This is a genomic window from Dyella silvatica (genome assembly GCF_026283955.1).
GTDB classification, from domain to species: domain Bacteria; phylum Pseudomonadota; class Gammaproteobacteria; order Xanthomonadales; family Rhodanobacteraceae; genus Dyella_C; species Dyella_C silvatica.
Genome location: NZ_JAPDPE010000002.1, coordinates 1 through 56,441 on the forward strand (window position 1 = coordinate 1; position 56,441 = coordinate 56,441).

Annotated in this window: 60 protein-coding genes, 4 tRNA genes and 1 pseudogene (1 of these 65 running past the window's edge); 6 read left to right on the top strand and 59 right to left on the bottom strand. The window is 60.0% G+C overall.

The window, feature by feature from the left end:
• Positions 1-92: 92 nt before the first annotated feature.
• Positions 93-1,532, bottom strand: a complete 1,440-nt coding sequence (gene tldD / locus OUZ52_RS00615; RefSeq protein ID WP_266156377.1) for a metalloprotease TldD — start codon at positions 1,530-1,532, stop codon at positions 93-95.
• Positions 1,533-1,782: 250 nt separating this feature from the next.
• Between tldD and OUZ52_RS00620 the strand changes: the two genes are divergently transcribed.
• On the top strand, positions 1,783-2,997 hold the full coding sequence (locus tag OUZ52_RS00620; RefSeq protein ID WP_266156378.1) for a sterol desaturase family protein: 1,215 nt from the start codon (positions 1,783-1,785) through the stop codon (positions 2,995-2,997).
• On the opposite strand, the gene OUZ52_RS00625 is transcribed toward OUZ52_RS00620, so the two are convergent.
• Positions 2,994-6,965 carry a YhdP family protein gene (locus OUZ52_RS00625; protein ID WP_266156379.1) on the bottom strand — a complete coding sequence of 1,324 codons (3,972 nt, stop codon included), beginning with the start codon at positions 6,963-6,965 and terminating at the stop codon, positions 2,994-2,996. The genes OUZ52_RS00620 and OUZ52_RS00625 overlap by 4 nt on opposite strands.
• 24 nt (positions 6,966-6,989) lie before the next feature.
• Positions 6,990-8,516 (bottom strand): ribonuclease G, encoded by a 1,527-nt coding sequence (gene rng / locus OUZ52_RS00630; protein ID WP_266156380.1) that lies wholly within the window; start codon positions 8,514-8,516, stop codon positions 6,990-6,992.
• Positions 8,517-8,670: 154 nt separating this feature from the next.
• Between rng and OUZ52_RS00635 the strand changes: the two genes are divergently transcribed.
• The 3 genes from OUZ52_RS00635 to OUZ52_RS00645 are packed head-to-tail and all read left to right on the top strand — an operon-like array spanning position 8,671 to position 11,251.
• The gene (locus OUZ52_RS00635) at positions 8,671-9,336 is read left to right on the top strand and encodes a response regulator transcription factor (RefSeq protein ID WP_266156381.1); all 666 of its coding nucleotides are present in this window, start codon (positions 8,671-8,673) and stop codon (positions 9,334-9,336) included.
• Positions 9,333-10,742 (top strand): sensor histidine kinase, encoded by a 1,410-nt coding sequence (locus tag OUZ52_RS00640; RefSeq protein ID WP_266156382.1) that lies wholly within the window; start codon positions 9,333-9,335, stop codon positions 10,740-10,742. Before OUZ52_RS00635 ends, OUZ52_RS00640 begins: the two co-directional genes overlap by 4 nt.
• The gene (locus OUZ52_RS00645) at positions 10,739-11,251 is read left to right on the top strand and encodes a mismatch-specific DNA-glycosylase (protein ID WP_266156383.1); all 513 of its coding nucleotides are present in this window, start codon (positions 10,739-10,741) and stop codon (positions 11,249-11,251) included. Before OUZ52_RS00640 ends, OUZ52_RS00645 begins: the two co-directional genes overlap by 4 nt.
• Positions 11,252-11,315: 64 nt before the next feature.
• Here OUZ52_RS00645 and OUZ52_RS00650 read toward each other — a convergent pair whose 3' ends face one another.
• Positions 11,316-12,605, bottom strand: a complete 1,290-nt coding sequence (locus tag OUZ52_RS00650; protein WP_266156384.1) for a cytochrome c — start codon at positions 12,603-12,605, stop codon at positions 11,316-11,318.
• Positions 12,602-13,372: a c-type cytochrome gene (locus tag OUZ52_RS00655; protein ID WP_425493748.1), complete on the bottom strand. Its 771-nt coding sequence runs from the start codon at positions 13,370-13,372 to the stop codon at positions 12,602-12,604. Before OUZ52_RS00655 ends, OUZ52_RS00650 begins: the two co-directional genes overlap by 4 nt.
• 97 nt (positions 13,373-13,469) lie before the next feature.
• Between OUZ52_RS00655 and OUZ52_RS00660 the strand changes: the two genes are divergently transcribed.
• Positions 13,470-15,083: an amidase gene (locus OUZ52_RS00660; RefSeq protein ID WP_425493750.1), complete on the top strand. Its 1,614-nt coding sequence runs from the start codon at positions 13,470-13,472 to the stop codon at positions 15,081-15,083.
• Positions 15,084-15,222: 139 nt separating this feature from the next.
• Positions 15,223-16,101, top strand: coding sequence for a subclass B3 metallo-beta-lactamase (gene bla, locus OUZ52_RS00665; RefSeq protein WP_266156386.1), 879 nt, complete (start codon positions 15,223-15,225; stop codon positions 16,099-16,101).
• A gap of 30 nt (positions 16,102-16,131) precedes the next feature.
• Here bla and OUZ52_RS00670 read toward each other — a convergent pair whose 3' ends face one another.
• The 54 genes and pseudogenes from OUZ52_RS00670 to OUZ52_RS00935 form a co-directional block, all read right to left on the bottom strand.
• Positions 16,132-17,499 carry a class II 3-deoxy-7-phosphoheptulonate synthase gene (locus OUZ52_RS00670; RefSeq protein WP_266156387.1) on the bottom strand — a complete coding sequence of 456 codons (1,368 nt, stop codon included), beginning with the start codon at positions 17,497-17,499 and terminating at the stop codon, positions 16,132-16,134.
• Between the two features lie 43 nt (positions 17,500-17,542).
• Complete coding sequence (locus tag OUZ52_RS00675; RefSeq protein WP_266156388.1) at positions 17,543-18,046, bottom strand: disulfide bond formation protein B; 504 nt, start codon at positions 18,044-18,046, stop codon at positions 17,543-17,545.
• Positions 18,047-18,306: 260 nt separating this feature from the next.
• Complete coding sequence (rplQ, locus tag OUZ52_RS00680; RefSeq protein ID WP_266156389.1) at positions 18,307-18,693, bottom strand: 50S ribosomal protein L17; 387 nt, start codon at positions 18,691-18,693, stop codon at positions 18,307-18,309.
• Between the two features lie 207 nt (positions 18,694-18,900).
• The gene (locus OUZ52_RS00685) at positions 18,901-19,899 is read right to left on the bottom strand and encodes a DNA-directed RNA polymerase subunit alpha (protein WP_114845488.1); all 999 of its coding nucleotides are present in this window, start codon (positions 19,897-19,899) and stop codon (positions 18,901-18,903) included.
• Positions 19,900-19,915: 16 nt separating this feature from the next.
• The gene (gene rpsD, locus OUZ52_RS00690) at positions 19,916-20,542 is read right to left on the bottom strand and encodes a 30S ribosomal protein S4 (RefSeq protein ID WP_114845487.1); all 627 of its coding nucleotides are present in this window, start codon (positions 20,540-20,542) and stop codon (positions 19,916-19,918) included.
• An 11-nt stretch (positions 20,543-20,553) separates the two neighbouring features.
• Complete coding sequence (gene rpsK / locus OUZ52_RS00695) at positions 20,554-20,940, bottom strand: 30S ribosomal protein S11 (protein ID WP_007513384.1); 387 nt, start codon at positions 20,938-20,940, stop codon at positions 20,554-20,556.
• Between the two features lie 12 nt (positions 20,941-20,952).
• Positions 20,953-21,309 carry a 30S ribosomal protein S13 gene (gene rpsM, locus OUZ52_RS00700; protein ID WP_114845486.1) on the bottom strand — a complete coding sequence of 119 codons (357 nt, stop codon included), beginning with the start codon at positions 21,307-21,309 and terminating at the stop codon, positions 20,953-20,955.
• A gap of 136 nt (positions 21,310-21,445) precedes the next feature.
• Positions 21,446-22,771, bottom strand: coding sequence for a preprotein translocase subunit SecY (secY, locus tag OUZ52_RS00705; RefSeq protein ID WP_266156390.1), 1,326 nt, complete (start codon positions 22,769-22,771; stop codon positions 21,446-21,448).
• Between the two features lie 5 nt (positions 22,772-22,776).
• Positions 22,777-23,208 (bottom strand): 50S ribosomal protein L15, encoded by a 432-nt coding sequence (rplO, locus tag OUZ52_RS00710; RefSeq protein WP_266156391.1) that lies wholly within the window; start codon positions 23,206-23,208, stop codon positions 22,777-22,779.
• A 5-nt stretch (positions 23,209-23,213) separates the two neighbouring features.
• Complete coding sequence (gene rpmD / locus OUZ52_RS00715) at positions 23,214-23,402, bottom strand: 50S ribosomal protein L30 (protein ID WP_266156392.1); 189 nt, start codon at positions 23,400-23,402, stop codon at positions 23,214-23,216.
• Positions 23,395-23,904, bottom strand: coding sequence for a 30S ribosomal protein S5 (gene rpsE, locus OUZ52_RS00720; RefSeq protein ID WP_266156393.1), 510 nt, complete (start codon positions 23,902-23,904; stop codon positions 23,395-23,397). Before rpsE ends, rpmD begins: the two co-directional genes overlap by 8 nt.
• 152 nt (positions 23,905-24,056) lie before the next feature.
• The gene (gene rplR, locus OUZ52_RS00725) at positions 24,057-24,410 is read right to left on the bottom strand and encodes a 50S ribosomal protein L18 (RefSeq protein WP_266156394.1); all 354 of its coding nucleotides are present in this window, start codon (positions 24,408-24,410) and stop codon (positions 24,057-24,059) included.
• 43 nt (positions 24,411-24,453) lie between these two features.
• On the bottom strand, positions 24,454-24,981 hold the full coding sequence (gene rplF, locus OUZ52_RS00730; RefSeq protein WP_266156395.1) for a 50S ribosomal protein L6: 528 nt from the start codon (positions 24,979-24,981) through the stop codon (positions 24,454-24,456).
• Between the two features lie 10 nt (positions 24,982-24,991).
• Positions 24,992-25,387 (bottom strand): 30S ribosomal protein S8, encoded by a 396-nt coding sequence (gene rpsH / locus OUZ52_RS00735; RefSeq protein WP_114845479.1) that lies wholly within the window; start codon positions 25,385-25,387, stop codon positions 24,992-24,994.
• Between the two features lie 226 nt (positions 25,388-25,613).
• Positions 25,614-25,919, bottom strand: coding sequence for a 30S ribosomal protein S14 (rpsN, locus tag OUZ52_RS00740; protein ID WP_266156396.1), 306 nt, complete (start codon positions 25,917-25,919; stop codon positions 25,614-25,616).
• Positions 25,920-25,935: 16 nt separating this feature from the next.
• Complete coding sequence (gene rplE / locus OUZ52_RS00745; protein WP_191983688.1) at positions 25,936-26,478, bottom strand: 50S ribosomal protein L5; 543 nt, start codon at positions 26,476-26,478, stop codon at positions 25,936-25,938.
• A gap of 8 nt (positions 26,479-26,486) precedes the next feature.
• A complete protein-coding gene (gene rplX / locus OUZ52_RS00750; protein WP_114845476.1) occupies positions 26,487-26,801 on the bottom strand; it encodes a 50S ribosomal protein L24 in 315 nt (104 codons plus the stop codon).
• 13 nt (positions 26,802-26,814) lie between these two features.
• The gene (rplN, locus tag OUZ52_RS00755) at positions 26,815-27,183 is read right to left on the bottom strand and encodes a 50S ribosomal protein L14 (protein ID WP_114845475.1); all 369 of its coding nucleotides are present in this window, start codon (positions 27,181-27,183) and stop codon (positions 26,815-26,817) included.
• A 15-nt stretch (positions 27,184-27,198) separates the two neighbouring features.
• A complete protein-coding gene (gene rpsQ / locus OUZ52_RS00760; protein WP_266156397.1) occupies positions 27,199-27,459 on the bottom strand; it encodes a 30S ribosomal protein S17 in 261 nt (86 codons plus the stop codon).
• A 12-nt stretch (positions 27,460-27,471) separates the two neighbouring features.
• Positions 27,472-27,666 carry a 50S ribosomal protein L29 gene (gene rpmC / locus OUZ52_RS00765; protein ID WP_114845473.1) on the bottom strand — a complete coding sequence of 65 codons (195 nt, stop codon included), beginning with the start codon at positions 27,664-27,666 and terminating at the stop codon, positions 27,472-27,474.
• Positions 27,666-28,079: a 50S ribosomal protein L16 gene (gene rplP, locus OUZ52_RS00770; RefSeq protein WP_266156398.1), complete on the bottom strand. Its 414-nt coding sequence runs from the start codon at positions 28,077-28,079 to the stop codon at positions 27,666-27,668. The genes rpmC and rplP overlap by 1 nt, the downstream gene beginning before the upstream one ends.
• A gap of 11 nt (positions 28,080-28,090) precedes the next feature.
• Positions 28,091-28,843, bottom strand: coding sequence for a 30S ribosomal protein S3 (gene rpsC / locus OUZ52_RS00775; protein ID WP_114845471.1), 753 nt, complete (start codon positions 28,841-28,843; stop codon positions 28,091-28,093).
• A 15-nt stretch (positions 28,844-28,858) separates the two neighbouring features.
• Positions 28,859-29,173, bottom strand: a complete 315-nt coding sequence (rplV, locus tag OUZ52_RS00780) for a 50S ribosomal protein L22 (RefSeq protein WP_266156399.1) — start codon at positions 29,171-29,173, stop codon at positions 28,859-28,861.
• Positions 29,173-29,445 (bottom strand): 30S ribosomal protein S19, encoded by a 273-nt coding sequence (rpsS, locus tag OUZ52_RS00785; protein WP_026635835.1) that lies wholly within the window; start codon positions 29,443-29,445, stop codon positions 29,173-29,175. Before rpsS ends, rplV begins: the two co-directional genes overlap by 1 nt.
• A gap of 12 nt (positions 29,446-29,457) precedes the next feature.
• Entirely contained in the window at positions 29,458-30,279 is an 822-nt protein-coding gene (rplB, locus tag OUZ52_RS00790; RefSeq protein ID WP_114845469.1) for a 50S ribosomal protein L2, read from the bottom strand.
• Between the two features lie 17 nt (positions 30,280-30,296).
• Positions 30,297-30,590, bottom strand: a complete 294-nt coding sequence (gene rplW, locus OUZ52_RS00795) for a 50S ribosomal protein L23 (protein WP_266156400.1) — start codon at positions 30,588-30,590, stop codon at positions 30,297-30,299.
• Positions 30,587-31,189 carry a 50S ribosomal protein L4 gene (gene rplD, locus OUZ52_RS00800; RefSeq protein ID WP_266156401.1) on the bottom strand — a complete coding sequence of 201 codons (603 nt, stop codon included), beginning with the start codon at positions 31,187-31,189 and terminating at the stop codon, positions 30,587-30,589. The genes rplW and rplD overlap by 4 nt, the downstream gene beginning before the upstream one ends.
• A gap of 11 nt (positions 31,190-31,200) precedes the next feature.
• Complete coding sequence (rplC, locus tag OUZ52_RS00805; RefSeq protein ID WP_266156402.1) at positions 31,201-31,842, bottom strand: 50S ribosomal protein L3; 642 nt, start codon at positions 31,840-31,842, stop codon at positions 31,201-31,203.
• A 20-nt stretch (positions 31,843-31,862) separates the two neighbouring features.
• Positions 31,863-32,174, bottom strand: coding sequence for a 30S ribosomal protein S10 (rpsJ, locus tag OUZ52_RS00810; protein WP_008209947.1), 312 nt, complete (start codon positions 32,172-32,174; stop codon positions 31,863-31,865).
• A 534-nt stretch (positions 32,175-32,708) separates the two neighbouring features.
• On the bottom strand, positions 32,709-33,899 hold the full coding sequence (tuf, locus tag OUZ52_RS00815; protein ID WP_114845465.1) for an elongation factor Tu: 1,191 nt from the start codon (positions 33,897-33,899) through the stop codon (positions 32,709-32,711).
• Between the two features lie 49 nt (positions 33,900-33,948).
• Complete coding sequence (fusA, locus tag OUZ52_RS00820) at positions 33,949-36,039, bottom strand: elongation factor G (RefSeq protein ID WP_266156403.1); 2,091 nt, start codon at positions 36,037-36,039, stop codon at positions 33,949-33,951.
• Between the two features lie 67 nt (positions 36,040-36,106).
• Positions 36,107-36,574, bottom strand: coding sequence for a 30S ribosomal protein S7 (gene rpsG, locus OUZ52_RS00825; protein WP_266156404.1), 468 nt, complete (start codon positions 36,572-36,574; stop codon positions 36,107-36,109).
• Positions 36,575-36,589: 15 nt separating this feature from the next.
• The gene (gene rpsL, locus OUZ52_RS00830; RefSeq protein WP_114845462.1) at positions 36,590-36,967 is read right to left on the bottom strand and encodes a 30S ribosomal protein S12; all 378 of its coding nucleotides are present in this window, start codon (positions 36,965-36,967) and stop codon (positions 36,590-36,592) included.
• A 178-nt stretch (positions 36,968-37,145) separates the two neighbouring features.
• Positions 37,146-41,329 (bottom strand): annotated as a pseudogene (rpoC, locus tag OUZ52_RS00835) (DNA-directed RNA polymerase subunit beta').
• A gap of 25 nt (positions 41,330-41,354) precedes the next feature.
• Positions 41,355-45,515: a DNA-directed RNA polymerase subunit beta gene (gene rpoB, locus OUZ52_RS00840; protein ID WP_266156405.1), complete on the bottom strand. Its 4,161-nt coding sequence runs from the start codon at positions 45,513-45,515 to the stop codon at positions 41,355-41,357.
• Positions 45,516-45,724: 209 nt separating this feature from the next.
• Entirely contained in the window at positions 45,725-46,096 is a 372-nt protein-coding gene (rplL, locus tag OUZ52_RS00845) for a 50S ribosomal protein L7/L12 (RefSeq protein WP_114845459.1), read from the bottom strand.
• A gap of 68 nt (positions 46,097-46,164) precedes the next feature.
• Entirely contained in the window at positions 46,165-46,692 is a 528-nt protein-coding gene (gene rplJ, locus OUZ52_RS00850) for a 50S ribosomal protein L10 (protein ID WP_266156406.1), read from the bottom strand.
• 313 nt (positions 46,693-47,005) lie between these two features.
• Complete coding sequence (rplA, locus tag OUZ52_RS00855; RefSeq protein ID WP_266156407.1) at positions 47,006-47,713, bottom strand: 50S ribosomal protein L1; 708 nt, start codon at positions 47,711-47,713, stop codon at positions 47,006-47,008.
• 3 nt (positions 47,714-47,716) lie between these two features.
• Positions 47,717-48,145 carry a 50S ribosomal protein L11 gene (gene rplK, locus OUZ52_RS00860; protein WP_266156408.1) on the bottom strand — a complete coding sequence of 143 codons (429 nt, stop codon included), beginning with the start codon at positions 48,143-48,145 and terminating at the stop codon, positions 47,717-47,719.
• Between the two features lie 211 nt (positions 48,146-48,356).
• Entirely contained in the window at positions 48,357-48,917 is a 561-nt protein-coding gene (gene nusG, locus OUZ52_RS00865; protein WP_343214941.1) for a transcription termination/antitermination protein NusG, read from the bottom strand.
• A gap of 11 nt (positions 48,918-48,928) precedes the next feature.
• A complete protein-coding gene (gene secE / locus OUZ52_RS00870) occupies positions 48,929-49,324 on the bottom strand; it encodes a preprotein translocase subunit SecE (protein WP_266156460.1) in 396 nt (131 codons plus the stop codon).
• A gap of 79 nt (positions 49,325-49,403) precedes the next feature.
• Positions 49,404-49,479 (bottom strand) — tRNA-Trp (locus tag OUZ52_RS00875).
• Between the two features lie 128 nt (positions 49,480-49,607).
• A complete protein-coding gene (tuf, locus tag OUZ52_RS00880; RefSeq protein ID WP_266156410.1) occupies positions 49,608-50,798 on the bottom strand; it encodes an elongation factor Tu in 1,191 nt (396 codons plus the stop codon).
• A gap of 67 nt (positions 50,799-50,865) precedes the next feature.
• Positions 50,866-50,941 (bottom strand) — tRNA-Thr (locus OUZ52_RS00885).
• A gap of 26 nt (positions 50,942-50,967) precedes the next feature.
• Positions 50,968-51,041 (bottom strand) — tRNA-Gly (locus OUZ52_RS00890).
• 61 nt (positions 51,042-51,102) lie between these two features.
• Positions 51,103-51,188: transfer RNA gene (locus tag OUZ52_RS00895), tRNA-Tyr, on the bottom strand.
• A 111-nt stretch (positions 51,189-51,299) separates the two neighbouring features.
• Positions 51,300-51,788, bottom strand: a complete 489-nt coding sequence (locus tag OUZ52_RS00900; RefSeq protein WP_266156411.1) for an acyl-CoA thioesterase — start codon at positions 51,786-51,788, stop codon at positions 51,300-51,302.
• A gap of 37 nt (positions 51,789-51,825) precedes the next feature.
• On the bottom strand, positions 51,826-52,317 hold the full coding sequence (locus OUZ52_RS00905; protein WP_266156412.1) for a GNAT family N-acetyltransferase: 492 nt from the start codon (positions 52,315-52,317) through the stop codon (positions 51,826-51,828).
• A 58-nt stretch (positions 52,318-52,375) separates the two neighbouring features.
• Complete coding sequence (locus OUZ52_RS00910) at positions 52,376-53,230, bottom strand: isocitrate lyase/PEP mutase family protein (RefSeq protein WP_266156413.1); 855 nt, start codon at positions 53,228-53,230, stop codon at positions 52,376-52,378.
• Positions 53,231-53,348: 118 nt separating this feature from the next.
• Positions 53,349-53,495 (bottom strand): hypothetical protein, encoded by a 147-nt coding sequence (locus OUZ52_RS00915; protein WP_266156414.1) that lies wholly within the window; start codon positions 53,493-53,495, stop codon positions 53,349-53,351.
• Positions 53,496-53,598: 103 nt separating this feature from the next.
• Entirely contained in the window at positions 53,599-54,690 is a 1,092-nt protein-coding gene (gene ychF, locus OUZ52_RS00920; protein WP_266156415.1) for a redox-regulated ATPase YchF, read from the bottom strand.
• A gap of 69 nt (positions 54,691-54,759) precedes the next feature.
• The gene (gene pth, locus OUZ52_RS00925; protein ID WP_266156416.1) at positions 54,760-55,380 is read right to left on the bottom strand and encodes an aminoacyl-tRNA hydrolase; all 621 of its coding nucleotides are present in this window, start codon (positions 55,378-55,380) and stop codon (positions 54,760-54,762) included.
• A 42-nt stretch (positions 55,381-55,422) separates the two neighbouring features.
• Positions 55,423-56,103, bottom strand: a complete 681-nt coding sequence (locus tag OUZ52_RS00930; protein WP_266156417.1) for a 50S ribosomal protein L25/general stress protein Ctc — start codon at positions 56,101-56,103, stop codon at positions 55,423-55,425.
• Between the two features lie 140 nt (positions 56,104-56,243).
• On the bottom strand, positions 56,244-56,441 hold the final stretch of the coding sequence (locus OUZ52_RS00935) for a ribose-phosphate diphosphokinase (RefSeq protein ID WP_266156418.1). The gene runs 762 nt beyond the window's last position; the window shows 198 of its 960 coding nt (coding positions 763-960); its start codon lies off the right edge, out of view — the gene reads right to left on this strand; its stop codon occupies positions 56,244-56,246.

The following is a 56,441-nucleotide window of genomic DNA, read 5'->3' on the forward strand; positions in this document are numbered from 1 at the left end:
GAACCCGGTTCATGCGTATTCGCTTTCGCGTCGCTCGTTACCGATAGGGCCGTGACGCCTTATCGAGGCGTCACGCTTTATACGGCATCCGCTCAGGATGCCGTGCCGCCCACCGTCATCGCATCGATGCGCAGCGTCGGCTGACCTACGCCTACCGGCACGCTTTGACCATCCTTGCCGCACACGCCCACACCTTCATCCAGCGCCAGGTCGTTGCCGATCATCGAAACGCGGTTGAGCACTTCAGGGCCACTGCCGATCAGCGTGGCGCCTTTCACCGGGCGGGTGATCTTGCCGTCTTCGATCAAATAAGCCTCGGAAGCGGAGAACACGAACTTGCCATTGGTGATATCCACCTGGCCGCCGCCGAAATTCGGCGCGTACAGGCCACGCTTGACCGAGCGGATGATTTCCTGCGGATCGTGCTGACCGGCCAGCATGTAAGTGTTCGTCATGCGCGGCATCGGCAATTGCGCAAACGACTCGCGGCGGCCGTTGCCGGTCGGCGCCATACCCATCAGGCGCGCATTGAGCTTGTCTTGCATATAGCCCTTGAGAATGCCGTCTTCGATCAGGGTGGTGCACTCGGTCGGCGTGCCCTCGTCGTCGACGCTAAGCGAACCGCGCCGGCCGGCCAAGGTGCCGTCATCGACCACGGTCACCCCCGGCGCCGCCACGCGCTGACCGATGCGCCCGGCAAAAGCAGAGCTGCCCTTGCGGTTGAAATCGCCCTCCAAACCGTGACCGATCGCCTCGTGCAGCAACACCCCCGGCCAACCCGGGCCCAGCACCACCGTCATGCTGCCCGCCGGAGCATCGACGGCTTCGAGATTTACCAGCGCCTGGCGCACGGCTTCATCGGCAAAAGCCAGCCCACGGCCGTTTTCGATCAATTCGCGATAGCCGTAACGGCCACCGCCACCGGCATGCCCTTGCTCGCGGCGCCCGTCATGCTCGGCAATCACCTGCACGTTCAAGCGCACTAGGGGCCGTACGTCGGCAGCCAAGGTGCCGTCCGAACCGGCAATCAACACCGTATCCATGACCGCCGCAAGGCTGACGACGACCTGCTTGACGCGCGGATCGCGCGAGCGCGCGTAAGCGTCCACCTCACGCAGCAAGGCGATTTTGTCGGGGTTCGGCAAACTCTCGATCGGGTCGATCGCAGGATAAAGCGCCCGTACGCCATTCAGAGCCAGCGGCTTGCCGGCACCGTGACCGTCATGGGCGATCGCCCGGGCCGCCTTGGCGGCGTCGAGCAGCTGCGGCAGTACGATTTCGTCGGAATAGGCGAAACCGGTTTTCTCGCCACTGATCGCGCGTACGCCGACGCCCTGCTCGATGGAGTGGCTACCGTCTTTGACGATGCCCTCTTCCAAGGTCCAGGATTCGCTGCGCGAATGCTGAAAATACAGGTCGGCCGCATCAATGGATGGCCCCATCAACTGAGTGAATACGCGGTCGAGGTCGGTAGCGGCAAGGCCGCCGGGAGCCAGTAGCCGGCGTTCGGCCTGCGCGATCAAGGAATCCATGATGTCTTCGCCATGAGCATTACGTGTGGACTTTCGGAGTTGGGGGCGCATCCTGCGGCTTTAAAGCATAGCCTGACAAGCAAGCGATGCCCTGATCCATCAGGCACAGGTATCAGCCCATTGCTTAAATCTGCACAGACTGGGGCCGTCGCGGTCTATGCCGAACAGATGAGGGCATCCCTGGATGTCGAGCCCATGGCGAACCGCTACCATGCGCCACCTGCCTGGCATTCTCACGTGAAGGACCACCATGAGCGACTTTTCCAAGCGAGAGCTGGCCCGCAAGGTCATCGACCGCACCATCAAAGCCCCGATCGAAGAGACCAACGAGCTGCTGCACCGGGATGGTGAGCTAAAACCCGGCCTGGGCAAGATCAGCAGCGTGCTGGCGCTTTCGTTGGGCTTTTTGTGCCTGCTTGGGGTGCTGGCTTTCCATTTTCCGCAGTATTTGACCACCCCGGATCTGCGTCACCGCTATTCGGTCGACGTGCTACGCCAGTTGCTGCTGGTGGCCTTGTTGGTGGCTGGCGGCATGTCGCTGGGCAACTTGATTCTCGGCCGCATGCGCAATCTCAACGTCATTGCCTTCGGCCTGGTGATGATGGCGACCGCAGTGGGCGGCTCCCGTGTCCCGGTCGGCAATTTCCCCGAACGCACCCCGTATATCGGGCTCGACTGGTTCATTCTGGACCTGCTCGGATCGACCCTGATGTTCGTAGTGATCGAAAAGCTGTTCCCGCTGTACAAGGGGCAAGCGGTCTTTCGCAAAGAGTGGCAGACCGATCTGAAGCACTTCGCAGTGAACCATTTCATCGTCGGCCTGGCGCTGCTGGTGGTGAACTTCTTGCTGCACCATTTGTTTGGCTGGCTGGTGCGCAGCGATTTTCAGCAGTTCGTGCAGCATATTTATTTCGTGCCGCAATTGCTGCTGTGTGTGCTGGTGGCCGACCTAGCGCAATACTGGACACACCGCGCGTACCACGAGGTGCCCTTTCTATGGCGCTTCCACGCGGTACATCACAGCGTAAAGACGATGGACTGGCTCGCCGGTTCGCGCCAGCACATGCTGGAGCTCATCGTGACCCGCGTCTGCGTGTTGGCACCGCTGTATATCCTCGGCTTCAGCGAGGCGGTGATGAATGCCTACATCATCGTGGTCGGCTTCCAGGCGGTGTTCAACCACGCCAATGTGCACCTGCCGTGGGGGCCGCTGAAGTACGTGCTGGTCACACCCAACTTCCATCATTGGCATCATGCCTCTGACGATGAAGCCATCGACAAGAATTACGCCGCGCACTACGCCTTTCTCGACTATTTGTTCGGCACCGCGGTGAAGTCGAAAAACAAGTTTCCCGAGAAATACGGCGTGGTCGGCGATTACATGCCGGATGGCTTCATCAAGCAGCAGATGTTTCCGTTTCGCGGCAGCACCAGTTCGACCACCGAACCTCCAGTGCAGGTTTAACGCCCGACGCTGGAGGCCGCTGCGGGTGCTGCAGGCACCGGCACAGCCGGCGCGGGCAAGCCCATAGGAAGCGTCAGGCTGCTAGCCGCAGTCGCTGGCGCCACCGATGGCAGCGGCGGCGCAGGCCCGCCACTTCGCTCGATCAAGGTCATCACTGGCTTATCCCAGGTGCCGGTGATGCGATAGCGCGCCCCCGCGGCATGGCTCAAGCCGCGGCCCAACAGCCCCTGGACGACAAAACCCGCCGCCGCACCGATCGGCCCACCCACGACCGCACCGACGATGGGCAGGCTGTTGCCGACGTGCGGCAACACATGCACTTCCTGGTCATAGTCTTTGGCGCGCAGCCCGGTGCGGCCCTTGATGCTGATCTCTGCCGCCGGGCCATGGATTTCCAAATTACTGGTCGTCGCGTTGCCATGAGCAAGTTGAAAATCGCCGGCGATCGAGTCAAACGCCAGCCCCTTGCCGAACACGTCACCGAAATCCAGGGTAAGCCGGCGCGGCAACTCCACAATCGAGACCAGCCCGAATAGACGGCCGACCCCGCCCGGAGCTACCTCAGGAATACGGCCGTCCGTAACATTCACGCTGAGCTTGCCATCCATGTTCGCCATGTCCATCGCCGACGGCGCGCCGGGCCAGGTGGCGTCAATTTGTGCGCGGGTCTTGCCGCCGCTGAACAAACCTTCGAAACCGAAGGCGCTCAGCATCTGGCCTAGATTTTCCGCGGTGAAATCGATGCGCAGATGCGTGCGGCTGTCGCTGGGCGTGCCATTCCAGTCGCCAGCGGCATTGACCTGCACGCTGGAGGACAGCGCACGGACCTGATCGATATGCATGCCATGATCGGTCGGCCACGTTTCCAGACGCGCCTCGCCCAGCTTTGCATCACCGAAACGCAAGTCACCGATCCACAAATGAAACGGCGGCAGGGCAGACGGATTGACGCCGGTGTTCTCAGGATGTGCCGGCGGCGCAGGTGGAGCTGCTGTTACTGGCTCGCCGGCCTCCGCCGCCGCGTCGCCTTGCTTGGTCGACGAAGCCGGGCGACCTTTCGCGGCGACATCCTTAGGCCAATACAGGTGCTGCAGGCGCGCCGTGACACCGCGCCTGCGCAGATCGGCCGACGGCACATTGAAACGCCCGGCGACCGCTTCACTGTCGACATCCACCGTGAGCGCATCGGTATCAGGTACCGCCTGACTGCGCATATTGGGAAAGTCGTGCCCAAACAATTCGGCCTTGTCGGCCGTGATATCCAGGCTATCCAGACTCGGTGCTTCACCACCACTGCCGCCGGCGATGTACTGCACCCATCCGCTGACATCCAGGTGGGCGGCATGGCCTCGAAAGCGCATGCCTTTGTCGGGCAAGCTGTCGGGCATGCGGCTACCTACTGCGATGGTCGCCGCCACCGGCTTGCCCGGTCCTGCCGGCAAGCGAAAGCGCGCCCGTGATACTTGCCCTAAGGCCACTTGCAGATCGCCGCCACTGACCGGCAAGCCCAGCGTGAGGTGTAAAGGCAAGGCGCCCGCTTCAGATTTTTTTATCGGCACCGGCAGACTCAGCGTGCTGCCGACCAGCGACGAATCGATAGTCAGCGTTTGCGCAGTGTCGTTGATGCCGACTGGGTGCGTGATATCGAAGCCGATGACAAAATCGCTACGTCCGCCGGTCACCTGATTCATCCAGGCGAGCTCCGAATAGCCCTGGATCAGTTCGCTGATGCTATAGCGACCGCTGAGCTGGGCTGACAACGACGTATCGGGACGCCCCGTGGCGCCGGCAATCGCCAGATTCAGTTTGGACGGCTGACCGCGAAAGCGGGCATCCAGCGCATCGGCACGGAAACCGTGACCATCGAAACTCGCCGGGCCGGTAATTTTTTCCAGCTTCAACCCCCACTCCGGTGCATTGAGGTCCATGTCGGTGAGCTGGGTGTTACCGGTCAAACTGAAGTCTTTGGCGGCCTTCAGCGGCAGCATCAGATGAAAATCAAAACTGCCCGTGCCACTGAGATTCAATTTAGATAGCGTATCGGCCTGGCGATTGCCGATGGGGCTTTTGCGCACCAGCTCCATCAGGCTGGCACCGGTGCCGGAGCCACTTACATTGAGGTCCAGCAGGCCGTTGGCAAAATCCGGAATCAAGGCGACCGCGCGATCGACTTTATTGCCCAGGGTCTGCCCGCTGCTGGTCTCCACCAGCATGCCGTTATTGACGAAGCTGGCCACCGCGGTAATACCCTCCGCACGCGGCCAATCTTTGCCGTAGTCTAGGCTGAGATTGCTGATTTCGGCATGCGCTTCGAAGCGGCCCTCATTGTTGCGGAAAGGCCAATCGCGCAAATCGCCGCGCACCAGAACAGAACCGCTGTCGATGCTGCCGCTGACCAGGGCGCGATCGAGCCAATCGATCGATGCCTGCGACATCGAGTCGATCGGCCAGAACAACTTGGCGGCTTCCACATCGGTGTGATTCAGTGCGGCGTAAAGATCCATGAAGGGGCGCCCGCCCGCATCGGGCAGCGCCACCTCGCCGCGTGCCTGGCCGCTGTAAGTGCCGCCATCGAAATCCAACGCGTCGAGACCGATATGCCAGGCATCGTCTTCATGCCAAAACGCGGCCTGGCTTGCCAGCTTGGACAACACAAACGGCTTGCGAAAAGTATGTGGAAAACTCAGCGTGGCGGCTTGCGCTGGCAATTCCAAGGCGAATGATTCGGCGTCTCCGCGCAATTGCCCGTGCAAGCTATTTACACCAGGCAGCTTGCCGGCGGGATCAATGCCGATGTCGTTAAACCCCGCCTCGATATATTCCAGGCCGTTGGGCTGACTCCAGCGCACCGCGGCATGGGTCAAGCTGCCATGCGGCTTGCCGGCACCCAACCACTGCGCCAGCTGCGGCGACATATGGGGCTTGAGCGCCAGCCACGGCAGCAGCGGGGCGATTTGTAAGTTTTGCGCCGCCACATCGGCGCGTGCCTGCTCGGTGCCGGATTTCGATAACACCGCCACCAGCGCACTGCCATCATCCCCGGCCCAACGAAACTCCGAGCCGGCATCGACAAAGCGCAGCTCGGCAAGACCGTGCAAGCCCGATACCAGGGCCTTGCCGCCATCGGGGCTGGTCATCGCCAGATTATTCAGATCGAAGCGGGTCAGGTTGCGCACCACCTTGGCCTGACGCCAATCCAGCCAGCTGGCGATCGCGCCACGCCCACTTTCGGCCGTATAGCCGCCCAAATCGACACCGGCCAGCAAGCCGTGCAGATCCACGTCGCTACCGGCCAGCCATAAGCGTCCGTCGGCGCCATCCTCACGAAAGCTGCCGGCGCCGTGCAACACCCCGACCGCTCCTTCCCGCCGCAAGATCGCGCCCACGCGAATTCGGCCGGCTTGGCGGCTCAAGCGCAGTTGATCGGCAATCAGCGTGTAGTGCTTATCGACGCGACCATCGGTGATATCCAGACGCACATCGTTCAGCCACAAACCTACCGACAGGCCGCGAAAGGACACTTGCTGGCGGTCGGAGCCACTGGCCATGCCGATGCCATTGATATGCCAGGTACCGTCGGCATCGCGCGCCAGATCCAGCTGCAAGCCGCGCGCGTAGAGATTCAACAAATGCCGCGAGGGCAATAGCCAACCGCCGAAATCGAGCTTGAGCTCGGTCTCGGGAATATGTAACGGACTACCGCCACCGGCACCGGCGGCAATAGTCATGTCGCGCAAGGTGAATGACGGCCCCGAACCCTGCCAGCGCCCATCCATCGAGGCAAAGGTCACCGGCCGCTGCAGCTGTTTACTGAGTTGGGCGGCGACCCATTGCGGATGATCGGCCAACAGCGGCAGCAGCAGTTGCGTCAAGGCCATCAGCACGGCAAGACTGATGACGGAAATACCCGCCACCCAGCCCAGTGCGCGGGCTGCACGATGCAGCCATCGCTGCCAGGAAGTCTTCACTGGCAGCTCGCGCCACACTGCGCGTCATAGAAGTACGACATCAAACTGTTCCTGCGAGTAATGCTCTTCGGCTTGGAATCGTATGCTTTTGGAGATGAACTCTTCCAATTCAGCGACAGCGGTGGACTCTTCTTCGAGGATGCGATTGACCACCTTCGGGCTGGCCATGACCAGCAATTTCTGAGCATTGAACTGGCGTACCGCCCGGGTGATTTCACGAAAAATTTCGTAGGTCACCGTTTCGGCGGTTTTCAACGCACCGCGCCCGCTACAGGCCGGACACGGTTCGCACAGCTGCCGTTCCAGGCTCTCGATGGTGCGCTTGCGGGTCATCTCGACCAGCCCCAGCGCCGACATCGGATAGACCGTGGTCTTGGCATGATCGTTCGCCAACCCTTTTTCGAGCATGCGCAGCACCTGCCGCTTGTGCTCTTCATCGGTCATGTCGATGAAGTCGATGATGATGATGCCGCCCAGATTACGTAGCCGCAGTTGCCGTGCCGCCGACTGCGCCGCTTCCAGGTTGGTACGGTAAACGGTCTCTTCCAGATTGCGTGTACCGAGGTAGCCACCGGTGTTGACGTCGATGGTAGTCATCGCCTCGGTCTGGTCGACGATCAGGTAGCCGCCCGACTTGAGCGGCACCTCTTTTTTCAGCGCGCGCTGAATCTCGTCCTCGACCCCATACAAGTCGAAAATCGGCCGCTCGCCGGCATAATGCTCAATGCGATCGTCCAGGTTCGGCATGAATTTGTGCACGAACTTGGCGACCTTTTCGTAGGTTTCACGCGAGTCGACGCGGACCTTTTCGATGTCGTCGGTCAGCATGTCGCGCAGGCTGCGCAATGGCAGCGACAGCTCCTCGTAAACGCGCTCGCCGATCTTCGCCTTGGCGATGTTTTCCTGCACTACACGCCATACCTTGCCCAGGTAGGTGACATCGAAGGCCAACGACTCCGCCGACTGGCCTTCGGCGTTGGTACGCACGATATAACCCAGCGGCACCTCGCCGATAAGCGAGCCCAGCACCTCTTTCAGTCGCTGCCGCTCAGCCTCGTCTTCGATGCGGGTGGAAATGCCCAGGGTCTTGGCGTGCGGCAACAGCACCAGGTAGCGCGAGGGAATCGACAAATGGGTGGACAGGCGGGCGCCCTTGGTGCCGATCGGATCTTTCACCACCTGCACCACGATCTCCTGCCCCTCGTGGACCAGTTCGCTGATCGATGGCACATGGCCGTTGCCGGCATGACCATTGCCGGCGTGGCCGTTGCCCTGGGCCGGGACGGCGGCAGTGTCAGCCCCCTCGACCGTCTGCGAGGATGGCGGCCGCAAAATGTCAGAGGCATGCAAAAACGCCGCCCGCTCCAGGCCGATCTCGACAAATACCGCCTGCATGCCGGGCATCACCCGCTGCACCCGGCCCTTGTAGACGTTGCCGACATAGCCGCGCTTGGAGGCCCGCTCGACGTGGACCTCTTGCAACATGCCGTTCTCTACGACGCCTACGCGGGTCTCACGCGGCGTTACATTGATCAAGATCTCTTCGCTCACCAAACTCTCCCACCGGGGCATCTTTATAGCGGTTGCATAGTTGAACTGTCGATGCGAGTTTTTGAACCCAAGCGACAGCTCAGCCTGGCCCGGTAAACTGGGTGGCTTAGGCTGGCCGGGCAGCGCTGGCTGGGCAACGGAGGAGCGCTAGATCGTGAAACTGCTACTGGTAGAAGACTCCGAACGCTTGCGCAATACCTTGCGGCAAGGCCTGCAAGGCGAAGGCTTTACCGTCGACACCGCCCAGGATGGGATGGAGGCACGCGGTTTCCTGTCCAGCTACGGCTATGACCTGGTGGTGCTGGACCTGATGCTGCCCAAGCTGGACGGTATCGGCGTGTTGCGCAGCATGCCCACCGGTGGCCAGCGGCCACGCGTGCTGGTGTTGTCGGCCCGGGACCAGGTCGCCGACCGAATCAATGCGCTCAATGCCGGCGCCGACGACTACATGGTCAAGCCGTTTTCGTTCGATGAGCTGCTGGCCCGGCTGCGGGCCCTGGCGCGGCGACCGCAACAGACTCAGCCGGCCGTGCTCAGCCATGGTGCGCTGGCCTGGGACCCATTGGCACACTACGCCAGCGTCGACGGCCATCCGTTGCCCCTGACTCCGCGCGAATTCGCCGTACTCGGCCTATTGCTGCGTCATCGTGGACGGGCCTTTAGCCGTACCGAAATACTCGAGCGCACCGCCGGCAGCGACAGCGACGTCTCCGACCGCAGTGTCGAAGTGCTGGTCTTCGGTTTGCGCCGCAAACTGGATGCCGCCGGCCTGCAGGGCCTGATCGAAACCCGGCGTGGCGCGGGTTACCTGATCCCGTGAAACCGGCATCACTCTCTTCACGTATTACTTTGCTGCTGGTCATCACCAGCCTGGTGATCCTGGGTGGCGGCGCGATGTTGATGGACTGGCGCATCGACCATGAGATGGATGAGCGCTTCCAGCAAAATCTGCTGACGCAGGCGCAAACCCTTATCGCCATGATCGAGCTGGAGCAGGATGCTCTCAGCAGCGGCCGGGTGCTGCCGCCGCAGGCAGGCATCCTCGGCGGCGAGGGCCACGCCTATTACGAGCTGCGCTGCGCCGGCATCCCGCCGCTGCGCAGCAGCCCCGCGCTGCCGGTATTGCCGGCCAACTGGCCCGAGGCCGCCGGCGCCAAACCCCGCTACGGCAGGTTGCACGCACATCACGCCCACCTGAGCACGGTGATGCTTACCGTGCAGCCGCCGCAGAACAATAACGGAAACCAGGCTGCCCCACCCCGGCACGACTGCCGGCTGCTGTTCGCGCAAGACCGGCGCCCCCTCGACCAGATCCTGCTGGCGCTGGACTGGATTCTCGCCCTGAGCCCGGCCCTGGCGCTAGGCATCGCCCTGATCGCGGTACCGTTTATCGTGCGGCGCGGCCTGCGCCCGATGAAAGCCTTGGTCGAGCGAATGAGCGATATCGGCCCCCAGGCCCCCAGCCAGCGGCTGGCCCCCAGCGGGCTGCGCGAACTCGACCCCCTGGTCAGCCGCTTCAACGACGTGTTGGCACGCATGGATGAAGGCCTCGCTCGCGAACGCCAGTTTGCCAGCGGGCTAGCCCATGAGACGCGCACCCGGCTGGCTGAATTACGTGCCCTGGCCGAAATTGAGTCGCGCTATCCCAGCGGACGCAGCCTGCCCGAGGTACTCGCCGAAGTCGGCAGCATCAGTGCCGAGCTGGAAGCCACCGTTACCGCGCTGCTGTTGCTGACACGCCTGCAAGGCGGCCTGGAGCAGCCGCACCCGCAACTGTTGATATTGGCGCCCTGGCTAGAGCGCCAAGCGCAGCGCTACGCCAGTCAGGCTAGTGAGCGCGGGGTCGAGCTCCAGCTGCATATCGATCAGGCGGGTAATTTGCACACCGACCCGGCGCTGTTCGAAGTCGTTATCGGCAACTTGCTCGGTAATGCCTGTGCCTATGCGGCCACCGGCGACACGGTGCAGGTGCGCGTCGAGCCGTCGGCCATCAGCATCGACAATGCCGCACCTAATCTGCATGACAGCGACCTGCCCAGCCTCGGCCAGCGTTTCTGGCGCAAGCAACCGCAACATGCCGGCCATGCCGGCCTGGGCCTGGCCCTGGCACAAGCCGCCGCCGCCGCCCTGGGCATGCAATTAAGCCATCGACTCGATGACGGGCAGCGGCTGCATGTGCGGCTGTCATGGGCTGCTGCGCATACCCCACCGGCTCGAGCGGGATGAGCATCGCGCCAACAGGGCATCGCGAACACGTGCTGCCCGATCTGCTGAGCGCAGGATTGAGATGCGTCTTCTGCGGCACCGCGGCAGGTCGCCGCTCGGCCAGCGCAGGGGCCTACTACGCGCATCCCGGCAATATGTTTTGGCGCGCATTGCACGCCGCAAAACTCACCCCGCGCTTGCTTGCCCCCGAAGAATTTCCGCTATTGTCGCAGTACGGCATGGGCCTGACCGACTTGGCCAAAAGGCATGTCGGCAATGACAACGAGTTGCCCGGCGATGCCTTCGATGTCGCCGCCCTGATCGCCAAGATCGAGCGTTACCAGCCACGCGTGCTCGCGTTTACCAGCAAGGCGGCGGCGCGTATTGCGCTTGGACGTCCAGCCGTCTATGGGTTGCAAAGCGAACGCATCGGCGAAACCAAGGTATTCGTGCTGCCATCACCGTCGGGTCAAGCGCGTGGGCATTGGGATCTAACTCCGTGGCGGGCGCTGGCGGAGCTGGATACGTAGGCGAATATTGGGGGCGCCGAATGTTGGGATTCGCTTGTGCTCACCCCAACCCGCGGCACTCGGCTTAGTCGACGGGAGTGTGGCGGTATTTGCTGACGTCGTCCGCGCGTAGCGGCGCGGCTTTGTTCGACCAGGCCTGACGGATATAGCTGACCACAGAAGCCACCTCGTTATCGCTTAGCGACTGGGCAAAGGGCGGCATCGAATACGGCCGCGAATTACCGGCGGTGACCGGCGGAAAGCCGCCCAGCAACACGACCCGGATCGCATTGATACCGGTAGGCTCATTCACCGACGAATTGCCATCGAGCGGCGGATAAACGCCTGCGATGCCCTTGCCGTCCTTGCCATGGCAACCGGCGCATTGCTGCGCATACACCTTGGTGCCTTGATTGACCAGCGACTTGGTATCAAAGGGTAGCTCTGGCGCAGGTGCCGGCGCTCGCGCCGGCAGCGATTGCAGATAAGTCGCGATCGCACGCAGATCGTCTTCATCCATGTGCTGGGTGCTGCGCGCCACGACGTCGGCCATCGGCCCGAAGGCAGTACCCTTGTTCGACTGACCGGTTTTCAGCAGGTTGACGATGTCTTGTTCGCTCCAGCCTTCAAGACCGCCATTGGCCTGCGTGCTCAGGTCGGGCGCATACCAGTTCTGCACAGGGATCTGCCCACCGGAGAGGCTTTGGTCACTGCGCATACCGCCCAGAGCATCGCGGGTGATATGGCATTCGTTGCAGTGGCCTAGACCCTGTACCAGGTAGGCGCCACGGTTCCATGCCGCCGATTTGGTCGAGTCTGGCTGGTACACGCCCTCCTTGAAATACAAGGCACGCCACGCATTGAGACTGCTGCGCACGTTGTAGGGAAACTTGAGCCCGAGCGGCCCAGTGGCCTGCTGCACTGGCGGCAATGATTGCAGATAGGCGTAGATCGCCAAGGCATCGTCTTGGCTGACCTTGGTGTACGAGGTATACGAGAACGCCGGATACAACAGTTCGCCGTGGCGTCCTTTGCCCGAATGCAGCGCTTGCCAGAAATCCTCAAAGCTCCAGTCACCCAGGCCGGTCTTGGCATCCGGGGTAAGGTTGGGTGCGGGGATATCGCCAAACGGTGTCGCCGTCACCCGACCACCGGCAAATCGGGCACCGCCTTGCGCGGTATGGCAAGCCACACAATCGCCGACCAAGGCGAGATACTCGCCCTTGGCGATCAGTGCGGGATCTTTCAGCGTAGCGGCGTCAATCCGGCTCGCTTGGCGCGACACCGGTGCGCTGCCACTACGCAGCATCAACCAAGCCGCCAACAGCAGGGCAACCACGAACAGCAACAGCAGTAATCGACGCAGGGTCTTCATGCGCCGTCTCCCGTCGCACCGAGCACACCGCAAGGCAGTGGCGGAGTAATCGAACCGGCGGGTTGCGCATGCAGATCCGACGGCAACTCATGACTGGCCAGCCACGCGGATACCGCGCTGATATCCGAGTCGCTCAAGCGGTTCGCTACCAGCGCCATGCAATCAGGCGCCACGGTGGCGCGGGTCTTGGTGCGCCAGGAGCCCAGCTGTGAGCTGAGGTAGTCATACGGCAGGCCGACCAAGCCCGGGATGTTGGGCTGCACCCCGGTGAGTTGCGTGCCGTGGCAGCTGACGCAGGCAGGAATCTGACGTGCCGCATCACCCTTTAAAGCCAAGCTTTCGCCGCGCTGCAATGTCTCGGCGGAAATTCGCGGCACCGGCGAGCGACTGTACGGCACCTGCTGTTGTGCGAAGTATGTGGCGATCTCTTGCATGTATTGCGGACTAAGGTGGCGGACCGTGTATTCCATCGGCCCGTATTTGCGCAAACCATCCTGGAAGTCCTTGAGCTGCCGTGCCAGGTAACCCTCGGGCTTGCCCGCCAGCCGCGGGAAAAAGCCGCTCTGCGGTGAGCCTTCACCATGCGCGCCATGGCAGGCTGCGCAGGAGGCGACCCGTTGCTGAATGGTATCGGGCACCGCCGACGCGGCCTGATCCTCGGCGGCATGGACGGTACTCAGCGCCAATAGCAGCGCAACCATCGCTATGTGAAAAAGGCACCGCAGCGCGGTGGACCTGGCCTGACTCAGCTTGGCGTTGGTATCCATGCCCGGATTATAGGCAGCCGCCCCTGATCCGAAGGCCCGAGATGCGATTAAGCTGGCACATCGCGACAACCTGCCACACACCCCGGAGGCTACTGTGATTCGTTCGCCGCTTAGTCATGCATGGCTGCTTGCCAGCTTGCTGGTCAGCACACCCCTGGTTGCACAAAGCGCCGCCGAGAGCGATGTCTGGTCATCCATCGCCAGCCTGCGCCAACGTATGGATAGCGGTGCATTGACCTGCCAGGCACTGGTGAAACAATTCGATGGCCGCATCGCCCGGATCGATCAATCGGGGCCGATGCTGCATGCAGTGATCGAACTGAATCCAGATGCCGGCAAGCTCGCCGATACGCTCGACGCAGAGCATGCTGCGGGCAAATCGCCGGGTGCGCTGCACGGGATCCCTGTTTTGCTGAAGGACAACATCGACACCGGCGACCGTATGCTGACCACCGCAGGCTCGCTGGCGTTGATCGATGCCCCCGCACCTCGCGATGCCGGCTTGGTGGAGCGTTTGCGTAAAAGCGGTGCGCTGATTCTGGGCAAGGCCAATCTCAGCGAATGGGCCAATATGCGTTCTGGCCATGCCAGCAGCGGCTGGAGTGCGCGCGGCGGGCAAACCCGTAATCCTTACGTACTCGATCGCAACCCCTGCGGCTCTAGCGCGGGTTCGGCCGCAGCGGTCGCCGCCGGGCTGGTAACCGTGGCCATCGGCAGCGAAACGGACGGCTCGATCATTTGTCCCGCGGCCAGCAACGGCATCGTCGGCATCAAGCCGACGCTTGGGCTGGTCAGCCGCAGCGGCATTATTCCGATCAGCCATAACCAGGACACTGCCGGCCCCATCGCACGCAGTGTCGCCGACGCCGCTGCCCTGCTCAGCGTTATCGCTGGCAACGACCCACGTGACCCGGCCACCAGCGATGCCGATAAACATGCCACCGACTACACGAAGTTTCTCGATCCCAACGGTTTAAAAGGCAAACGCATCGGCGTGGTGCGCAAACTGGCCGGCGCGGAACCGAATGCCGATCACGTGCTGGATCAATCCATCGCACTGATGAAAGCACAGGGCGCCATCATCATCGACCCAGTCGAGCTACCGCATTTGAAAGACCTCGGCGACGTCGAATTGACCGTGCTGTTGTATGACCTCAAGCACGACATGCAGGCCTATCTGGCGACGCGTACCGGCCTGAAAGTGAAAACCCTGGCCGACCTGATTGCCTTCAATCAGCGCGAGGCCGCTCGCGAAATGCCTTGGTTCGGACAAGAACTGTTCGAGCAGGCGCAAGCCAAAGGTCCACTGACCGACAAGGCGTATACCGACGCGCTGGCCAAGGCCAAACAACTCTCCGCCAAGGACGGGATCGATGCGGCTCTCGCAGCGCATCAGCTGGATGCTTTATTGGCGCCGTCATGGGGCCCGGCCTTTATGACCGATCCGGTGCTTGGCGATCACGTGGTCAGCGGCGATCCGACCGTGGGTGGTGCCTCGCAACCCGCGGCGATGGCCGGTTATCCATCGATCACCGTGCCAGCCGGCTTTGCGCATGACCTGCCCGTAGGCATCGTCTTGTTCGGCGCGAAGTGGAGTGAGCCGACGTTGATCACCATCGCCTACGGCTTTGAGCAGCACAGCAAGGTCTTTCGTGCGCCCACCTTCCTCGACACAGTGGGCGGCAAACCGCAGGTGGCGGCTAGCCCGTAAATTTCCTCTGGATCGCCATATGAGCGACTGACTACCGTCCTAGCCTCGGCAGTCGCTCCGGGCAATCGGCGCGACGCCACAGCAAAGACCATCGAGCTACAGGTGGCGTCGACGCAAGCTCGTTATCCAGGGACTACGCATGAAACGACTAATCTGTTGGGCACTGACCAGCGTCGCGATGACCGCCGCATTATCGGCGCACAGTGAAGAGGCCAGTTGGACTCAACCGCAAAAGCCCTTTCAGATCTACGCCAACACCTACTACGTCGGCACGCAGGGTTTGAGCGCCATCCTGATTACCTCGGCGCAAGGGCATGTACTGATCGACGCCCCCATGGAACACAACGCGTCGATGATCGAAGCCAATATTCGCGCACTGGGATTTCGTATCGAAGATATTCGCGTCGTGCTGAATTCGCATGCGCACTCCGATCATGCCGGCGGCATCGCTGAGCTGGCACGCGTGAGCGGCGCCAAAGTTCGAGCCAGTGTGGCCGGGGCGAAAGCCTTGAAACTGGGTGGTAAGGACCCCGAAGATCCGCAGTATGGCGAGGCTCCGCTGTTTCCCGCGGTCACCGATGTGGGCCTCGTCCGCGATGGCGAAACCATTCATGTCGGAACCACCGAACTGGTCGCCCATTACACCCCCGGGCATACGCCGGGCAGCACCTCATGGACATGGCGTTCGTGCGATCAAGAGCATTGTTTGAACATCGCCTATGCCGACAGTCTTACGCCCTTGAGCTCCGATGGCTTCCGTTTCAGCGATGAGGCCAAGCACCCGCACCGCGTCGAAGACTATCGTCAGGCCATCGCGACCGTGGCAGCACTACCCTGCGATATCCTGATCACGCCGCACCCGGACGCCAGCGACTTCCTGGAACGGGTGGCCAAACGCGATCAGGGAGTAAAGCCGAACCCACTGATCGATACTCAGGCGTGTAAAGCCTATGCCGCGGGTGCGAGCGTCAAATTGGCAGCGCGGCTGGCCAAAGAGAAAACCGAGCACCCGCACTGAGCGGCAGCTGCCAGGCCTGACGATGCCTCGTCAGGCCATGCCGCCGGACTTGCGCACGATCAGCATGGCCAGTTCCAGCGACTGCTCGTAATTGAGCCGGGGATCGACCATCGATTTGTACGCACGATTGAGATCGGCCTCATTCAAATCGCGGGCCCCACCCATGCATTCAGTGACATCTTCGCCGGTGAGCTCTAGATGTACGCCGCCCAGGCGTGTTCCGGCGGCGGCGTGGATATCGAAGGCTTGATCCAGCTCGCCGCGGATATTGTCAAAACGGCGGGTCTTGTAGCCATTGGAGGTGCTTTCGGTATTGCCATGCATCGGATCGGCTACCCATAGCACGCGCCGACCGGCGCGCTTCACCGCCTCCAGCAATGTCGGCAGCGCAGTCGCGATCTGTGCGTTGCCCATGCGATGGATCAGGGTCAATCGGCCCGGCTCGTCACTAGGATTGAGCACATCGATCAAGCGCAGCAAATCATCGGATTTCGCGGTCGGTCCGACTTTCACGGCAATCGGATTGCTGATGCCGCGGAAGTACTCGGTATGCGCGCCATCCAGCGCTGCGGTGCGCATGCCGATCCACGGAAACTGCGTCGACAGGTTGAACCAGCCCTGGTGCCGCGGCACCTGGCGTGTCATGGCCTGTTCGTAGTGCAGCAACAGGGCTTCATGCGAGGTGAAAAAATCGACCCGCGTGAAACCGGCAATCGGTCCGGCCAGGGTTTCCATAAAGCGTAGCGAGTCGCCGATGCCCGCCACCATGCGCCGATACTCGGCGGCCAAGGGCGCATGCTCGACCCAGGCCAGATCCCAGTATTCGGGATGATGCAGATCGGCGAACCCACCATCGATCAGTGCCCGCACAAAATTCATGGTCAAGGCGGAGTGCGCGTGCGCCTGAATCAGTCGCTGCGGATCCGCGCGCCGCGCCTCGGCGGTAAACCCCGGCCCATTGACCACATCGCCGCGAAAGCTGGGCAACGTCACACCGTCACGGGTTTCCGTGTCGGTGGAGCGTGGCTTGGCATATTGACCGGCGAAACGCCCAACGCGCAGTACCGGCTTCTTAAGCCCATGCACCAAGACCAGGCTCATTTGCAGCAGCACTTTGAGCCGATTGGAGATAATCGGGCTGGTGCAGTCGACAAAGCTCTCGGCGCAATCGCCACCTTGCAATAAGAATCGCTGCCCTTCCTGTGCCTCGGCCAGGGCCTGCTTCAGTGCCCGTACTTCCCACGACGTCACCAACGGCGGCAATTGCGCCAGCTGCGTGGTGGCGCGGGCAAGTTCGGCGGCATCCTCATAAACCGGCTGTTGCAGCGCGACACGTTGCTGCCAGGAATCAGGCGCCCAGGCGTCGGGTTTAAGCGGGGTGGGAGAAGGGTGATTCATCGATGCAGCCTCACAGGCCAGTAACTTTCAGGAGGCATTCGCCTCAACGGGACGCACGTCTACGCATGGCGGCCGACACCGCCCAAATGACCAATACCAGATACCAGAACAAGGTCCACGCTGGCATGGGCAAGCCCAGGATGGGCTCGAGCTTGGCGCACTCGCCCGAACCGGTGAACACCATCTTCAGCATCTTGGCGAACGGGAAGGCATCCATCATGTAGCCGAGATTCGGCCCGCAGGACGGAATCTGATCGGCCGGCAGGGTCTGCAGCCACAGGTGCCGAGCCGCCGTACCGATGCCAGCGAGAGCACCGATGACGACGCCACCGGTGATCACCCAACGCAGCTTGCCGCGTGGCGCTAACAAGGCTCCGAGCAGGAAAAACACCCCCATGACCATGAAGGCGATCCGCTGAAAGATACACAGCGGGCACGGAACCATGCCCAATACGTGCTCGCCATAAAGCGCAAAGCCCAGCAGGCCGACACAAATCAAAAAGCCGGCAGAGAAAACGGCACGGTAAGACCAACGCAGTGGGTTCATGGGGCACCATCATGTTGCGAGGCAGCAACCTTAGCTGCTCACCATCGCGCTGTCAGCTGCCGTCGTACACCCTCTTCTGGGTGGAACTAGCGCAGGCTCATGATGTCCGCGCCGTCAGAGGCAGCTTCAGTGCCTTCGCTTCAAAACGATGGATTCCCAACGGCAGGACAATTCAGCGCGACGCGCTGTCACCGCTTTCCAGAAAAAACAAACCCCGGCTGGTTGCCCGGCCGGGGTTGTTTAGATCGTGCAAGAATCGCTTACTCGGCGTCGACTGCGTCAACCGCTGCCGGGCGACCCACCAGCTCGACATAGGCCATCGGCGCAGTGTCGCCAGGGCGGAAGCCGCACTTCAGGATACGCAGGTAACCGCCGGGACGCTCGCGGTAACGCGGGCCCAGCTCGACGAACAACTTGCCCACAGCCTGTTTGTCGCGCAAACGCGAGAAAGCAAGGCGGCGGTTGGCAACGCCGTCGGTCTTGGCGAGCGTGATCAGCGGCTCGGCAACGCGGCGAAGCTCTTTCGCCTTCGGCAAGGTGGTGCGGATCAACTCATGCTTCATCAGCGAGGAGGCCATATTGCGGAACATGGCTTCGCGATGCGAGCTGGTGCGATTGAGTTTGCGTCCGGATTTTTGGTGGCGCATGGCTAGAACTCTCTATCTGTTGTTATGAAAAGTCGACGACTAAAGCCGGCTTCCCGCGGTTACCCGCTATTACGAGCCACTGTGCAGCAGGCTCTTATGAGATTGCGGCCATGGATGACCGCTTCTGGCGCCTGGCGAGAGAGCTAAGCTCAAACTCGCCAGTTCGCCGGTATCACTGCGATCATGATCGATCGCAAAAACAAGACATCAACCCAGCTGCATACCGTGCGACAAGCCCGGCGGCGGCCAGTTTTCAAGCTTCATGCCGAGTGCGAGACCACGCCCGCCCAGGACATCCTTGATTTCGGTCAGCGACTTCTTGCCAAGATTCGGCGTCTTAAGCAGCTCGACTTCGGTCTTCTGCACCAGGTCGCCGATGTAATAGATGCTCTCGGCCTTCAGGCAGTTTGCCGAACGCACGGTGAGCTCCAAATCGTCGATCGGACGCAGCAGCAACGGGTCGAAACCGCCCTTCTCTGCTTTGTCGGTAGCGCTCTCGCGACGCGAGAAGTCACCAAACACCGACAGCTGGTCGTTGAGGATTTCAGCAGCCTTGCGAACTGCGTCTTCCGCACCGATGGTGCCGTTGGTCTCGATGTCCAGCACCAGCTTGTCGAGGTTGGTGCGCTGCTCAACGCGAGCTGCGTCCACTTCGTAAGCCACGCGCAGCACTGGCGCAAACGAGGCATCGAGCTGCAAGCGACCGATCGGCCGAGTTTCCTCGTCCGGATGCTGGCGCGCGCTGGCCGGCTGGTAGCCGACGCCGCGACGCACCTTCAGGCGCATGTTCAACGCGATGTCTTTGGTCAGGTGGCAAATGACATGCTCGGGGTTGATGATTTCCACCGAGTGATCCACCTGGATATCGCCAGCGGTCACAACGCCCTTGCCTTTCTTGGCCAAGGTCAAGGTGACTTCGTCACCCGTGTGCTGGCGAATCGCCACGTCTTTCAGGTTCAGCAGGACTTCGATCACGTCCTCCTGCAAACCTTCCAGAGTGGTGTACTCATGAAGCACGCCATCAATTTCAACCTCGACAATGGCACTGCCAGGAATCGAGGAGAGCAACACGCGACGCAGCGCGTTACCCAGTGTATGGCCGAAACCTCGCTCGAGCGGCTCGACAACCACCTTTGCGCGGTTGGCTCCGAGTTGCTCGACGCTGAGGCCACGAGGCCGTAGCACGCTAGTAGACGAAACTGCCATGCAGGGCTCCGGTTGATTACTTCGAGTAAAGCTCGACGATCAAGCTCTCATTGATATCGGACGGCAAATCACCGCGATCCGGTACCGACTTGAACGTACCTTCGAACTTCTTGGCGTCGACTTCGACCCACTGCGGACGCAAGTCCATGGTGTCGAACACGGTCGCCGCTTCTTGTACGCGCAGCTGAGTGCGTGCACGTTCGGTCAGCGCGATCGCATCGCCCGGGCGAACCTGGTACGACGGAATGTTCACTTTCTTGCCGTTCACCAGGATTGCCTTGTGGGCAACCAACTGACGAGCCTGGGCGCGGGTCACCGCAAAACCCATGCGATAAACGACGTTGTCCAGACGGCTTTCGAGCAAGCGCAGCAAGTTCTCGCCAGTGTTGCCCTTGAGGGTCGACGCTTTGGCGTAGTAGTTGCTGAACTGACGTTCAAGCACACCGTAGATGCGCTTGACCTTCTGCTTTTCGCGCAGCTGCAGCGCGTAATCGGACATACGCATGCGCTTGTTGGCGCCATGCTGACCGGGTTTGTTTTCCAGCTTGCACTTGGAGTCGATGGCGCGAGCCGGACTCTTCAGACTGAGATCTGCACCCTCACGACGGGCGAGTTTGCAGGTAGCTCCACGATAACGGGCCATGGGTTTGCTCCTTAGACTCGACGCTTCTTGGGGGGACGGCAGCCGTTGTGCGGAATCGGCGTGACGTCAATGATGTTGAGCACCTTGTAGCCCAGCGCGTTCAACGAACGCACAGCGGACTCACGACCCGGACCCGGGCCTTTGATGCGTACTTCAACCGTCTTCACACCGTAATCGCCTGCAGCACGACCGGCCTTTTCGGCAGCGACCTGTGCGGCAAATGGGGTCGACTTACGCGAACCGCGGAAACCCGCGCCGCCTGCAGTCGCCCACGACAGAGCATTGCCCTGACGATCGGTGATGGTGACGATGGTGTTATTGAAAGAAGCTTGCACGTGGGCCACGGCATCCGTGACAACGCGCTTGATCTTCTTCTTGGTCTTAACCGGCTTAGCCATATTCGGAATCCGTTACTTCTTGATCGCGCGACGGGGACCCTTGCGGGTACGTGCGTTAGTACGCGTGCGCTGGCCGCGCACCGGCAGGCCACGGCGGTGGCGCAGACCGCGGTAGCAACCTAGATCCATCAGACGCTTGATGGCGATACCCACCTCACGGCGCAGATCGCCCTCGACAACATACTTGCCAATTTCGGCACGTAGCTTTTCAACTTCACCTTCGCTGAGGGACTTGATCTGGGTGGTCGGAACCACGCCAGCGTCCACACAGACCTTCTTGGCCCGGCTGCGACCGATGCCATAAATGCTTTGCAGGCCAACCCAGACATGCTTCTGGACCGGCAAATTGACACCCGCGATGCGCGCCATGATGTATTTCTCCGATGCGTTTCGTGCGCGGTAAACGCGCAACTTTAACTTGAATTACCCCAACAGGAAAGCCCTGCGGCACTAGGTGCCGCCACTCCCCGACTTAAAGTCCTTTCTTCAGCGCCCCAGCAGCCATTCAGTTGCGGCGAAGATTGGACTTCTTGAGCAGACTTTCATATTGGTGACTGACCAAGTGCGCCTGCACCTGAGCAGTGAAGTCCATCACCACGACTACGACGATCAGCAGAGAGGTGCCACCGAAGTAGAAAGGAACATGCCAAAGGCTTTGCATAAACGACGGCACCAGGCAAACCAGCACCAAGTACACCGCGCCGATACCAGTCAAACGGGTCATTACGCCGTCGATATACTCGCCAGTTGCTCGACCTGGACGAATACCTGGAATCAATGCGCCAGAGCGCTTGAGGTTATCTGCGGTCTCCTGCGAGTTGAAAACGATCGCCGTATAGAAGAAAGCGAACGAAATCACCAGCACAGCAAACACGATGTCGTAAAGCGGGCTACCCGGGCTCAGCTGCGAGATCAACTCTTGCAGCCAGCGCGACTGGCTTCCATTACCAAGCCAGCTTGCCGCCGTCGCCGGAAACATCAGCAGGCTCGAGGCGAAGATCGGCGGAATCACACCCGCCATATTGATCTTCAACGGCAAATGCGAGGTCTGATTCATGTAGGCCTGCTGCCCACCTGAACGACGCGCGTAATTCACCGTAATACGCCGCTGTGCCCGCTCCATGTACACCACGAACGCGGTAACCGCCAAAATCAGTCCAATCACCAGGATCAACTTCAGCACTGAAAGCTCGCCGTTGTTGGTCATGGTCAAGGTATGTGCCACCGCACCCGGCAGGCCAGAAACGATGCCTGCGAAGATCAGCAGCGAAATACCGTTGCCGATACCACGCTCGGTGATCTGTTCGCCCAGCCACATCAGGAACATCGTGCCGGCGGTAAGGCCGACGATCGACGCCATGACGAAGCCAAAACCTGGCGTGTACACCACCGGCGCGCCACCGGATGCGACCTGCTTCTGCAGGGCCATCGCGATACCAAACGCCTGAAATGCTGCCAGGCCGACCGTGCCGAAGCGGGTGTACATGGTCATCTTGCGACGCCCCGCCTCACCCTCTTTGCGCAGCTGCTGCAGGCTCGGAATGACCGCACCCATCATCTGCACCACGATCGAGGCCGAAATGTACGGCACCACACCCAGTGCGAACACTGAAAAACGAGCCAGCGAGCCACCTGAGAACATGTTGAACATGCTCATCAGGCCGCCGCCTTGTTCAATCAGACTCGTCATCGCCTCCGGATTGACACCCGGAACCGGAATGAACGAACCAAGACGGAACACGATCAACGCAGCAAGCACAAAGAAAATGCGCTGACGTAGCTCCGTCAACTTACCAAGCGATCCGAGCGATGTGCCCTGGGCTGCCGCCACGTTGATTACTCCACGCTGCCGCCGGCAGCCTCAATGGCTGCCTTGGCACCAGCAGTAGCCAGTACACCGGACAGTTTCACCGCACGGCCGATTTCACCCTTGGCGACAACCTTGACCTTCTTCGCATGGCTGTCGATCAGACCAGCCTGATGCAGAACGATGGTGTCGATCACGTCAGCCTTGAGGCTGGCCAACTGATACAGGAACACTTCCTGGCTCTCGCGCTTCTTCAGCGAGCGAAAGCCCACCTTCGGCAAGCGACGCTGCAACGGCATCTGACCGCCTTCGAAGCCGTAACGGTGCGTACCGCCGGCGCGAGCGTGCTGACCCTTGTGACCGCGACCAGCCGTTTTACCCAGGCCCGAACCGATACCGCGACCCACGCGAAGACGCGTTTTGCGCGAACCAGCGGCCGGCTTGATGTCATTAAGACGCATGTTGTTTACTCCTCAACCCGCACAAGGTAGTAGACCGTGTTGATCAGACCGCGAACCTGCGGGCTGTCTTTCAATTCACGGACGTCGTTGAGCTTGCCCAGGCCGAGCGCCTTCACGCTCAAGCGGTGACGGCTCTGCACACCGCGCAGGCCTTTGACCAAGCGCACGCGTACGGTTTTTTCGTTGTTAGCCATTGCCCAGCACCTCTTCCAGGGTCTTGCCGCGCTTGGCCGCGATCTGCTTCGGCGAAGCGATGGCCTGCAGGCCTTTGATGGTGGCGCGAACCAGGTTGATCGGGTTACGCGAACCCACCGCCTTGGCCAGCACGTTCTTGACGCCAACGACTTCCAGCACAGCGCGCATGGCGCCGCCGGCAATCACGCCGGTACCTTCGGAAGCGGGCTGCATAAACACGCGAGCTGCGCCGTGGTTAGCCTTGATGGCATACCACAGGGTGCCGTTGTTCAGGTCGATGCTCACCATTTGACGACGGGCGCGCTCCATGGCCTTGGAAATGGCAACCGGCACTTCGCGCGCCTTGCCATAACCAAAACCAACGCGGCCTTCGCCGTCGCCAACCACGGTCAGCGCAGTGAAGCTCATCTGGCGGCCACCCTTAACGGTCTTGGCCACGCGGTTGACGGCGATCAGCTTTTCGAGCAGGCCGTCTGAATTTTCGCGATCGGTAGAAGACATGTTCTTTTCCGTATGCCCGGACTATCCGGGACTTTTGCTTGCGGCTGTGCCGCTTGGAGTTGTTTTCTGTGGAGCTGGGAGCCAGGAGTAAAGAGCTTGCGCGAGTCAAAACAACCAACAGCGCTAGCCTCTACTCCCGAATTCCCGATCAATCAGAACTTCAGGCCAGCCTCACGAGCGGCATCGGCCAAAGCCTTGATGCGACCGTGATAGCGGAAACCCGAACGATCAAACGCCACCGACTCAATACCGGCAGCCTTGGCGCGCTCGGCAACCGCTTTACCTACAGCAGCGGCAGCTTCGCAATTCTTGGTGCCATTCAGACCTTCGGATACCGACTTCTGCACGGTGGAGGCAGCAGCCACCACGTTCAGGCCAGTGGCGTCGAAGACTTGTGCGTACAGGTGCTGACCCGTGCGATGCACCGACAAACGGGGCACTGCGAGCTCACGGATGTGAGCGCGGGTGGATTTTGCACGACGGAGGCGGGATTCATTCTTGTTCATAGTGTTTCTCCAGAAAGCGGATAGGCCAGCACCTTTCAGTGCATTACGCCTTCTTGGCTTCCTTCAGCGTGATCTTCTCGCCGGCGTAGCGAACGCCCTTGCCCTTGTACGGCTCCGGTGGGCGGTAGCCACGAATCTTCGCAGCGACCTCACCAACGAGCTGCTTGTCCGAGCCCTTGATAACGACTTCGGTCTGCGTCGGAGTTTCGATGCTGATGCCTTCCGGCGCGTCGAACACCACCGGATGCGAAAAGCCCAGGCTCAGGTTCAAAGCTTTGCCGGCCATCGATGCGCGGTAACCCACGCCAACCAGCTCAAGCTTGCGCTCGAAACCGTCGGACACGCCTTTGATCATGTTCGCCAGCAGTGCGCGAGCCGTACCACCGAACTTGTCTTCGGCACCCTCGGCGACACTGATGTTCACGGTGCCGTTGTCCACCGCCACGGAAACACCGGGCAGTGCATGCAACGACAACGAACCCTTCGGACCTTTGACCGAGATGCCTTCTTCGGCAATCTTCAGCTCAACGCCCTTCGGCAGGGAAATCGGTTTTTTGGCAACACGGGACATCGTCGACTCCTTATGCCACTTGGCCGATGACTTCGCCGCCCAAACCCTTAGCACGGGCCTGCGCGTCGGTCAGAAGACCGGCAGAAGTCGAGATAATCGAGATACCCAGGCCGCCGAGAACCTTCGGCAACTCGTCCTTGCCGCGATAAACGCGCAGGCCGGAGCGGCTGACACGGGAGATACGCTCGATGGCCGGGCGGCCTTCGAAGTACTTGAGCTTAAGCTCGAGTACCGGCTTGCCTTCCTGAGTGGAGGTCTTTGCGTCGAGGATATAACCCTCGTTTTTCAGAAGGCTGGCGATAGCCACCTTCAACTTCGACGACGGCATGCTTACGGCCTGCTTGCCCGTGAGCTGGGCATTGCGGATGCGCGTAAACAGATCGGCGATGGGATCAGTCATGCTCATGAAAACATCCTTCAGAGTGCACCGATATCCGATAAAACCGGAAATCAATTTTAGATTGTGAGCCGGCAAAGCGCCGGCCTGCATTACGCAGACCGCCGACTATAACAGCTTGTTTCCAGTTTTGCGAATATCGATGCGTAATCGCATCAACGGCTGCACGTTACCGTGCAACCGCCGTTCTCATCCGCGGCACCGAAATGCCGCGGATGTGTATTGGGCAAATCGATTACCAGCTGGCCTTGCGCAGACCTGGAACGTCACCGCGCATGGTAGCTTCACGCAATTTGTTACGGCCGAGGCCGAACTTGCGATACACACCACGCGGACGACCGGACAATTCGCAGCGGTTACGCTGGCGGACTGGGCTGGCGTCACGCGGCAGCTTCTGCAGCTTGGTCTGAGCTTCCATCTTCTCCTCGTAGGAGGCGCTGGGGCTCAACACAATTGCTTTCAGTTCTGCACGCTTGGTGGCGTACTTCTTGACGATTTTGGTCCGCTTGATATCGCGGTTCACCATCGATGTCTTAGCCATGGGTCTCTCGCGTCTATCAGTTACGGAACGGGAAGCTGAAGGCTTCCAGCAACGCTTTGGCTTCTTCGTCGGTCTTGGCCGTGGTGGTGATGGAGATATCCATACCGCGCACTGCGTCGATCTGATCGAAGTCGATTTCCGGGAAGATGATCTGTTCCCGAACGCCGAAGTTGTAGTTGCCGCGACCGTCGAAAGCACGACCGGAGACACCACGGAAGTCGCGAGTACGCGGCAACGAGATGTTGATCAGGCGATCGAGGAATTCCCACATCTGGGCGCGACGCAAGGTGACCTTGCAGCCGATCGGCCAGCCGTCACGGATCTTGAACGAGGCAACGGATACGCGCGCCTTGGTCGTGATCGGCTTCTGGCCTGCGATCTTGGCCATATCGGCCACGGCGTTCTCGAGCACTTTCTTATTGCCCGCCGCTTCGCCCACGCCCATGTTCAGCGTGATTTTGGTGATGCGGGGAACCTGCATCACATTCTGGTAACCGAAGCGCTCAGTGAGCTTCTGCATTACCTGTTCTTTATAAAACGTTTCAAGGCGCGTCATGATCGTGTTCCTTACGCGTCCACGACCTCGCCAGACGAACGGAACACGCGGACCTTACGCTTATCTTCAAGCGTTTTGATACCGACGCGCTCACCCTTGTTCGTGGCGGGGTTGAACAGCTGCACATTAGAGATATGGATCGAAGCCTCACGCTCAACGATGCCGCCGGCCTGGTTGGCTTGCGGATTCGGCTTGGTGTGGCGCTTGATCAGGTTCACGTTGGAGACGAACACGCGATCGCCATCAACGCGCAGCACGTCGCCGCGCTGACCTTTGTTTTTACCGGTGATCACGAGGACCTGATCACCTTTGCGGATACGGTTCATGTCTGGTCTCCGCTCAGAGCACTTCGGGCGCGAGGGAGACGATCTTCATGAACTTCTCGCTGCGCAGCTCGCGGGTAACCGGCCCGAAAATACGGGTACCGATCGGCTCGAGCTTGTTGTTGAGGAGCACCGCTGCATTACCGTCGAAACGGATCAGCGAGCCATCCGGACGGCGTACACCCTTGGCGGTACGAACCACCACGGCGTTGTACACCTCACCCTTCTTTACCTTGCCACGCGGAATCGCATCTTTCACGGTGACTTTGATCACGTCACCGATGCCGGCGTAACGGCGCTTGGAGCCACCGAGCACCTTGATGCACATCAATTCCTTCGCACCGCTGTTGTCCGCTGCGGAAAGCGTGCTTTGCATCTGAATCATGTTTGCACCCTCCCCTTAGACGCTGGCGCGCGTGATGATTTCGACCACGCGGTGATGCTTGGTCTTGGACAACGGACGGCATTCTGCGATGCGGACGAGATCACCTTCGTTCGCGCCGAGATCGTCCTGCGCATGCAACTTGGTCGAACGGCGAATGATTTTGCCGAGCAGCCAATGCTGAACCTGACGCTCGATCAAAACGGTGACCGTCTTGTTCATTTTGTTGCTGGTGACGCGACCCTCGAGGGTACGCACCTGTTTTTGGTTATCGCTCATATCCGCCGTCCCTTACTTCTTGCCGCCGAGCACAAACTTCGTGCGGGCAATGTCGCGCCGTACACGGCGCAGTTGGTGCGGCTGGTTGAGCTGGCCGGTGCCTTTCTGCATACGCAAGTTGAATTGCTCCTTGCGCAGGTCCAGCAGATGCTGTTTCAGCTCGTCGGCCGACTTGTCTTTGATCGTGTTGATCGCTTTGGTGGCCATCACATCACCGCCCTGGTCACAAACTGGGTCTGTACCGGGAGCTTCGCGGCAGCCAGGCGGAACGCCTCGCGTGCAGTCTGCTCGTCGACACCTTCGATTTCATAAACCATGCGGCCGGGCTGGACCAGAGCGACCCAGAATTCCACGCCGCCCTTACCTGCGCCCATTCGAACTTCGATCGGCTTCTTGGTAATCGGCTTATCGGGGAACACGCGGATCCACAACTTGCCACCACGCTTCACGAAACGGGTGATGCAGCGACGACCCGCCTCGATCTGACGCGCGGTCAGCGCGCCAGTCATGGTGGACTTCAGGCCGTACTCGCCAAAGCTGACGACGTTCGCGCACTGGGCCAAGCCGTCATTACGGCCCTTGAACTGCTTACGGTATTTGGTTCGTTTAGGTTGCAACATGGCAACTCTCCTTACTTCGCCGTCCGCTCGCGACGGCCTTCACCGCCCTCGCGACGCGAATCACCACGACGACCTTCGCCACCTTCGCGGCGCGGCTGCGATTGCTCGTCTTTCGACTCTTGGGCGGCCTGGGCCAGATCAAAGATCTCACCCTTATAGATCCACACCTTGATGCCGATGATGCCGTAGGTGGTCTTCGCCTCGGCAAAGCCGTAGTCGATGTCGGCACGCAGCGTATGCAGCGGCACGCGACCTTCGCGGCTCCATTCAGAACGAGCGATCTCGGCACCGTTCAGGCGGCCGGAGACGTTGATTTTGATACCCAGTGCACCGAGGCGCATCGCGTTGCCGACCGAGCGCTTCATGGCGCGGCGGAACATGATGCGACGCTCGAGCTGCTGCGCGATCGACTCGGCAACCAGCTGCGCGTCAAGCTCGGGCTTGCGCACTTCGCTGACATTGATGTGCGCCGGAACGCCCATCAGCTGGCTGACTTCCTTGCGCAGCTTCTCGATATCCTCACCTTTCTTGCCGATCACCACGCCCGGACGGGCGGTGTGAATCGTCACGCGTGCGGTTTTAGCCGGACGCTCGATCAGGATTTTCGAGATGCCAGCCTGGGCTAGCTTCTTGCGCAGCATTTCACGGACTTTCAAATCGGCCGCGAGATACTTGGCGTAATCGCCCTTATTGGCGTACCACTTCGAGTTCCAGTCCTTGGCAATGCCGAGGCGGATACCGGTGGGATGAACTTTATGACCCATCGTCTACGTCCCCAGTCAGTTGCCAACAACCACAGTGATGTGGCTGGTGCGCTTCAAAATGCGGGCGTACATGCGCTTCATGGCCGGACCTTCATCCACGAAGATGCTCGAGACCTTCAGCTCGTCGACGTCAGCGCCGAGATTGTTCTCGGCGTTGGCAACGGCTGACAGCAGTACCTTGCGAACAAGGAGTGCAGCCTTCTTGTTGGTGAATTGGAGCACGTCGCTGGCGCGGCCCACGGGTAATCCGCGAACCAGGTCAGCAACCAGGCGTGCCTTCTGCGCCGAAATGCGGGCGCTGCGCAGGATCGCTTTGGCTTCAGTGCTCATCACTTGCCCTTCTTATCGCCGCCATGGCCCTTGAAAGTACGCGTCACTGCGAATTCGCCGAGCTTGTGCCCGACCATATTCTCGTTGACGAGTACCGGCACGTGCTGGCGACCGTTGTGGATGGCGATGGTCAACCCAACCATTTCTGGCAGGATCATGGAACGACGCGACCAGGTTTTGATCGGACGCTTGTTATTAGTGGAAACCGCAGCTTCCACCTTCTTCACGAGGTGAAGGTCGACGAACGGACCTTTCTTTAAAGAACGCGGCATGTCGGTTTCCGGTTATTTGCGACGACGCACAATGAACTGCTGTGTGCGCTTGTTGTTACGGGTCTTGTAGCCCTTGGCCGGCGTGCCCCATGGGCTAACCGGGTGACGGCCACCAGAAGTCTTGCCTTCACCACCACCATGCGGGTGATCGACCGGGTTCATCACCACACCGCGAACGGTGGGACGAATACCCAGCCAACGCTTGGCGCCGGCTTTGCCGAGCTTCTTCAGGCTGTGCTCGCTGTTGCCGACTTCACCGATGGTGGCGCGGCAATCAACGGGTACGCGACGCATTTCGCCGGAGCGAAGACGCAGCGTGGCATAACCGGTTTCACGAGCAACCAACTGCACGGAAGCGCCGGCACTGCGAGCAATCTGCGCGCCCTTGCCCGGCTTCATCTCGATGCAATGAATCGTGCTGCCGACCGGGATGTTACGCAGCGGCAGGCAGTTACCGGCCTTGATCGGCGCATCGGTGCCGGAGACCAGACGATCGCCCACCTGCACGCCCTTGGGCGCGATGATGTAACGACGCTCACCGTCGGCATAGCACAGCAGTGCGATGTGTGCGGTGCGATTCGGATCGTACTCGATACGCTCGACCTTGGCTGCGATGCTTTCCTTATCGCGCTTGAAGTCGATGATGCGGTAACGCTGCTTATGACCGCCGCCCTGGTGGCGAACGGTGATACGACCGTAATGATTGCGACCACCGGTTTTGGACTGCGATTCGGTCAACGCCGCGAACGGCGCGCCCTTATGCAGGCCCGGCGTACGTACGCTAACTGCGTCACGGCGCCCGGGGGAGGTCGGTTTGTGGGTAATTAATGCCATCTCACAGAACTCCTAGCTCAGGCTTTGGCTGACACGTCGATGGTCTGACCATCGGCAAGTCGAACGTAGGCCTTGCGCTTGCCCTGGCGATTGCCAGCGCGGAAACGGAAGGACTTGACCTTACCCTTGGCGTTGACGAGGTTCACCTGCTCGACTTTAACGTCGAACATCTGCTCCACCGCCGCGCGGACATCGGCCTTGGTTGCTTCGGGGGCCACCACAAATACGTACTGGTTGCTCGCTGCGAGGCGAGCCGCCTTTTCGGAAATGTGCGGCGCACGCAGCGTGTTTAGAATGCGTTCGTTGCTCATGCCAACCACTCCTCAACCTTCTTGACGGCCTCGACGGTCATCACGACGTGATCGGAGCCCACCAGGCTGACCGGGTTCAGTGCCATGACGTCGAGCACATGAATGTAGGGAATGTTGCGAGCGGCCAGGAACACTGCCTCAGAGGCGTCTTCCGAAACCAGCAGCACACGGCCCGACACTTGCAGCTCAGCCAGCTTGGCAACCATCGACTTGGTCTTCGGAGTATTGATGCCGAAGCTCTCGACAATCTTCAGACGGTCCTGACGCGCCAACTCCGAGAAAATGGAGCGGATCGCGACACGGTAGGCCTTACGGTTGACTTTTTGCTCGAAGCTACGCGGCTTGGCTGCAAACGTGCGACCACCACCGACAAAGATCGGGGCACGATAGTCACCGTGACGAGCGCCACCGCCCTTCTGCTTCTTGAATTTTTTGGTAGTACCCGACATCTCACCGCGTGACAGCTGCGCTTTAGTACCGGCGCGACCGCCAGCCTGATAAGCGACAACCACCTGGTGGACCAGGGCTTGCTTGAACTCGCCGCCGAACACTTCGTCCGACACGGTGAGCGGCTTGGCGCCAATGACATTCAGTTCCATGGCGTCTCTCCTCAACCCTTGGTGGTCGGGCGGATGATGACGTCGCCACCGGTAGCACCCGGTATCGCGCCCTTCACGGCGATCAGGTGACGCTCGGCGTCGACCTTGACCACTTCCAGACCTTGCTGCGTACGATTCACCGCGCCCATGTGACCCGACATTTTCTTACCTGGGAACACACGACCTGGGGTTTGACGCTGACCGATAGAACCCGGCGCGCGATGCGACAACGAGTTACCGTGCGTGGCGTCGCCCATTTTGAAATGGTGGCGCTTGATGGTGCCCTGGAAGCCCTTACCCTTGCTGACGCCTGCGACGTCAACCATCTGGCCGGCCTGGAACACATCGTCGGCCTTGATTTCGGCGCCCACGGTGTACTTGCCCAGGTCGTCCGCGGAAACGCGGAACTCCCAAAGACCACGACCCGGCTCAACTTTCGCCTTGGCGTAATGACCTTTCAGCGGCTGGGTCAGCAGACTGGCGCGCTTGACGCCTGCTGCAACCTGCACAGCGCTGTAACCGTCGTTATCTTCCGTCTTCAGCTGCGTAACGCGATTCGGGGTGGCTTCAATCAGCGTCACCGGAATCGAGCGTCCGTCTTCAGTGAAGAGTCGGCTCATGCCGCATTTGCGGCCAACTAGTCCGATACTCATATTCGTATCCTGTCTATCGCTCAACCGAGCTTGATCTGAACATCTACGCCAGCGGCGAGATCAAGCTTCATGAGCGCGTCCACGGTTTTGTCGTTGGGATCAACGATATCGAGCACTCGCTTGTGCGTACGTGTTTCGTACTGATCGCGAGCATCCTTGTCGACGTGCGGCGACGTAAGAATGGTGTAACGCTCGATCTTTGTCGGGAGCGGAATCGGGCCGAGAACCGTAGCGCCAGTGCGCTTAGCCGTCTCGACGATCTCGCTGGCCGAACGGTCGATCAGACGATGATCGAACGCCTTGAGCCGAATGCGAATTTTTTGGTTCGCCATAACCGTGTCCTATTGTCGAAAGAACAAACTGTGAATCGAGATGGCTTCTCACCAACTCGCACAACCTAATTACCACTACTACACCATCAACCAGGCCGACCGCCGGGGCGAGTAACTCACCGTAAAGATCGACCCTAAAAGACCAGGCAGACCGAGTAATCGGTCTGCCCAGACAGAAAAGTATAAAATGCGCAAATGCAAAGGTCAACAGAGCCTGCGACCCTGCCACCTAAGTATTCCCGCAACATCCATGTCTTGCGAACTCGAAGCACAATCCGTGCACCTCATTTCGCGGTAAATCGAACGACACAATGGGCCGCCCGACTAAAGATAACTTGTCGACTATAACCTAACGGTAATAAAAAGGGAAGCGATTGGCGCCAACATCACCACCTCGCTTACCACACGGGCTCTGTAGCGCCTGTATTTGGGCTCGAGCTCATTCAAAAATCGCATAAAAAGAAAGGGCGAAAGCTTTCGCTTTCGCCCTTTGCATAGGCAATCCGCTTAGCGAATTGCTTTATCTCTTACCGCTTACTTGATGACTTTCGCCACCACGCCGGCGCCGACCGTGCGGCCACCTTCGCGAATAGCAAAGCGCAAGCCTTCGTCCATCGCGATCGGGTGAATCAAGCTCACCGTCATCTTCACGTTGTCACCCGGCATCACCATTTCCACGCCTTCCGGCAACTCGCAAGCGCCAGTCACGTCGGTGGTGCGGAAGTAGAACTGCGGACGGTAGCCCTTGAAGAACGGCGTATGACGGCCACCCTCGTCTTTCGACAGCACATACACTTCGGCCTCGAAGTCGGTGTGCGGCTTGATCGAACCCGGCTTGGCCAAGACCTGGCCGCGCTGCACGTCGTCACGCTTCAGGCCACGAACCAGCAGACCGGCGTTGTCGCCTGCCATACCCTGGTCCAGCAGCTTGCGGAACATTTCGATACCGGTAACGGTGGTCTTCTGGGTATCACGGATACCGACCACTTCGACTTCGTCACCGACCTTGATCACGCCGCATTCAATACGACCGGTGACCACGGTACCGCGACCGGAGATCGAGAACACGTCCTCGACCGGCATCAAGAATGCCTTGTCGATCACGCGAACCGGCTCAGGAATGTAGCTGTCCAGCGCGTCCACCAGCTTGATGATCGCCGGCACGCCGATCTCGGACTGATCACCGTCCAGCGCCTTACGGGCCGAACCATGGATGATCGGAGTGTCGTCGCCCGGGAAGTCGTACTTGGTGAGCAATTCGCGCACTTCCATCTCGACCAGCTCGAGCAGCTCGGCGTCGTCCACCAGGTCGGCCTTGTTCAGGAATACGACGATGTACGGCACGCCCACCTGACGCGACAGCAGAATGTGCTCGCGAGTCTGCGGCATCGGGCCGTCAGCGGCCGAGCACACCAGGATCGCGCCGTCCATCTGCGCCGCACCGGTGATCATGTTCTTCACATAGTCAGCATGGCCGGGGCAATCGACGTGGGCGTAGTGGCGGTTCGGCGACTCGTATTCCACGTGGGCGGTCGAGATCGTGATACCACGTGCCTTCTCTTCCGGCGCCGCGTCGATCTGGTCGTAACCCTTGAATTCGCCACCGAAACGCTCTGCACCGACCTTCGTCAATGCGGCGGTCAGCGTCGTCTTACCATGATCCACGTGACCAATCGTGCCGACGTTGACGTGCGGCTTGGTGCGTTCGAATTTACCCTTTGCCATGACTCTAAACCTCTAAAAGAACTGTGTTATTTGGAAAAAAGAGACCTTATCAGGCCTTCTTCATGACCTGTTCGGCGATATTGGTCGGCGCTTCAGCGTAATGGTCGAATTCCATCGTGAAGGTAGCGCGACCCTGGGTCTGCGAGCGAAGACTGGTGGCGTAACCAAACATCTCGCCCAGCGGAACCAACGCATCAATGACCTTGCCTGACGGCGTTTCGTCCTGGCCACGCAGGATGCCACGACGACGACTGATGTCGCCCATCACGTCACCCGTGTAGTCATCCGGCGTGACCACCTCGACTTTCATCATGGGCTCAAGCAAGACCGGGCTGGCCTTTTTGAAGCCCTCTTTGAAAGCCATCGAAGCGGCCAATTTGAACGCCATTTCGGACGAGTCGACATCGTGATACGAACCATCGATCAGACGAACCTTGACGTCGACCACAGGGAAGCCAGCCAATGGACCGCTGACAATGGTCTCCCTGAGACCTTTCTCGACCGCCGGAATGAATTCCTTCGGAATCACACCGCCGGTGATCGCATTTTCAAACTCGAAACCCTTGCCGCGCTCTTGCGGGACAAGCTCGATGACAACGTGACCGTACTGGCCCTTACCACCGGACTGTTTGGCATGCTTGTAATCTTGCTTGACCGTGCTGCGAATCGCCTCGCGGTAAGCTACCTGCGGCTTACCGACATTGGCCTCGACATTGAACTCGCGACGCATGCGGTCAACGAGAATGTCCAGATGCAACTCGCCCATGCCGGCAATGATGGTCTGACCCGACTCTTCATCGGTACGTACGCGGAACGACGGATCCTCAGCCGCCAGGCGACCCAGGGCGATACCCATCTTTTCCTGGTCCGACTTGGTCTTTGGCTCGACCGCCATCGCGATCACCGGCTCCGGGAATACCATCCGCTCAAGCGTGATGATGTGATCTTGCGAGCACAGCGTGTCACCGGTGGTTACATCTTTCAGGCCGACAGCAGCCGCGATATCGCCGGCGCAAACCTCTTTCAGCTCCTGACGCTCATTCGCGTGCATCTGCAGAATGCGGCCAATACGCTCTTTTTTCGACTTGATCGGGCTGAATACCTGATCACCGGCGCTCAACGTACCGGAGTACACGCGGAAGAACGTCAACGAACCGACGAACGGATCGGTCATGATCTTGAAAGCGAGTGCCGAGAACGGCGCATCGTCTTTCGCATCACGAGTGATCTCATTCTCGTCTTCGTCAACACCCTTGACCGGTGGACGATCGGCCGGCGACGGCAGCAACTGAATCACGGCGTCGAGCATAGCCTGCACGCCCTTGTTCTTGAACGCCGTGCCGCAGAACACCGGAATCAGCGTATTCGCCAAGGTACCGGCACGAATACCCGCAATGACTTCGGCCTCTGAGAGCGCACCCTCTTCCAGGTACTTATTCATCAGCTCTTCCGAGGTCTCAGCAGCCGCTTCGACCATGAAGTTGTGCGCCTTGTCGGCAGCATCCTTCAGGTGAGCCGGAATCTCCTGATACTCGAACTTCATGCCCTGGGATTCCATATCCCAGATGATCGCCTTCATCTTGAGCAGATCGACCACGCCCTCGAAGCCATCCTCGGCACCGATCGGAACCTGCATCGGTACAGGATGAGCACCCAGGCGTGATTTCAGCTGCCCAACCACCTTGTCAAAGTTGGCACCGGTACGGTCCATCTTGTTGACGAAGGCCAGGCGCGGCACTTTGTACTTGTTGGCTTGACGCCAAACGGTCTCGGACTGTGGCTGAACACCACCCACGGCGCACAACACGAACACGGCACCATCGAGCACACGCAAGGAGCGCTCCACCTCGATGGTGAAGTCCACGTGGCCTGGGGTATCGATGATGTTGAAGCGGTGCTGCGGCAAGGAACGATCCATGCCACTCCAGAACGCCGTGGTAGCTGCCGACGTAATGGTGATGCCGCGCTCCTGCTCCTGCTCCATCCAGTCCATCGTTGCAGCACCGTCATGCACCTCGCCAATCTTATGACTGACACCGGTGTAGAACAGGATGCGCTCCGTGGTGGTGGTCTTACCAGCATCGATGTGAGCCATGATGCCGAAGTTGCGGTAGCGCTCGATGGGAGTGGTGCGTGCCACGGTACTAACCTCGTATTGAATGCCGATTCAAACCAAGCTGGCCTAAACCAGCTGATTTAAACCAGTCTTACCAGCGGTAATGCGAGAAGGCCTTGTTGGCCTCTGCCATACGATGCGTCTCTTCGCGCTTCTTGATCGCGCCACCGCGATTCTCAGAAGCTTCGAGCAGCTCGGCGGCCAGCTTGCGCGGCATCGAGGTTTCGCCACGCTTGCGAGCGGCGTCGATGACCCAGCGCATGGCCAGCGCCATACGGCGACCCGGACGCACTTCGACCGGCACCTGATAGGTGGCGCCACCGACACGGCGGGACTTCACCTCAACAGCCGGGGCGATGTTGCCCAGAGCCTTCTCGACCAGAGCCACCGGCTCGGCATTCTTTTCGCCCAGATGGCTCAGCGCACCGTAAACGATGCTCTCAGCAACCGACTTTTTACCGCTCTTCATCACCATGTTGATGAAGCGAGCGATCAGCTGGCTGCCGTGCTTGGGATCTGGCAAAACCAGACGGGCGGGATGTGAACCTTTACGCGACATACTTGTGTCCTTCCCTTATTTGCTCTTCGGGCGCTTGGCGCCGTACTTGGAGCGCGATTGACGGCGCTTTGTGACGCCAGCGCAATCGAGGCTGCCACGCACTGTGTGATAACGCACACCCGGCAGATCCTTAACGCGACCGCCGCGGATCAGCACCACCGAATGCTCTTGCAGGTTGTGACCTTCGCCACCGATGTAGCTGATGACCTCGTAACCATTGGTCAGGCGCACTTTGGCAACCTTACGCAAGGCCGAGTTCGGCTTTTTCGGGGTGGTCGTGTATACGCGCGTGCAAACGCCGCGACGCTGCGGGCTGTTTTGCAAAGCCGGCGAATCGCTCTTATAGCTCTTCGGGCTACGGGATTTGCGCACCAACTGATTGACTGTCGTCATGCGAAGCTGTTCCTGAGAAACATAGAGGCAGACCGAATAAACTCGGTCCACCAAGAAGCGGGAATTTAACATGGGCGGCCCGCCACAGGCAAGCCAGAGCCCAGCCATCCATGACCCGAACACGAGGCGCATCCCTGCACCTCATTTCGTATGTTAGAGAGCAAGCACCTTTGAGGGCTTACTCAACATCATTATCACTACCGGCGACAGCTTCTGCGAAGGAGGCTGAAGATGCGGAGCTGGAAAGAGCTTCCAACTCTGCGGCCGTTAGACCGCCCTGGCGACGACGCGCTGCGTGATACGCCAGACCCGTACCTGCCGGAATTAGACGGCCGACAGTAACATTTTCTTTCAGGCCACGCAAGGTGTCACGCGTGCCACGTACGGCAGCTTCCGTCAATACGCGGGTCGTCTCCTGGAACGACGCCGCCGAGATGAAGGATTCCGTCGCCAACGAGGCCTTGGTGATACCCAACAGTACCGACTGGTACTCAGCCGGACGCTCGCCGCGCTTGATGGCGCGATCGTTCTCGCCATTGATGCGCACACGCTCGACCTGCTCACCACGCAGATAATGGCTTTCGCCGGCCTCGACGATCTCGACCTTGCGCAACATCTGGCGAATGATCGCCTCAATGTGCTTGTCGTTGATCTTCACGCCCTGCAACCGGTAGACGTCCTGAATTTCCTTGACCAGGTAAGCAGCCAGCGGCTCGACACCCAGCAAGCGCAGGATGTCGTGCGGGCTCGGCTCGCCGTCGACGACGGTTTCGCCCTTCTCCACGTGCTCGCCTTCGAACACGATGACCTGACGCCACTTCGGGATCAGCTCTTCGTGCTCATTGCCGTCGACGTCCTTGATGATCAGACGCTGCTTGCCCTTGGTGTCTTTACCAAAGCTGATGACGCCCGAACGCTCGGCCAGAATCGCCGGCTCTTTCGGCTTACGCGCCTCGAACAAGTCGGCCACGCGCGGCAGACCACCGGTGATATCGCGGGTCTTGGAGGTTTCTTGCGGAATACGTGCCACCACGTCACCCACGCCGACCGCCGTACCGTTCTGGATCGAGACGATGGCGCCAGCGGGCAAGAAGTACTGCGCCGGCACGTCGGTACCCGGCAGCTTGAGCTCGCGGCCCTTGCTGTCTTCCAGACGCACGATCGGGCGCAGATCCTTGGCCTGCGTACCGCGACGCTTCGGATCGGTGACCACCGCCGATTCCAAACCGGTCAACTCATCGGTCTGGCTCTGCACAGTCACGCCATCGAGGAAGTCGATGAAGCGCACGGTACCGGCCACTTCCGAGACGATCGGATGGGTATGCGGATCCCAGTTGGCAACCGTCTGGCCAGCCTTGACCGGATCGCCATCCTTGACCGCGATGATCGCGCCGTAAGGCACTTTGTAACGCTCGCGCTCGCGGCCGTTGACGTCGATCACCGAGACTTCGCCTGAACGAGACACGGCCACCAGATGACCCTGCGTATGCTGCACGGTCTTCAGGTTGTTGAATTTCAGCGAGCCGGTGGTTTTCACCGTCACGTTGTCGACTGCAGCCGCACGCGAAGCCGCACCACCAATGTGGAAGGTACGCATGGTGAGCTGGGTACCCGGCTCACCGATGGACTGTGCGGCAACCACGCCCACGGCCTCACCCATGTTGACCAGGTGGCCACGTGCCAAGTCACGGCCGTAGCACAGCGCGCAAACACCGTGCGTCGCTGCGCAGGTAATCGGCGAACGCACCTTGATGATCTGCACGCCGGCCTTGTCGAGCTTCTCGACCAGGGCTTCGTCCAGCAAGGTGTTCTGGGTAACGATCGGCTGATCGTCATCGCCCGGGGCGTAAACATCTTCAGCCACCACGCGACCCAGCACGCGCTCGCGCAACGGCTCGACCACGTCGCCGCCTTCAACGATCGGCTGCATGATCAGACCGTTCTCGGTGCCGCAATCGGTCAAGGTAATGACCACGTCTTGCGCCACGTCCACCAGACGACGCGTGAGGTAACCGGAGTTAGCCGTCTTCAACGCCGTATCCGCCAGACCCTTACGAGCACCGTGGGTGGAGTTGAAGTACTGCAGCACGTTCAGGCCTTCGCGGAAGTTGGCCTTAATCGGCGTCTCGATGATCGAGCCGTCCGGACGAGCCATCAAACCACGCATACCGGCCAGCTGACGAATCTGCGCCACGGAGCCGCGGGCGCCGGAGTCGGCCATGATGTACAGCGAGTTCATCGATTTCTGGTTGACCGTCTTGCCTTCGGCATCGGTCACCTTTTCGGTACCGATACCGTCGATCATCGCTTTGGCGACCAGTTCGTTGGTGCGCGACCAGATGTCGACCACCTTGTTGTAACGCTCACCGGCGGTGACCAGACCCGACTGATACTGCTCCTGGATCTCGACCACTTCCTTCTCGGCTTCTTCCAGAATCGGCCTCTTTTCGGCCGGGATGATCATGTCATCGATGCCGATCGAGATACCTGCACGGGTCGCAAAGCGGAAGCCGGTGTACATCAGCTTATCGGCAAACACGACGGTCTCTTTCAGACCAAGCAAGCGATAGCTGGAGTTGATCAGGCGCGAGATGGCCTTCTTGGTCAGCTCGGTGTTGGCCAGCGCAAACGGCAGGCCTTCCGGCAGAATTTCCGCCAGCAATGCACGACCGATGGTGGTCTCGACCAGTGAGATCGAGGTTGTACGCGTACCGTCTTCGGCAATGTTCACCAGCTTCAGACGCACCTTGACCTTGGCGTGCAACTCAACCGCACGATTGTCATAGGCACGGCGCACTTCGCTGATACCGGAGAACACCATGCCGGTGCCCTTCACGTTCACCAGCTCGCGAGTCATGTAGTACAGACCCAACACCACGTCCTGCGTCGGCACGATGATCGGCTCGCCGTTGGCCGGCGACAGAATGTTGTTGGACGACATCATCAAGGCGCGCGCTTCGAGCTGCGCCTCGATCGACAAGGGCACGTGCACCGCCATCTGATCGCCGTCGAAGTCGGCGTTGAACGCGGTACAGACCAGCGGGTGCAGCTGAATCGCCTTACCTTCGATCAGCACCGGCTCGAATGCCTGAATACCCAGGCGATGCAGGGTCGGAGCACGGTTCAACAGCACCGGATGCTCGCGGATCACATCTTCGAGGATGTCCCACACCTGGCCTTCTTCGCGCTCAACCAGCTTCTTCGCCGCTTTGATGGTGGTGGCTTCGCCACGCGCCTGCAGCTTGGCGAAGATAAAAGGCTTGAACAGCTCAAGCGCCATCTTCTTCGGCAGACCGCACTGGTGCAGACGCAGCGTCGGGCCGACCACGATCACCGAACGACCGGAGTAATCCACGCGCTTGCCGAGCAGGTTCTGACGGAACCGGCCCTGCTTGCCCTTGATCATGTCGGCCAGCGACTTCAGCGCGCGCTTGTTGGTACCAGTGATGGCACGACCGCGGCGACCGTTGTCGAGCAGCGCATCGACCGATTCCTGCAGCATGCATTGAGCTCGAGCAGACGCTTCAGACGGTTGTTGCGGTTGATGACGCGGCGATACAAGTCATTCAAATCGGAGGTGGCAAAACGACCGCCATCCAGCGGCACCAACGGACGCAGGTCCGGCGGCAACACAGGCAGCACGGTCAGCACCATCCACTCCGGCTTGTTGCCGGACTCGAGGAAGGCTTCGATCAGCTTGACGCGCTTGGTCAAGCGCTTGAGTTTGGTCTCGGAATTGGTCGAGCCGATTTCTTCCTTCAGGCGCACCACTTCGCTCGGCAGCTCAAGCGACTTCAGCAGCTCGTAAACGGCCTCGGCACCCATGCGGGCATCGAACTCGTCGCCGTGTTCTTCAACGGCTTCCAGGTACTGGTCCTCGCTGAGCAGCTGACCGCGCTCAAGCGCCGTCAAACCTGGATCGATAACCACGAAGGCTTCGAAGTACAGGATGCGCTCGATATCACGCAGGGTCATGTCCAGCATCAAGCCGATGCGCGACGGCAACGACTTGAGGAACCAGATGTGCGCGGTCGGGCTGGCCAGTTCGATGTGGCCCATGCGCTCGCGACGCACCTTGGCCAAGGTGACTTCGGTGCCGCACTTCTCGCACACCACACCGCGATGCTTCATGCGCTTGTACTTACCGCACAAGCACTCGTAGTCCTTGACCGGTCCGAAGATGGCGGCGCAGAACAGGCCGTCACGCTCCGGCTTGAAGGTGCGGTAGTTGATCGTTTCCGGCTTTTTCACTTCGCCGTACGACCAGGAACGGATCAACTCCGGCGAGGCCAACGCGATCTTGATCGCGTCGAAATCGGGGGTTGCCCGCTGCTGGTTGAATAGATTGAGCAAATCTTTCATTGCATAAGCTCCTGTAACCCGCGGGTTACTTGATCTCTTCTAGGTCGAAGTCGATACCCAGCGAACGGATTTCCTTCATCAACACGTTGAAGGATTCCGGCATGCCGGCAGTCATTTCGTGATTGCCATCGACGATGTTCTTGTACATCTGGTTGCGGCCCTGCACGTCATCGGACTTCACCGTCAGCATTTCCTGCAAGGTGTAGGCCGCGCCGTAGGCTTCCAGCGCCCAGACTTCCATTTCGCCGAAGCGCTGACCACCGAACTGCGCCTTACCACCCAGCGGCTGCTGAGTAACCAGCGAGTACGGACCGGTCGAACGCGCATGCATCTTGTCGTCGACTAGATGGTTCAGTTTCAGGTAATGCATATAGCCCACGGTCACCGGACGATCGAACGCCTCGCCGGTACGGCCGTCGAACAGCGTGGTCTGACCCGACTCGGGCAGATCAGCCAATCGCAGCATGGCCTTGATCTCGGTTTCCTCGGCACCGTCGAATACCGGCGTCGCCATCGGCACACCTTCCTGAAGGTTGGTCGCCAGAGTCAGGATTTCCTGATCGGTGAGCGACTTCAGGTCGACATGCTGCACTGCGCCTGCGACGTGATGGTTGTAGATCTGGTCGAGGAACTCGCGGATCTGCGCCACCTTGGCCTGCGCCTCGAGCATCTTCTGGATCTTGTGGCCCAGGCCTTTCGCGGCCCAGCCCAAATGGACTTCCAGAATCTGACCGATGTTCATACGCGAAGGCACGCCCAGCGGGTTCAGCACGATATCCACCGGCTTACCGTCGGAGGAGAACGGCATGTCCTCGACCGGCACCACGTTGGACACCACACCCTTGTTACCGTGACGGCCGGCCATCTTGTCGCCCGGCTGGATGCGGCGCTTAACGGCCAGGAACACCTTGACCATCTTGAGCACGCCCGGCGCGAGGTCGTCGCCCTGGGTGATCTTGCCCTGCTTCTCCTTGAAGCGCTTGTCGAACTCGTCCTTGTGGCGCTTGACCTGATCGGCCGCACGCTCCAGGAACTCGGTGACTTCCTCGTCCTTGACGTTGATCTTGAACCAATCGTCCTTCTTCAGGCCGTCCAGGTATGCATCGGTGATTTCCACACCGCGCTTGAGACCGCCAGGGCCGCTCATCGCGGACTTGCCGACCAGCTGCAGACGCATACGGTTGTAGATAGCGCCTTCGAGAATACGGAACTGATCGTCAAGATCCTTACGGATACGCTTGACTTCCATTTCCTCGATTTGCTTGGCGCGCTTGTCTTTCTCGATGCCGTCGCGGGTGAACACCTGCACGTCGATAACGGTACCGTCCATACCCGGCGGCACGCGCAACGAGCTGTCTTTCACGTCGGAGGCTTTCTCGCCGAAGATCGCGCGCAGCAGCTTCTCTTCCGGGGTCAGCTGGCTCTCGCCCTTCGGCGTGACCTTACCGACCATGATGTCGCCAGCCTTGACCTCGGCACCGATGTAGACGATACCTGACTCGTCGAGACGAGCCAGCGCCTGCTCACCCACGTTCGGAATGTCGGCGGTGATTTCCTCAGCGCCCAGCTTGGTGTCACGCGCGATGCAGGACAGCTCCTCGATGTGAATCGAGGTATAGCGGTCTTCCTGCACCACACGCTCGGACAGCAAGATCGAGTCTTCGAAGTTGTAGCCGTTCCACGGCATGAAGGCGATCAGCATGTTCTGGCCGAGCGCAAGCTCGCCCAGGTCAGTCGACGAACCGTCGGCCAGGGTATCGCCCTTCGCCACCACGTCACCGACGTTCACCAGCGGACGCTGATTGAGGTTGGTGTTCTGGTTGGAGCGGGTGTACTTGGTCAAGGTGTAGATATCGACGCCGGCGTCGTTATCGCCCACTTCGACTTCGTTCACGCGCACCACGATACGGCCTGCGTCGACCTGGTCGATCACGCCACCGCGCTTAGCGGTCACGATAACGCCCGAGTCACGCGCCACGGCGCGCTCAATGCCGGTACCGACCAACGGAGTCTGCGAACGCAGCGTCGGCACGGCCTGGCGCTGCATGTTTGCGCCCATCAACGCACGGTTCGCGTCATCGTGCTCCAGGAACGGAACCAACGCCGCCGCAACCGACACGGTCTGCATCGGCGAGACGTCCATATAGCCCACTTCGGCCGCCGGACGCAGCTCGGACTCACCGCGGAAACGGCAAGACACGAAGTCCTCGATGAAGCCACCCTGCTTGTTGAGCGGGGAGTTCGCCTGCGCGATCACGTGGTCGCCCTCTTCGATCGCCGAGAGGTAATCGACCTTGTCGGTGACTTTGCCGTCCACGACCTTGCGGTATGGCGTCTCGAGGAAGCCATAGGCATTGGTACGGGCGTACACAGCCAGCGAGTTGATCAGGCCAATGTTCGGACCTTCAGGCGTTTCGATGGTGCAGACGCGGCCGTAATGGGTCGGATGCACGTCGCGCACTTCGAAGCCGGCACGCTCACGGGTCAAACCACCCGGTCCAAGCGCCGAAACACGACGCTTATGCGTCACTTCGGACAGCGGGTTGTTCTGATCCATAAACTGCGACAGCTGCGAGGAGCCGAAGAACTCCTTCACGGCAGCAGCCACCGGCTTGGCGTTGATCAGCTCCTGCGGGGTCAGCCCCTCGGACTCAGCCAGCGACAAACGCTCGCGCACTGCACGCTCGACACGCACCAGACCGATGCGGAAGGTGTTTTCGGCCATTTCACCGACCGAACGCACGCGACGGTTACCCAGGTGATCGATGTCATCGACGGTGCCATGACCGTTCTTGATGTCGATCAGCACCTTGAGCACGTCGAGGATGTCGGACGTCTCGCCCTGCGCCTTGACCAGACGTTGCGCTTCTTCTTCCTTGCGCTCGCTGAAGTACTTGTGGTCGTACAGCACGCCCGGGCCAAGAATCTCTTGGCGACCGACACGGCGGTTGAACTTCATCCGGCCCACGCCCGACAGATCGTAGCGATCGAAGGTGAAGAACAGGTTGTAGAACAGGTTCTGCGCAGCATCCTTGGTCGGCGGCTCGCCGGGACGCATCATGCGATAGATTTCCACCAGCGCTTCAAGCTGCGTCTTGGTGCTGTCGATGCGCAAGGTGTGCGAAATGTAAGCACCACGATCGAGATCGTTCACGTACAGCGTCGGCACGGTTTCGATACCGGCCTTGCGGAACGCTTCCAGATGCTCGGCGATGATTTCGTCGTTGGCCGAAGCCAGCAATTCGCCCGTCTTGCTGTCGACGATATCGGTCGCCAGGATACGGCCGATCGGATAGTCGTCCGGCACTTCCAGAGCGGTGATGTTTTCAGCGGCGAGCTGACGCACGTGACGCGCAGTGATGCGCTTGCCGGCTTCCACCAGCACTTTGTCGCCAATCGTCAGATCGAAGCTCAGCGTTTCGCCACGCAGACGCTCGGCCACCAGCTCAAGCGTGGTGCCTTCTTTCTTGCCGAGGTGGAACACGTTGTGCTCGAAGAAAATGTCGAGCATCTCGACATTGCCGTAGCCCAGCGCGCGCAGCAGCACCGTCACCGGCAACTTGCGGCGACGATCGATACGGGTGAACAGCGCGTCTTTCGGATCGAACTCAAAGTCGAGCCAGGAGCCGCGGTAAGGAATCACGCGCGCCGAGAACAGCAGTTTGCCCGAGCTGTGCGTTTTGCCGCGGTCGTGATCGAAGAACACGCCCGGCGAACGATGCAGCTGCGAGACGATAACGCGCTCGGTGCCGTTGATGATGAAGGTGCCGGTGTCGGTCATGAGCGGAATTTCGCCCATGTAGACCTCCTGCTCCTTGACGTACTTCACTGCCTTCTTCGAGGCCGGGCTGTCCTTGTCATAAATGACCAGGCGCACGGTCACGCGCAACGGCGCGCCGAAGGTCATGCCGCGATTGCGGCATTCGCGTTCGTCGAACGCCGGCTCGCCGAGGCGATAGTCGACATATTCAAGCGCTGCATTGCCCGAATAGCTGGAGATCGGAAAAACCGACTTCAGTGCGGCATGCAGACCCCTTTCGTCGCGCTGCTTGGGCGCGATGTGCTCCTGCAGAAAATCCCGGTAGGAATCGGTCTGGATGGTCAGCAGGTTCGGCACGCCCAGTACAGGGGGACGCTTGCCGAAATCCTTGCGGATGCGCTTCTTCTCGGTAAACGAGTAGGTCATGGTGTTACCGCCTCGGGGTCGTCGGTGTATTCATTTAAGAGAATCGAAAATCGAGAATCGAGAATCGCCAGAGCTGCGGATGACGCGCTGCGGGTCATTCCCTATTCGCCATTTTCCACTCCCAACTTTCTGAACAGGCAAAGCCCGGGGGTTTACACCCCCAGGCTTGCTTGACGCTAGAGCAAACTAACGGCGCGCAAGGGCGCCAATTACTTCAGCTCAACCTTAGCGCCGGCGGCTTCCAGATCCTTCTTGAACTTCTCGGCGTCTTCCTTCGAAGCGCCTTCCTTCACGACGCCACCGGCCTCGGTGAGGTCTTTGGCTTCTTTCAGGCCCAGGCCGGTGATGGCGCGGACAACTTTGATGACTTCGACTTTCTTCTCGCCAGCCGAGGTCAGAACGACGTTGAATTCGGTCTGAGCTTCAGCAGCCGGAGCAGCAGCAGCGGCCGGACCGGCCACAGCCACCGGAGCGGCAGCGGAAACGCCAAACTTTTCTTCGAACGCCTTGACCAGCTCCATCACCTCGATGAGGGACTTGGTGGCAATCGCTTCGATGATCTGATCGTTGCTAAGGGACATTGCGATAACTCCTGGTAGACGACTTACGTCTTAAATAATGTTTACGAGTTGCCGAGGGTCTGTGGCCGTCAGGCCGCCTGCTTCTGCTCGCCGACTTTGCTGATGACACGACCCAGCTGAGTAGCTGGCTCTGCCAAAACGCGGACGAGCATGGTGGCGGGCTGTGCGAGCAGGCCGGCAAACATCGCCAGAGCCTGGTCACGGGTCGGCAAGGAGGCCAGCACGTCAACGTGCGAAGCCGGATACACCTGCCCACCGATAGCCACAAGTTTGGCTTTCAGTTTGTCGTTGCCTTTGGCGAATTCCTTCACCAGTCGACCGGCGGCACCCGGATCTTCAACCGAAAAGGCATACAGCAGCGGGCCGACCAACTGGTCGGCTGCGCTCACGTAATCGGTGCCTTCCACGGCGCGACGAACAAGCGTGTTCTTCGCAACCTTCAGGAAAACGCCCGACTCACGTGCCTTTTTACGCAACTCGGTGAGCTGCGCAACGGTAAGACCCGCATACTCGGCGGCGACCAGCGAATGGGCCTTGGCAGCCACGTCCGCCAGTTCGGCAACGACCTCTTTCTTTTGCGCAAGATTGAGCGCCATTGCTTATCTCCGAACTCGAATCGCGATGTGCTCCTCACACCGTGACCCGGAAGCGTTACCGGATCAGCATCCTGCCGATCCGCCGGCATCATGTGATGCCGCCTTGGTGGCCGTTCCAGGAAAACCTGTTCGGGCGTCACCATCTGCGCAGGCCGGGGTTTTCATACAGCGAAACCATCGATTAAGAGGATTGAGCCAATCGCGCCCGCCCCTCGCCTGCGGTCTTTGACGGCTGCCCTCTGTTCTTTGCAGAAACCGGGGCTGCCCTCAAAAACTGCCTGCGCGGGCTCATGGCCCACGCAGGACTTGATTCTTACTTGGCCGAAGTAGTCAGGGTCGAGGTATCGACCGGGACGCCTACGCCCATGGTGCTGGACAATGCAATCTTCTGCAGGTACTGACCCTTGGCCGTGGCCGGCTTGGCCTTCAGCAAGTCGGCAACCAGCGCATTCAAGTTATCGGCGAGCTGGGCAGCGTCGAAGCTGGCCTTGCCGATGGTGGCGTGGATGATGCCGGCCTTGTCGTTGCGGAATTTCACCTGACCCGCTTTGGCATTCTTCACGGCAGTAGCCACATCAGCGGTGACCGAGCCGTCTTTCGGGTTCGGCATCAAACCGCGCGGACCCAGCAGCTGACCGAGCTTACCGACCACGCGCATCGCGTCCGGCGTAGCAATCACGCGACCGAAGTCGAGGTCGCCAGCCTGCATACGCTCAGCCAGATCGTCCATACCCACTGCATCAGCACCGGCAGCCTTGGCAGCTTCGGCCTTTTCACCAGCCGGTACGAACACAGCGACCTTGACGGTCTTGCCGGTGCCGTGCGGCAGCAGCGAGGAGCCACGCACGCCCTGATCGGACTTCTTCGCGTCGATACCCAAACGCACAGCCACGTCCACCGATTCGGCAAACTTCGCTTTGGCGTTGTCCTTGACGATTTTCAGAGCTTCTTCCAGACCGTAAAACTTGCCTGGCTGCACAGCGGCCTGAGCCACTTTCAAACGCTTTGTGAGCTTTGCCATGTCTTAACCCTCCACCACAATGCCCATGCTGCGGGCGCTACCAGCAATGGTGCGCACCGCGGCGTCAAGATCAGCTGCCGTGAGATCCGGCTCTTTCAGCTTCGCAACGTCTTCCAACTGCTTGCGAGTGATCTTGCCGACCTTGTTGGTGTTCGGCTTCGGCGAACCCTTGGCAATACCCGTAGCCTTCTTGATCAAGATGGTCGCGGGCGGCGTCTTGGTGATGAAGGTAAAACTGCGATCGGAGTACGCAGTAATGATGACCGGGATCGGCAGACCCGGCTCCAGCTTCTGCGTAGCGGCATTAAACGCTTTGCAGAACTCCATGATGTTTAGACCGCGCTGACCGAGGGCTGGGCCTACCGGCGGCGACGGATTGGCCTGACCGGCCTTGACTTGCAGCTTGATGTAACCGACAACTTTCTTTGCCATTGGATTTTCCTCGCGAGTTCAAGCGCCTTCTTAAGGCTCCTCGCTGCTCACCATTCCCTGGATGGACGGATGGCCCGATTCCAGCGGACCCTTGAAACGCAAACACGCCGGAGCCAAAAAGCTCCGAGCGTGAACCGCGCAGTATAGAGATTTGTCAAGTCAACTGCAATCCCCATGCCAGGAACTGCAAAACTGAGAAGCTAGAGCGAATTCAGGCCTTTTCAACCTGCCCGAATTCCAGCTCCACCGGGGTCGAACGACCGAAGATCAGCACCGCAACGCGCAGGCGACTCTTCTCGTAATTGACCTCTTCAACCACACCATTGAAGTCGTTGAACGGACCTTCAGTGACACGCACCATCTCGCCCGGCTCGAACAACACCTTGGGCTTGGGCTTTTCAACACCCTCACGCACCCGGCTGAGGATCGCCTCGGCCTCGCTATCGCGTATCGGCAATGGCCGATCGGCCGTACCGCCGATGAAACCCATGACCTTGGGGGTTTCTTTAACCAAATGCCAGCATTCGTCATCGATACGCGGCGACTTGCCTTCGGTATCGGTTTCAATCTGCACCAGCACATAACCCGGGAAGAATTTGCGCTCGCTGCGACGCTTCTGGCCGCCGCGCATTTCAATCACGTCCTCGGTCGGCACCAGCACTTCGCCGAACTTTTCTTCCATACCTTCCCGGCGAATTCGCTCATCCAACGAGCGCTTCACCAGGTTTTCGAAGCCAGAATAGGCGTGCACCACATACCAACGCTTGCTCATGCTCATTTACCTCATTTACCCAGCTTGAGCAGCCAGTCGAGCACGACCGACTTCAGAATTAGATCAATCAAGCCCAACAGCAACGAGAGAATGACCACGACAACCATGATGATGCCAGTCGTTTTCAGCGTCTCGTCGCGAGTCGGCCAAACGACCTTACGCATTTCAAACTGCGACTCGGTCAGGAAGTGACGCACGCGACGCCCTGGACCCGTGAACGCACCGATCGCCAACGCCGCCACCAGGGCAGCCAGTACACCCACCAGGCGCACCGATTGCGGGATGCCGGCGTCATTGCTGAACCAGGAATAGGCAAAAATGCCGGCAGCCAGCACCAGCGCCGCCAGTACCAGCTTGCCAATATCGGCGGCATTTCCGCCTTTGGACTGTTCTGCCTTGGTATTCATGCGCACCGAACAGGTGTCGGGGGCACCCAGCCTACAGCCGGCAATACCCTTCACCACCTGCCATCAATCCTCAGGAAGATGGCACGCCAGGAGGGACTCGAACCCCCAACCTGCGGTTTTGGAGACCGCTGCTCTGCCAATTGAGCTACTGGCGTACGTTTAAAAACTAGTGAAGCCGCTCGCTTGGCGAGCTGTAAAGCCGCGCCCGGAGCGCGAAGAGGGCGTAGCTACCACCCCCTGTCACTTTACAGCCCACTTGGCGGGCGACTTCCCACTTTACCGCTTATTTGATGACTTTCGCCACCACGCCGGCGCCGACCGTGCGGCCACCTTCGCGAATAGCAAAGCGCAAGCCTTCGTCCATCGCGATCGGGTGAATCAAGCTCACCGTCATCTTCACGTTGTCACCCGGCATCACCATTTCCACGCCTTCCGGCAACTCGCAAGCGCCAGTCACGTCGGTCGTGCGGAAGTAGAACTGCGGACGATAGCCCTTGAAGAACGGCGTATGACGGCCACCCTCGTCTTTCGACAGCACATACACTTCGGCCTCGAAGTCGGTATGCGGAGTGATCGTGCCCGGCTTGGCCAACACCTGGCCACGCTCCACATCGTCACGCTTCAGGCCACGAACCAGCAGACCGGCGTTGTCGCCTGCCATGCCCTGGTCCAGCAGCTTGCGGAACATTTCGATACCGGTAACGGTGGTCTTCTGGGTCGGACGGATACCGACCACTTCGACTTCGTCACCCACTTTAACGACACCGCGCTCGATACGACCGGTAACCACGGTACCGCGACCGGAGATCGAGAACACGTCCTCGACCGGCATCAAGAATGCCTTGTCGATCACGCGAACCGGCTCAGGAATGTAGCTGTCCAGCGCGTCGACCAGCTTGATGATCGCCGGCACGCCGATTTCGGACTGATCACCGTCCAGCGCCTTACGGGCCGAACCATGGATGATCGGGGTGTCGTCGCCCGGGAAGTCGTACTTGGTGAGCAATTCGCGCACTTCCATCTCGACCAGCTCAAGCAGCTCGGCGTCGTCCACCAGGTCGGCCTTGTTCAGGAACACGACGATGTACGGCACGCCCACCTGACGCGACAGCAGAATGTGCTCGCGAGTCTGCGGCATCGGGCCGTCAGCGGCCGAGCACACCAGGATCGCGCCGTCCATCTGCGCCGCACCGGTGATCATGTTCTTCACATAGTCAGCATGGCCGGGGCAATCGACGTGGGCGTAGTGACGGTTCGGCGATTCGTATTCCACGTGGGCGGTCGAGATCGTGATACCACGTGCCTTCTCTTCCGGCGCCGCGTCGATCTGGTCGTAGCCCTTGAATTCGCCACCGAAACGCTCTGCACCGACCTTCGTCAATGCGGCGGTCAGCGTCGTCTTACCATGATCCACGTGACCAATCGTGCCGACGTTGACGTGCGGCTTGGTGCGTTCGAATTTACCCTTTGCCATACGTGCTAAACCCCGATGGAGTCAGAAATAAAAGTGAAAGCCGATACCCGCGACGGCCAGATCGAGATGGTGCTCATGATCGGAATCGAACCGATGACCTCTTCCTTACCAAGGAAGTGCTCTACCGACTGAGCTACATGAGCACAAAACATTCAAGACGAGACATCAATGGAGCGGGAGACGGGAATCGAACCCGCGTAATCAGTTTGGAAAACTGAGGTTCTACCATTGAACTACTCCCGCCTGGACGAATCGCTTTAAACTGAATCAGCCTAAATGGAATCAACCTTACGCGGAATTCGTCTGGTGGAGGGAGGTGGATTCGAACCACCGAAGGCGTAAGCCAGCAGATTTACAGTCTGCCCCCGTTGGCCGCTTGGGTATCCCTCCAACAAAGAACGCCTATTGTCTGGATCGAGCCCCGCACTGTCAACACCTAAGAGCGGAAAAGTCGCTAGTCTTGGTGAATTTCTTGCAAGGTGATCAAGAAATCACCAACCATCAAACATGCGTGACCATCTGGATGTCGACTAACTGCTCCATTTCCTTGGAAAGCTGCAGGAGTCGCTTGGCTTTTTCTTGCATGCGTAGCTCATTCTCATCACGTGGCTGCCAAACTGGCACCGGCGTCGGCTTGCCATCCGGGCTATCGAGCGCCACAAACACCATCACGCAGCTGGTTGCCAGGCGCTGCTCGTCCTTACGTAGGTCGCGCGCCATCACATCCACCGCCAGGTGCATGCTGGAGCGCCCGGTGTAGATCAGGCGCGCACGCACAGTTACCAGGTCGCCAATCAAGATCGGCGCGACAAATTGAATGCCGCTGATCGACGCGGTCACACAGTACGCCCCACTCCAGCCCACCGCACAGGCATAACCCGCCTGGTCGATCCATTTCATCACCATGCCGCCATGGACTTTGCCGCCAAAGTTCACGTCAGTGGGCTGGGCAAGAAAACGGAAGGTCACTTCGTGCTGCTGAGCGGGCATGGATGGGTCCGGTCGTCAAAGGGATAGGCAGCGGCCATTATGCCTGCCACCCTGGCTTGGAACGCCGATTTGGCGCATCCAAGATCAAGCGCATCGGCGTGCTGCGAATTCCGGCGGGCGATATTCGCTCCGGCCCAACCTCGACGAAACCCAGCTGACGATAAACGGGCACCGCCATGGGAGCCGAGTTCAAGGTGAAATGCCGCGTCCCCGAACGTTTAACGCTATCGCGCATGACACGTTGCCACAGCAGCCTTGCAATGCCCTGCCCTTGATAGCGGGTGCTCACATGAAGCTGAAATAGATGACTGTCATCGCGTATGGCCGCAACCCCCACCAGCACAGTACCCACGTAAGCAAGATGAAAACGCCGGCCCAGCAAGACTTCCTGCCGGATCGCCCTACTGCCCGCACCTGCCAGCAGTACAGCAACCGCAGACGAAGGTTGGTCGGGTACCACCCAGCGACGCATCACGCGACGCAGCAACACGCCGATCGCAGGCGCATCTGTCGGACGACCCAAGCGCATAGATAGATTCAGCGGCCTCATCGCGCCATCCCAAAATCCAGCGATCGCAAGTTATCGCTTAGCCAGGATGCCGGCCATCCGCCAACGCAGCGGCACGCTGGAATAGCCGGTTGATGTCCGCCGAGCCTATCGCTTCGCCCGCATAGTTGAAGGTGCCGTGTTCACTCAACTCAGGCGCGGCGCGCAGAAAGGCCCCCAACGCCGCACGCGCCAGGGAGCCGCCAACACTGATCCGTTTGACACCCATCGCCGCCAAGTCGTCGACACAAAGCTCGACCCCCACCAGCCCCATGACTACATTGACGGGCCGGTCCACGGAGCTCACGACCGCGGCGATATCCTCTTTGCTCTTCAACCCCGGGGCAAAAAGCACGTCGGCTCCGGCCTCCTGAAAAGCCTGCAATCGCCGAATGGTGTCACTGAGGTCGGGGCGGCCATGTAAATAGTTTTCCGCGCGCGCCGTCAGCGTGAATGGAAACGGCAACCCGCGCGCCGCCTCAGCGGCGGCGCGAACACGCTCAGCAGCCTGCGCCAATGGATAAATCGGCGAATCTTCCCGTTGTGTAGCGTCTTCGATAGAACCACCGACAATGCCTGTGGCGGCAGCACGCCGAATGGTGTCGGCCACCGTTTCGGGATCATCGCCAAAGCCGTTTTCCAGGTCGGCGCTCACGGGCAAATCAGTGGCCGCGACAAGCTCACGGAGATGTCCTAGCAAGACATCCCGCTCGATGCCGTAATCGGGCAACCCTCGTGAAAATGCAAACCCGGCGCTGGTTGTCGCCAGGGCTTTGAAACCAAGTAACGAGAGCAGTCGCGCGCTACCGGCATCCCAAGGGTTGGGTATCAGGAATGCACCAGGCTGCGCGTGATAGGTCCGGAACAGCTCTGCTTTTTCTACCTGTGTCGGCATCGATACTCTCCATCGCAGCTTGGCCACGGCCCTGCCATCAAGCAAGGCACTGAACAGCAAAGATTACAGGACAGCCCATGCGCACATGCACCCTGCACCGCACATGCAACGCCAGCAATCAGCCGCGTACGGCACCATGCAAAAAGGACCTGCCAAGCAGCCGGGTAAAGCCCCAGGCGATCGGAAACAACGAAATGAAGACCAGCAAACCCATGCCGACCACTTGATAGCCCAAGCCCGATGGGCGAGCCGTGCCTGAGTTCATACAAATCCCTTTGTGACAAACCGCATGATAGCCACGCACCCAGCATTCGTGCGTGGCCAGGCGCAAAGCCAGCAGCCTTGCGCCACGCTCACACCCAGTGAGCTCAGACGTTGAACAGGAAATGCAGCACGTCGCCCTCTTTCACCAGGTATTCCTTGCCTTCCTTGCGCAAGCGGCCTGCGGCAGCAGCGCCGGACTCACCCTTGTACTGGATGAAGTCGTCGTAACCAATCGTTTCAGCACGGATAAAGCCACGCTCGAAATCCGTGTGGATCACGCCCGCAGCCTGGGGCGCGGTGGAACCCGCCTTCACCGTCCAGGCACGAACTTCTTTGACGCCGGCGGTGAAGTAGGTTTGCAGGCCAAGCAACTTGTAGCCGGCACGAATCACCCGATTCAGACCCGGCTCGTCGAGACCCATGTCCTTCAGGAACTCATCGCGATCAGCATCTTCGAGCAGCGCCATCTCTTCTTCCATGGCGGCACACACCGGCACCACTTCGGCACCTTCGCTGATCGCACGTTGACGCAACGCGTCAAGATGCGGATTGTTCTCGAAACCGTCTTCTTTGACATTGGCGATGTACATCAACGGCTTCAGCGTGAGCAGGAACAAATCACGCACCAACGCCTTTTCCTCGTCATCCAGGCCCAGGCTTCGTGCGGATCTGCCCTCGTTGAGGCCAGCAGACAATTTCTGCAATACCGGCTTTTTCGCCAATGCCTCTTTGTCGTTCGCCTTGGCTGCGCGCTCGGCGCGATTCAGCGCCTTATCCACCGACTCCAGATCGGCCAAAGCCAACTCGGTATCGATGGTGTCGATATCGGCGAGCGGATCGACCTTGCCCGCCACATGCACGATGTCACCGTGCTCGAAGCAACGCACGACATGGGCGATCGCATCCACCTCGCGGATATGCGCAAGAAACTTATTGCCCAGGCCTTCGCCCTTGGACGCACCGGCCACGAGACCGGCGATATCCACGAACTCCACCGCGGTCGGGAGGATCTTCTGCGGCTTGACGATGTCTGCCAGCGCGGCAAGACGCGGATCCGGCACCGGCACCACGCCCACATTCGGCTCGATTGTGCAGAACGGGAAATTGGCCGCGGCAATGCCAGCCTTGGTCAGTGCATTGAACAGGGTGGACTTGCCGACGTTAGGCAGGCCGACGATGCCGCATTTGATGCCCATGGGAGAACTCCGGGAAACTGAAAACAGGGAATAGAGAATGGATACCGCGAATGATGGACCGGGCCGCGCCTAACCAGGCGACTTTTTCCCCGATCCCCGCTCTCCATGCTCGGTTCCCGAGGTATGAAGTTGCTGCATGGCCTTGTCGAATTGCCCGTCGACAGCCAACGGCAGCACATTGAGCGCGCGATTGATGCCGTCGAAGATAGCTTCTTCGTCTTTGACCGACGGGCGACCCAGCACCCAAGGGGTGACTTGATCTCGATGGCCCGGGTGGCCGATACCGACACGCAGTCGATGAAATTTGGCGTGACCCAGATGCGCCACGATGTCGCGCAGGCCATTTTGCCCACCATGGCCGCCGTCGAACTTCAGGCGCACGGTACCGGCATCCAGATCGAGCTCGTCGTGTGCCACCAGGCACTGCTCCGGTTCGATCTTGTAATAGCGCAACGCCGAAGCCACGGCGATGCCGCTTTTATTCATGAAAGTAGCAGGTTTAAGCAACCACACCGGCTCGCCGCCGATGCGCAGCTTGCATGTTTCGCCGTGCAGTTTGCCGTCGAAACCGAAGCGCTCGCCCTGCCCCATGGCAAGAGCATCAACAAACCAGAACCCGGCATTGTGCCGGGTTCGGAGATATTCGGTACCGGGGTTACCCAGCCCGACAATAAGACGAAGACCCGCCATGGCAAGCTAGCGGCCCACTCCGAAGGAGCGAGCCGCCAGGCCTTACTTCTTGGCGTCTTTCGCAGCCGGCTTGGCGGCCGCCTTGGCAGCTGGAGCCGCCGGGGTGGCGGCAGCGGCTTCAGCCGGAGCAGCCTCGACCTCTTCCTTCACCGCATACGCGGTGACCACAGCGATATCGTGATCCGCGCCCAGAGCCAGGGCCGGAATCTCGACATGCTCTGGCAACTTGAGCTGCGACAGATGGATGATGTCGCCTTCCTTCAGGTCGCTCAGGTCCAGTTCCAGGAACTCCGGCAAGTACTTCGGCAAGCACGACACTTCGATTTCAGTCAGGTTGTGCGAGATCACCACGCCAGCGGTCTTACCGGCCGACGACAGCTCCTGATTGTGGAAGTGAACCGGCACATTGATGCGCACGGCTTCGTTCTCGTTGATGCGCAGGAAATCCATGTGCAGCATCTGCAGCTTGTACGGGTGCTTCTGCCAGTCACGCACCAGCACCTTCTGCACTTTGCCGTCGACGTTCAGGTCGAGCACGGACGAGAAGAACCACTCGTGCTTGGCGGCGAGCAGGATGGTGTTGTGCTCGATCTGGATGCTTTGCGGGGGTTGGCCCGCACCGTAAACAACAGCTGGAACAAAAGCGGCGTGACGTAGGCGGCGGCTCGCACCTTTCCCCTCGTCTTTGCGGCTCTGCGCCAGAATTTCATGAGTCTTGGCCATTGGAATGCCTTAGGTTGTATTACGCCGCCTCACAGCGGCTTGGGTGACTTCCCCGCGACCAGAGAAGTCGAATTCACAAAAAAACGAGGATCAGGAAACGGTCAGCCTCGACCCAGAACCTGAAAAATCCAGCCTCGTGGTTAATCGATGTACAGCGAACTGACCGACTCACCAAATGCACTGCGGCGAATCGTTTCCGCCAGCAGCTCGGCGACCGAGAGCTGACGGATTTTCGGACATGCCAGCGCTTCGGCGCGCAGCGGCAAGGTATTGGTGACAATCATCTGGTCAAGCTGCGAGCCTTCGATATTGCTGATGGCCGCACCCGACAACACCGG

Coding starts and splice junctions, on each gene's coding strand:
- tldD (WP_266156377.1), bottom strand. CDS start 1,532: ATGGATTCCTTGATCGCGCAGGCCGAACGCCGGCTACTGGCTCCCGGC.
- OUZ52_RS00620 (WP_266156378.1), top strand. CDS start 1,783: ATGAGCGACTTTTCCAAGCGAGAGCTGGCCCGCAAGGTCATCGACCGC.
- OUZ52_RS00645 (WP_266156383.1), top strand. CDS start 10,739: ATGAGCATCGCGCCAACAGGGCATCGCGAACACGTGCTGCCCGATCTG.
- OUZ52_RS00650 (WP_266156384.1), bottom strand. CDS start 12,605: ATGAAGACCCTGCGTCGATTACTGCTGTTGCTGTTCGTGGTTGCCCTG.
- OUZ52_RS00655 (WP_425493748.1), bottom strand. CDS start 13,372: ATGGATACCAACGCCAAGCTGAGTCAGGCCAGGTCCACCGCGCTGCGG.
- bla (WP_266156386.1), top strand. CDS start 15,223: ATGAAACGACTAATCTGTTGGGCACTGACCAGCGTCGCGATGACCGCC.
- OUZ52_RS00670 (WP_266156387.1), bottom strand. CDS start 17,499: ATGAATCACCCTTCTCCCACCCCGCTTAAACCCGACGCCTGGGCGCCT.
- OUZ52_RS00675 (WP_266156388.1), bottom strand. CDS start 18,046: ATGAACCCACTGCGTTGGTCTTACCGTGCCGTTTTCTCTGCCGGCTTT.
- rplQ (WP_266156389.1), bottom strand. CDS start 18,693: ATGCGCCACCAAAAATCCGGACGCAAACTCAATCGCACCAGCTCGCAT.
- OUZ52_RS00685 (WP_114845488.1), bottom strand. CDS start 19,899: ATGGCAGTTTCGTCTACTAGCGTGCTACGGCCTCGTGGCCTCAGCGTC.
- rpsD (WP_114845487.1), bottom strand. CDS start 20,542: ATGGCCCGTTATCGTGGAGCTACCTGCAAACTCGCCCGTCGTGAGGGT.
- rpsK (WP_007513384.1), bottom strand. CDS start 20,940: ATGGCTAAGCCGGTTAAGACCAAGAAGAAGATCAAGCGCGTTGTCACG.
- rpsM (WP_114845486.1), bottom strand. CDS start 21,309: ATGGCGCGCATCGCGGGTGTCAATTTGCCGGTCCAGAAGCATGTCTGG.
- rplO (WP_266156391.1), bottom strand. CDS start 23,208: ATGCGTCTTAATGACATCAAGCCGGCCGCTGGTTCGCGCAAAACGCGT.
- rpmD (WP_266156392.1), bottom strand. CDS start 23,402: ATGGCTAACAACGAAAAAACCGTACGCGTGCGCTTGGTCAAAGGCCTG.
- rpsE (WP_266156393.1), bottom strand. CDS start 23,904: ATGTCTTCTACCGATCGCGAAAATTCAGACGGCCTGCTCGAAAAGCTG.
- rplR (WP_266156394.1), bottom strand. CDS start 24,410: ATGAACAAGAATGAATCCCGCCTCCGTCGTGCAAAATCCACCCGCGCT.
- rplF (WP_266156395.1), bottom strand. CDS start 24,981: ATGTCCCGTGTTGCCAAAAAACCGATTTCCCTGCCGAAGGGCGTTGAG.
- rpsH (WP_114845479.1), bottom strand. CDS start 25,387: ATGAGCATGACTGATCCCATCGCCGATCTGTTTACGCGCATCCGCAAT.
- rpsN (WP_266156396.1), bottom strand. CDS start 25,919: ATGGCTAAGACATCGATGGTGAACCGCGATATCAAGCGGACCAAAATC.
- rplX (WP_114845476.1), bottom strand. CDS start 26,801: ATGAACCGTATCCGCAAAGGTGATCAGGTCCTCGTGATCACCGGTAAA.
- rplN (WP_114845475.1), bottom strand. CDS start 27,183: ATGATTCAGATGCAAAGCACGCTTTCCGCAGCGGACAACAGCGGTGCG.
- rpsQ (WP_266156397.1), bottom strand. CDS start 27,459: ATGAGCGATAACCAAAAACAGGTGCGTACCCTCGAGGGTCGCGTCACC.
- rpmC (WP_114845473.1), bottom strand. CDS start 27,666: ATGGCCACCAAAGCGATCAACACGATCAAAGACAAGTCGGCCGACGAG.
- rplP (WP_266156398.1), bottom strand. CDS start 28,079: ATGTTGCAACCTAAACGAACCAAATACCGTAAGCAGTTCAAGGGCCGT.
- rpsC (WP_114845471.1), bottom strand. CDS start 28,843: ATGGGTCATAAAGTTCATCCCACCGGTATCCGCCTCGGCATTGCCAAG.
- rplV (WP_266156399.1), bottom strand. CDS start 29,173: ATGAGCACTGAAGCCAAAGCGATCCTGCGCAGCGCCCGCATTTCGGCG.
- rpsS (WP_026635835.1), bottom strand. CDS start 29,445: ATGCCGCGTTCTTTAAAGAAAGGTCCGTTCGTCGACCTTCACCTCGTG.
- rplB (WP_114845469.1), bottom strand. CDS start 30,279: ATGGCATTAATTACCCACAAACCGACCTCCCCCGGGCGCCGTGACGCA.
- rplW (WP_266156400.1), bottom strand. CDS start 30,590: ATGAGCAACGAACGCATTCTAAACACGCTGCGTGCGCCGCACATTTCC.
- rplD (WP_266156401.1), bottom strand. CDS start 31,189: ATGGAACTGAATGTCATTGGCGCCAAGCCGCTCACCGTGTCGGACGAA.
- rplC (WP_266156402.1), bottom strand. CDS start 31,842: ATGAGTATCGGACTAGTTGGCCGCAAATGCGGCATGAGCCGACTCTTC.
- rpsJ (WP_008209947.1), bottom strand. CDS start 32,174: ATGGCGAACCAAAAAATTCGCATTCGGCTCAAGGCGTTCGATCATCGT.
- tuf (WP_114845465.1), bottom strand. CDS start 33,899: ATGGCAAAGGGTAAATTCGAACGCACCAAGCCGCACGTCAACGTCGGC.
- rpsG (WP_266156404.1), bottom strand. CDS start 36,574: ATGTCGCGTAAAGGTTCACATCCCGCCCGTCTGGTTTTGCCAGATCCC.
- rpsL (WP_114845462.1), bottom strand. CDS start 36,967: ATGACGACAGTCAATCAGTTGGTGCGCAAATCCCGTAGCCCGAAGAGC.
- rpoB (WP_266156405.1), bottom strand. CDS start 45,515: ATGACCTACTCGTTTACCGAGAAGAAGCGCATCCGCAAGGATTTCGGC.
- rplL (WP_114845459.1), bottom strand. CDS start 46,096: ATGTCCCTTAGCAACGATCAGATCATCGAAGCGATTGCCACCAAGTCC.
- rplJ (WP_266156406.1), bottom strand. CDS start 46,692: ATGGCGCTCAATCTTGCGCAAAAGAAAGAGGTCGTTGCCGAACTGGCG.
- rplA (WP_266156407.1), bottom strand. CDS start 47,713: ATGGCAAAGCTCACAAAGCGTTTGAAAGTGGCTCAGGCCGCTGTGCAG.
- rplK (WP_266156408.1), bottom strand. CDS start 48,145: ATGGCAAAGAAAGTTGTCGGTTACATCAAGCTGCAAGTCAAGGCCGGT.
- nusG (WP_343214941.1), bottom strand. CDS start 48,917: ATGAGCAAGCGTTGGTATGTGGTGCACGCCTATTCTGGCTTCGAAAAC.
- secE (WP_266156460.1), bottom strand. CDS start 49,324: ATGAATACCAAGGCAGAACAGTCCAAAGGCGGAAATGCCGCCGATATT.
- tuf (WP_266156410.1), bottom strand. CDS start 50,798: ATGGCAAAGGGTAAATTCGAACGCACCAAGCCGCACGTCAACGTCGGC.
- OUZ52_RS00900 (WP_266156411.1), bottom strand. CDS start 51,788: ATGCCCGCTCAGCAGCACGAAGTGACCTTCCGTTTTCTTGCCCAGCCC.
- OUZ52_RS00905 (WP_266156412.1), bottom strand. CDS start 52,317: ATGCGCTTGGGTCGTCCGACAGATGCGCCTGCGATCGGCGTGTTGCTG.
- OUZ52_RS00910 (WP_266156413.1), bottom strand. CDS start 53,230: ATGCCGACACAGGTAGAAAAAGCAGAGCTGTTCCGGACCTATCACGCG.
- OUZ52_RS00915 (WP_266156414.1), bottom strand. CDS start 53,495: ATGAACTCAGGCACGGCTCGCCCATCGGGCTTGGGCTATCAAGTGGTC.
- ychF (WP_266156415.1), bottom strand. CDS start 54,690: ATGGGCATCAAATGCGGCATCGTCGGCCTGCCTAACGTCGGCAAGTCC.
- pth (WP_266156416.1), bottom strand. CDS start 55,380: ATGGCGGGTCTTCGTCTTATTGTCGGGCTGGGTAACCCCGGTACCGAA.
- OUZ52_RS00930 (WP_266156417.1), bottom strand. CDS start 56,103: ATGGCCAAGACTCATGAAATTCTGGCGCAGAGCCGCAAAGACGAGGGG.